The 57,026-nt window shown below is 72.0% G+C and carries 50 protein-coding genes, 5 tRNA genes and 1 pseudogene (2 of these 56 cut by a window edge); 41 read left to right on the top strand and 15 right to left on the bottom strand.

The genetic code is table 11. From position 1 onward, the window contains the following. From ACIPW5_RS20295 to ACIPW5_RS20280, 4 genes are all read right to left on the bottom strand, one after another. Positions 1-373 carry the 5' portion of a GTP-binding protein gene (locus tag ACIPW5_RS20295; protein ID WP_401246567.1) on the bottom strand. Its footprint begins 212 nt before the window's first position, so 373 of the gene's 585 nt are visible here — the first part of the coding sequence; it begins with the start codon at positions 371-373; the stop codon falls past the left edge of the window. Beyond that, complete coding sequence (locus ACIPW5_RS20290) at positions 354-746, bottom strand: DUF742 domain-containing protein (RefSeq protein WP_073911140.1); 393 nt, start codon at positions 744-746, stop codon at positions 354-356. Before ACIPW5_RS20290 ends, ACIPW5_RS20295 begins: the two co-directional genes overlap by 20 nt. Before the next feature lie 149 nt (positions 747-895). Further along, positions 896-1,309, bottom strand: a complete 414-nt coding sequence (locus ACIPW5_RS20285; protein WP_007266776.1) for a roadblock/LC7 domain-containing protein — start codon at positions 1,307-1,309, stop codon at positions 896-898. A gap of 9 nt (positions 1,310-1,318) precedes the next feature. Continuing rightward, positions 1,319-5,005, bottom strand: a complete 3,687-nt coding sequence (locus ACIPW5_RS20280) for a nitrate- and nitrite sensing domain-containing protein (RefSeq protein ID WP_401246564.1) — start codon at positions 5,003-5,005, stop codon at positions 1,319-1,321. Positions 5,006-5,584: 579 nt separating this feature from the next. Here ACIPW5_RS20280 and ACIPW5_RS20275 point away from each other — a divergent pair. The 9 genes from ACIPW5_RS20275 to ACIPW5_RS20235 all read left to right on the top strand — a co-directional run bounded on the left by ACIPW5_RS20275 (position 5,585) and on the right by ACIPW5_RS20235 (position 9,608). Continuing rightward, complete coding sequence (locus ACIPW5_RS20275) at positions 5,585-5,779, top strand: hypothetical protein (protein WP_401246561.1); 195 nt, start codon at positions 5,585-5,587, stop codon at positions 5,777-5,779. 111 nt (positions 5,780-5,890) lie between these two features. Then, positions 5,891-6,679: a fumarylacetoacetate hydrolase family protein gene (locus ACIPW5_RS20270; protein WP_385769168.1), complete on the top strand. Its 789-nt coding sequence runs from the start codon at positions 5,891-5,893 to the stop codon at positions 6,677-6,679. Continuing rightward, a complete protein-coding gene (gltX, locus tag ACIPW5_RS20265) occupies positions 6,672-8,147 on the top strand; it encodes a glutamate--tRNA ligase (protein ID WP_401246558.1) in 1,476 nt (491 codons plus the stop codon). The genes ACIPW5_RS20270 and gltX overlap by 8 nt, the downstream gene beginning before the upstream one ends. A 147-nt stretch (positions 8,148-8,294) precedes the next feature. Then, entirely contained in the window at positions 8,295-9,023 is a 729-nt protein-coding gene (locus ACIPW5_RS20260; protein WP_401246556.1) for an HAD family hydrolase, read from the top strand. A gap of 88 nt (positions 9,024-9,111) precedes the next feature. Next, positions 9,112-9,183: transfer RNA gene (locus ACIPW5_RS20255), tRNA-Gln, on the top strand. 27 nt (positions 9,184-9,210) lie between these two features. Then, positions 9,211-9,283 (top strand) — tRNA-Glu (locus ACIPW5_RS20250). A gap of 61 nt (positions 9,284-9,344) precedes the next feature. Next, positions 9,345-9,420: transfer RNA gene (locus tag ACIPW5_RS20245), tRNA-Glu, on the top strand. Positions 9,421-9,442: 22 nt separating this feature from the next. Further along, positions 9,443-9,514: transfer RNA gene (locus tag ACIPW5_RS20240), tRNA-Gln, on the top strand. A gap of 21 nt (positions 9,515-9,535) precedes the next feature. Beyond that, a tRNA-Glu gene (locus ACIPW5_RS20235) sits at positions 9,536-9,608 on the top strand. A gap of 180 nt (positions 9,609-9,788) precedes the next feature. Here ACIPW5_RS20235 and ndgR read toward each other — a convergent pair. Then, on the bottom strand, positions 9,789-10,505 hold the full coding sequence (gene ndgR / locus ACIPW5_RS20230; protein ID WP_007266782.1) for an IclR family transcriptional regulator NdgR: 717 nt from the start codon (positions 10,503-10,505) through the stop codon (positions 9,789-9,791). 186 nt (positions 10,506-10,691) lie between these two features. Between ndgR and leuC the strand changes: the two genes are divergently transcribed. The 4 genes from leuC to ACIPW5_RS20210 all read left to right on the top strand — a co-directional run bounded on the left by leuC (position 10,692) and on the right by ACIPW5_RS20210 (position 13,912). Beyond that, positions 10,692-12,116 (top strand): 3-isopropylmalate dehydratase large subunit, encoded by a 1,425-nt coding sequence (gene leuC / locus ACIPW5_RS20225; protein WP_401246553.1) that lies wholly within the window; start codon positions 10,692-10,694, stop codon positions 12,114-12,116. Between the two features lie 3 nt (positions 12,117-12,119). Beyond that, entirely contained in the window at positions 12,120-12,713 is a 594-nt protein-coding gene (gene leuD, locus ACIPW5_RS20220; RefSeq protein ID WP_362457534.1) for a 3-isopropylmalate dehydratase small subunit, read from the top strand. A gap of 137 nt (positions 12,714-12,850) precedes the next feature. After that, the gene (locus ACIPW5_RS20215; protein ID WP_007266785.1) at positions 12,851-13,078 is read left to right on the top strand and encodes a hypothetical protein; all 228 of its coding nucleotides are present in this window, start codon (positions 12,851-12,853) and stop codon (positions 13,076-13,078) included. A 144-nt stretch (positions 13,079-13,222) separates the two neighbouring features. Further along, positions 13,223-13,912, top strand: a complete 690-nt coding sequence (locus ACIPW5_RS20210; protein WP_401246549.1) for an HU family DNA-binding protein — start codon at positions 13,223-13,225, stop codon at positions 13,910-13,912. A gap of 309 nt (positions 13,913-14,221) precedes the next feature. Here the strand turns inward: ACIPW5_RS20210 and cofC are convergent. Then, positions 14,222-14,872, bottom strand: a pseudogene (gene cofC, locus ACIPW5_RS20205) (2-phospho-L-lactate guanylyltransferase); the annotation flags it as partial. Positions 14,873-15,061: 189 nt separating this feature from the next. Here cofC and ACIPW5_RS20200 point away from each other — a divergent pair. The 3 genes from ACIPW5_RS20200 to ACIPW5_RS20190 are packed head-to-tail and all read left to right on the top strand — an operon-like array spanning position 15,062 to position 18,018. Then, entirely contained in the window at positions 15,062-15,814 is a 753-nt protein-coding gene (locus ACIPW5_RS20200) for a lysophospholipid acyltransferase family protein (RefSeq protein WP_401246546.1), read from the top strand. Then, the gene (locus ACIPW5_RS20195) at positions 15,811-16,821 is read left to right on the top strand and encodes an NAD(P)H-dependent glycerol-3-phosphate dehydrogenase (RefSeq protein ID WP_401246543.1); all 1,011 of its coding nucleotides are present in this window, start codon (positions 15,811-15,813) and stop codon (positions 16,819-16,821) included. The genes ACIPW5_RS20200 and ACIPW5_RS20195 overlap by 4 nt, the downstream gene beginning before the upstream one ends. Before the next feature lie 39 nt (positions 16,822-16,860). Further along, the gene (locus ACIPW5_RS20190; protein ID WP_401246540.1) at positions 16,861-18,018 is read left to right on the top strand and encodes a D-alanine--D-alanine ligase family protein; all 1,158 of its coding nucleotides are present in this window, start codon (positions 16,861-16,863) and stop codon (positions 18,016-18,018) included. A 96-nt stretch (positions 18,019-18,114) separates the two neighbouring features. Here ACIPW5_RS20190 and ACIPW5_RS20185 read toward each other — a convergent pair whose 3' ends face one another. Both ACIPW5_RS20185 and ACIPW5_RS20180 read right to left on the bottom strand, forming a co-directional pair. After that, positions 18,115-18,606, bottom strand: coding sequence for a DUF3515 domain-containing protein (locus ACIPW5_RS20185; protein ID WP_401246537.1), 492 nt, complete (start codon positions 18,604-18,606; stop codon positions 18,115-18,117). Between the two features lie 23 nt (positions 18,607-18,629). Next, entirely contained in the window at positions 18,630-18,863 is a 234-nt protein-coding gene (locus ACIPW5_RS20180) for an Lrp/AsnC ligand binding domain-containing protein (protein ID WP_007266792.1), read from the bottom strand. Between the two features lie 245 nt (positions 18,864-19,108). Here ACIPW5_RS20180 and ACIPW5_RS20175 point away from each other — a divergent pair, with 245 nt between their 5' ends. Further along, entirely contained in the window at positions 19,109-20,089 is a 981-nt protein-coding gene (locus ACIPW5_RS20175) for a thiamine-phosphate kinase (RefSeq protein ID WP_401246534.1), read from the top strand. Next, positions 20,086-20,895, top strand: a complete 810-nt coding sequence (thiD, locus tag ACIPW5_RS20170; protein ID WP_401246532.1) for a bifunctional hydroxymethylpyrimidine kinase/phosphomethylpyrimidine kinase — start codon at positions 20,086-20,088, stop codon at positions 20,893-20,895. Before ACIPW5_RS20175 ends, thiD begins: the two co-directional genes overlap by 4 nt. A gap of 145 nt (positions 20,896-21,040) precedes the next feature. On the opposite strand, the gene rpmB is transcribed toward thiD, so the two are convergent. Beyond that, positions 21,041-21,226, bottom strand: coding sequence for a 50S ribosomal protein L28 (gene rpmB, locus ACIPW5_RS20165; protein ID WP_007266795.1), 186 nt, complete (start codon positions 21,224-21,226; stop codon positions 21,041-21,043). A gap of 241 nt (positions 21,227-21,467) precedes the next feature. Between rpmB and ACIPW5_RS20160 the strand changes: the two genes are divergently transcribed. The 9 genes from ACIPW5_RS20160 (at position 21,468) to mutM (ending at position 30,407) form a co-directional block, all read left to right on the top strand. Beyond that, positions 21,468-23,138 carry a DAK2 domain-containing protein gene (locus tag ACIPW5_RS20160; protein WP_401246529.1) on the top strand — a complete coding sequence of 557 codons (1,671 nt, stop codon included), beginning with the start codon at positions 21,468-21,470 and terminating at the stop codon, positions 23,136-23,138. A gap of 26 nt (positions 23,139-23,164) precedes the next feature. After that, positions 23,165-25,372 carry an ATP-dependent DNA helicase RecG gene (gene recG, locus ACIPW5_RS20155; RefSeq protein ID WP_401246526.1) on the top strand — a complete coding sequence of 736 codons (2,208 nt, stop codon included), beginning with the start codon at positions 23,165-23,167 and terminating at the stop codon, positions 25,370-25,372. A gap of 73 nt (positions 25,373-25,445) precedes the next feature. Continuing rightward, the gene (rsmD, locus tag ACIPW5_RS20150) at positions 25,446-26,024 is read left to right on the top strand and encodes a 16S rRNA (guanine(966)-N(2))-methyltransferase RsmD (RefSeq protein ID WP_401246523.1); all 579 of its coding nucleotides are present in this window, start codon (positions 25,446-25,448) and stop codon (positions 26,022-26,024) included. 14 nt (positions 26,025-26,038) lie between these two features. Continuing rightward, positions 26,039-26,518: a pantetheine-phosphate adenylyltransferase gene (gene coaD, locus ACIPW5_RS20145; protein ID WP_401246717.1), complete on the top strand. Its 480-nt coding sequence runs from the start codon at positions 26,039-26,041 to the stop codon at positions 26,516-26,518. 103 nt (positions 26,519-26,621) lie between these two features. Further along, positions 26,622-27,665, top strand: coding sequence for a DivIVA domain-containing protein (locus tag ACIPW5_RS20140; RefSeq protein WP_401246520.1), 1,044 nt, complete (start codon positions 26,622-26,624; stop codon positions 27,663-27,665). 69 nt (positions 27,666-27,734) lie between these two features. Further along, a complete protein-coding gene (locus ACIPW5_RS20135) occupies positions 27,735-28,442 on the top strand; it encodes a YceD family protein (RefSeq protein ID WP_401246518.1) in 708 nt (235 codons plus the stop codon). Positions 28,443-28,444: 2 nt separating this feature from the next. Next, positions 28,445-28,618, top strand: a complete 174-nt coding sequence (gene rpmF / locus ACIPW5_RS20130; protein WP_003965982.1) for a 50S ribosomal protein L32 — start codon at positions 28,445-28,447, stop codon at positions 28,616-28,618. Between the two features lie 19 nt (positions 28,619-28,637). Then, positions 28,638-29,456: a ribonuclease III gene (gene rnc / locus ACIPW5_RS20125; RefSeq protein ID WP_401246515.1), complete on the top strand. Its 819-nt coding sequence runs from the start codon at positions 28,638-28,640 to the stop codon at positions 29,454-29,456. An 81-nt stretch (positions 29,457-29,537) separates the two neighbouring features. Beyond that, positions 29,538-30,407 carry a bifunctional DNA-formamidopyrimidine glycosylase/DNA-(apurinic or apyrimidinic site) lyase gene (gene mutM, locus ACIPW5_RS20120; RefSeq protein ID WP_401246512.1) on the top strand — a complete coding sequence of 290 codons (870 nt, stop codon included), beginning with the start codon at positions 29,538-29,540 and terminating at the stop codon, positions 30,405-30,407. Here the strand turns inward: mutM and ACIPW5_RS20115 are convergent. Beyond that, positions 30,380-30,784: a winged helix-turn-helix transcriptional regulator gene (locus tag ACIPW5_RS20115; RefSeq protein WP_401246510.1), complete on the bottom strand. Its 405-nt coding sequence runs from the start codon at positions 30,782-30,784 to the stop codon at positions 30,380-30,382. The genes mutM and ACIPW5_RS20115 overlap by 28 nt on opposite strands. Positions 30,785-30,914: 130 nt before the next feature. On the opposite strand from ACIPW5_RS20115, the gene ACIPW5_RS20110 reads away from it, so the two are divergent. Next, positions 30,915-31,526, top strand: coding sequence for a flavodoxin family protein (locus ACIPW5_RS20110; RefSeq protein WP_401246507.1), 612 nt, complete (start codon positions 30,915-30,917; stop codon positions 31,524-31,526). Positions 31,527-31,599: 73 nt separating this feature from the next. Here the strand turns inward: ACIPW5_RS20110 and ACIPW5_RS20105 are convergent, their stop codons facing one another. Beyond that, positions 31,600-32,478, bottom strand: coding sequence for a CAP domain-containing protein (locus ACIPW5_RS20105; protein WP_401246504.1), 879 nt, complete (start codon positions 32,476-32,478; stop codon positions 31,600-31,602). 132 nt (positions 32,479-32,610) lie between these two features. Here ACIPW5_RS20105 and ACIPW5_RS20100 point away from each other — a divergent pair, with 132 nt between their 5' ends. From ACIPW5_RS20100 to ACIPW5_RS20085, 4 genes are all read left to right on the top strand, one after another. Beyond that, positions 32,611-32,892: an acylphosphatase gene (locus ACIPW5_RS20100; RefSeq protein WP_385771721.1), complete on the top strand. Its 282-nt coding sequence runs from the start codon at positions 32,611-32,613 to the stop codon at positions 32,890-32,892. Positions 32,893-33,241: 349 nt separating this feature from the next. Continuing rightward, on the top strand, positions 33,242-33,457 hold the full coding sequence (locus tag ACIPW5_RS20095; protein ID WP_362457577.1) for a hypothetical protein: 216 nt from the start codon (positions 33,242-33,244) through the stop codon (positions 33,455-33,457). Between the two features lie 193 nt (positions 33,458-33,650). Then, positions 33,651-37,460: an AAA family ATPase gene (locus ACIPW5_RS20090; RefSeq protein WP_401246500.1), complete on the top strand. Its 3,810-nt coding sequence runs from the start codon at positions 33,651-33,653 to the stop codon at positions 37,458-37,460. Positions 37,461-37,642: 182 nt separating this feature from the next. Continuing rightward, positions 37,643-39,076 (top strand): sugar porter family MFS transporter, encoded by a 1,434-nt coding sequence (locus ACIPW5_RS20085; RefSeq protein ID WP_401246497.1) that lies wholly within the window; start codon positions 37,643-37,645, stop codon positions 39,074-39,076. A gap of 49 nt (positions 39,077-39,125) precedes the next feature. On the opposite strand, the gene ACIPW5_RS20080 is transcribed toward ACIPW5_RS20085, so the two are convergent. Both ACIPW5_RS20080 and ACIPW5_RS20075 read right to left on the bottom strand, forming a co-directional pair. Beyond that, positions 39,126-40,112 carry an LLM class flavin-dependent oxidoreductase gene (locus ACIPW5_RS20080; RefSeq protein WP_401246494.1) on the bottom strand — a complete coding sequence of 329 codons (987 nt, stop codon included), beginning with the start codon at positions 40,110-40,112 and terminating at the stop codon, positions 39,126-39,128. A gap of 62 nt (positions 40,113-40,174) precedes the next feature. Next, entirely contained in the window at positions 40,175-41,677 is a 1,503-nt protein-coding gene (locus ACIPW5_RS20075) for a cytosine permease (RefSeq protein ID WP_401246491.1), read from the bottom strand. A gap of 143 nt (positions 41,678-41,820) precedes the next feature. Here ACIPW5_RS20075 and ftsY point away from each other — a divergent pair, with 143 nt between their 5' ends. After that, positions 41,821-43,041: a signal recognition particle-docking protein FtsY gene (gene ftsY / locus ACIPW5_RS20070; RefSeq protein WP_401246488.1), complete on the top strand. Its 1,221-nt coding sequence runs from the start codon at positions 41,821-41,823 to the stop codon at positions 43,039-43,041. 85 nt (positions 43,042-43,126) lie between these two features. Here ftsY and ACIPW5_RS20065 read toward each other — a convergent pair whose 3' ends face one another. Further along, on the bottom strand, positions 43,127-43,795 hold the full coding sequence (locus tag ACIPW5_RS20065) for a bifunctional DNA primase/polymerase (RefSeq protein ID WP_401246485.1): 669 nt from the start codon (positions 43,793-43,795) through the stop codon (positions 43,127-43,129). Positions 43,796-44,203: 408 nt separating this feature from the next. Here ACIPW5_RS20065 and ACIPW5_RS20060 point away from each other — a divergent pair, with 408 nt between their 5' ends. The 6 genes from ACIPW5_RS20060 (at position 44,204) to ftsH (ending at position 54,078) form a co-directional block, all read left to right on the top strand. Continuing rightward, positions 44,204-45,697: a hypothetical protein gene (locus ACIPW5_RS20060; RefSeq protein ID WP_401246482.1), complete on the top strand. Its 1,494-nt coding sequence runs from the start codon at positions 44,204-44,206 to the stop codon at positions 45,695-45,697. Between the two features lie 262 nt (positions 45,698-45,959). Continuing rightward, positions 45,960-47,300: an ammonium transporter gene (locus ACIPW5_RS20055; protein WP_401246479.1), complete on the top strand. Its 1,341-nt coding sequence runs from the start codon at positions 45,960-45,962 to the stop codon at positions 47,298-47,300. Then, complete coding sequence (locus ACIPW5_RS20050; RefSeq protein WP_361610247.1) at positions 47,297-47,635, top strand: P-II family nitrogen regulator; 339 nt, start codon at positions 47,297-47,299, stop codon at positions 47,633-47,635. The genes ACIPW5_RS20055 and ACIPW5_RS20050 overlap by 4 nt, the downstream gene beginning before the upstream one ends. 15 nt (positions 47,636-47,650) lie before the next feature. Then, entirely contained in the window at positions 47,651-50,083 is a 2,433-nt protein-coding gene (locus tag ACIPW5_RS20045; protein ID WP_401246475.1) for a [protein-PII] uridylyltransferase, read from the top strand. Positions 50,084-50,435: 352 nt separating this feature from the next. After that, a complete protein-coding gene (ffh, locus tag ACIPW5_RS20040; protein ID WP_401246472.1) occupies positions 50,436-52,010 on the top strand; it encodes a signal recognition particle protein in 1,575 nt (524 codons plus the stop codon). 145 nt (positions 52,011-52,155) lie between these two features. Beyond that, the gene (ftsH, locus tag ACIPW5_RS20035; protein WP_401246470.1) at positions 52,156-54,078 is read left to right on the top strand and encodes an ATP-dependent zinc metalloprotease FtsH; all 1,923 of its coding nucleotides are present in this window, start codon (positions 52,156-52,158) and stop codon (positions 54,076-54,078) included. Positions 54,079-54,092: 14 nt separating this feature from the next. Here ftsH and ACIPW5_RS20030 read toward each other — a convergent pair whose 3' ends face one another. After that, entirely contained in the window at positions 54,093-54,773 is a 681-nt protein-coding gene (locus ACIPW5_RS20030) for a methyltransferase type 11 (protein WP_401246467.1), read from the bottom strand. A 131-nt stretch (positions 54,774-54,904) separates the two neighbouring features. On the opposite strand from ACIPW5_RS20030, the gene proS reads away from it, so the two are divergent. Both proS and ACIPW5_RS20020 read left to right on the top strand, forming a co-directional pair. Continuing rightward, a complete protein-coding gene (gene proS / locus ACIPW5_RS20025) occupies positions 54,905-56,317 on the top strand; it encodes a proline--tRNA ligase (protein ID WP_401246464.1) in 1,413 nt (470 codons plus the stop codon). 202 nt (positions 56,318-56,519) lie between these two features. Then, on the top strand, positions 56,520-57,026 hold the 5' portion of the coding sequence (locus tag ACIPW5_RS20020) for a hypothetical protein (RefSeq protein ID WP_401246462.1). Its footprint extends 90 nt past the window's final position; the window shows 507 of its 597 coding nt (coding positions 1-507); it begins with the start codon at positions 56,520-56,522; its stop codon lies off the right edge, out of view.

Raw genomic sequence — 57,026 nt, 5'->3', positions numbered from 1 at the left:
CGGGGAAGCAGTCGGCGAGGCGGCGGGTGTCGACGAGGACGACGGCGCCGATGGCGCCGCGTACGAGGTCGTCCCACATGAACCAGAAGCGGTCCTGTCCGGGGGTACCGAAGAGGTACAGGATCAGGTCCTGGTCCAGGGTGATGCGGCCGAAGTCCATGGCGACCGTGGTGGTCGTCTTGTCACCGGTGTGCGTGAGGTCGTCGATGCCCGCGCTCGCGGACGTCATCACGGCCTCGGTTCTCAGCGGATTGATCTCGGAGACCGCGCCGACGAACGTGGTCTTGCCCACGCCGAAGCCGCCCGCCACCACGATCTTCGCGGAGGTGGTGGAGCGCGGAGCCGCCCCACCGTCAGAGCTTGCGAAGTCCACTGAGAACCCTCTCGAGCAGCGTTACATCCGGCGTTCCGCCGGCCTCTCCATTGCCCGGCTGGTGGATGGCCACCATGCCGGCTTCCGCCAGGTCGGCCACGAGGATGCGGGCGACGCCGAGCGGCATCGAAAGCAGCGCGGAGACCTCCGCGACCGACTTCACCTCGCGGCACAGGGTGCAGATGCGCTGGTGTTCCGGCAGCAGGCCGGACATGTGCATCGGGTCGGCCGTCGTGCTGACCAGGGCCTCGATGGCGAGCTGGTAGCGCGGACGGGTCCGGCCGCCGGTCATCGCGTACGGGCGGACGAGCGGCTGATCGCCTTCCGAGTACGAATCACCGTACGCGTCGGGGTAGGCGGGGGGCGGGGTCATTGATCCTCCGGGCTGGACAGCAGTGGTCAGCGTGCCGTCTGACAGGGCGGCCGGTGGGGGGACATGACGGCCTGTCGGGGGTACTGGATTCCGGGTGTGCGGACCCGGTCCCCCCGGCCGGAAGTACCGTCCGGCCGGGGAGGGGGGTGTCAGATGAGCAGGCTTCCCTGGAGCTCCGCGCGCAGGTCCGGGGTGAGGACGTTGCCCGCGCGGTCCACGAGGAGGGCCATTTCGTAGCCGACGAGGCCGATGTCGCATTCGGGGTGCGCGAGCACGGCCAGCGAGGATCCGTCGGAGACGGACATCAGGAAGAGGAACCCGCGGTCCATCTCCACGACGGTCTGGTTGACGGCGCCGCCCTCGAAGATCCGGGAGGCACCGGCGGTCAGCGAGGTCAGGCCGGAGGCCACGGCCGCCAGCTGATCGGCGCGGTCACGGGGGAATCCTTCGGACATCGCCAGAAGGAGTCCGTCGGCGGAGACCACCACGGTGTGGGACACCCCGGGGGTGTTGTCCACGAAGTTGGTGATCAACCAGTTCAGGTTCTGTGCCGCCTGGCTCATCGAACTCAACTATCGCTCCTGCTGGTAAGTGGGGTCGATGTGGTAACTGCCGGTCGCGGGGCCGGTGGTGCCGGCCTGGCGGCCCTGCTGGATACCGCGACGGAGGTTGGTGAGACGGCCGCGGACGTCGTCCGGAGCACGCGAGACCTGAGGACCGGCCTGTGTCTCCGACTGCTGCTGGGCGGTACCCGCCACGAGGTTCGCACGCGGCACCCGGCGGGGCAGACCCGAGGTGGTGATCCCGCCGGCCGCGGGCTGGCGCACGCGCTCGGCCTGCCGCATCAGCTCGTCGTTCGGGGACGCCTTCCAGCTGACCGTCGGCGTGCTGCCGGTGACCGCCGCGGCGGGCTCGGCCGGGAGCTCCTGGCCGCGCTGCGGCAGCGGCTGCTGCTGCGGGCGCTGGTGCGGAGCCGGAGCGGCCGGGGCCGCCTGCTGGGGCTGGTACGGCTGCTGGGGTACGCCCGGTCCCTGCCCGCCGGGCAGCTGCCCGCCCTGCTGGGACCAGTTCGAGTCCAGCGGCTGCGCCGGAGCCGGCGGCAGGGCCTCCGGCTGGTACGCCTGCGGGAGGCTCGGGGCCTCGGCCCGCGGGGCCGGAGCGTAGCCGCCGGGCTGCTGCGCCTGCGGCTGCTCGGCGTAGCCGCCGACGCCGGGGCCGCCCGGGCGGGCGAACTGGCCGGTGGAGCCGGCGTCCAGCGGGCCCGCGGGCTGCGGGCGCTCGAACTGGCCGGTGCTGCCGCCCTGCGGGTACGGGGCGTTGAAGTCGGGCCGGGCGAACTCGGCCGTGGAGCCGGGGCCGGACAGCTCGTCGTGGCCGCGCGGGACCTCGTGGCCGCCCTGGGAGGTGACGCCCCAGCTGGTGCTCTGCGGAGCCGGAGCCGGAGCCGGAGCCGGCGTCGGGACCGGAGCCGCCGGACCGCCCGCGCCCGGAAGCTCCGGACGGGGGGCGCCGCCGTCGCGCGACGGCAGCTGCGGCCGCCTGCGCTTGACGGGGGCACCGGGCTGCTGCTGGGGCCGGCCCTGCTGGGGCTGCTGGCCCTGGCCCTGGCCCTGCGGCGGCTGCGGCCGCTCGAAGCCGTTGCCCTGCTGGGCGAACCCGCCCTGGGCACCGCCCTGCTGCGGGAAGCCGCCGGGACCGCCGGCCGGCCGCGCCTGCGGGCCGCCGTTCTGGCCGCGGGACGGCAGCGGGGCACCGCCGCCGAAGGCACCCTGGCCCTGAGACTGGCCCGTCGGGGCGGAGGGACCGCCCTGCGGACGGGGGCCCTGGCCCTGCGGGCGCTGCTGCTGGCCGGGGCCGCCGTCGCGTCCCGGCAGGGCGGCGCGCTGGCCGCCGCCGGCGACCTGGCCGCGCTGCTGGCCGGCGCCCACGGGGGGACGCGCGCCCGCGCCGGGCACGGAAGCCTGCTGGCCGCCGGGGGCACCCGGGACACCGGGGGCGCCGGGAGCACCGCCGGGACCGCCCGGACCACCCTGGCCCGGCATCGGACCCGGCTTCTTGCCGCCCTGGGCGACGTCCACCGGAAGCATGACGAGGGCGGTCGTACCGCCCGAGTCGGACGGGCGCAGCTGGATGCGGATGCCGTGTCGCAGGGACAGGCGGCCGACCACGAACAGACCCATTCGACGGGACACCGAGACGTCCACGGTGGGCGGCGACGCGAGCCGCTCGTTGATCGCGGCGAGGTCCTCGGGGGAGAGGCCGATGCCGGTGTCGTGGATCTCGACGAGCACGCGGCCGTCGGGCAGCGCGTGACCGGTGACCTTGACCTTGGTCTGCGGGGAGGAGAACGAGGTGGCGTTCTCCAGCAGCTCGGCGAGGAGGTGCACGAGGTCGTTGACGACGCGGCCGGCGACATCGGTGCCGGGCACCGCCGCCAGTTCGATGCGCTCGTACTGCTCCACCTCGGACGCGGCGGCGCGGAGCACGTCGACGAGCGGGACGGGGCGGGTCCACCGGCGGCCCGGCTCCTCGCCCGCGAGGACGAGGAGGTTTTCGCCGTTACGGCGCATGCGGGTCGCGAGGTGGTCGAGCTTGAAGAGCGAGGAGAGCTGGTCCGGGTCGGCCTCGCGCGACTCCAGTTCGGAGATGAGCGACAGCTGGCGCTGGATGAGGCCCTGGGAGCGGCGCGAGAGGTTGGTGAACATCGCGTTGACGTTGCCCCGGAGGAGGGCCTGCTCGGCGGCGAGGCGGACGGCCTCGCGGTGCACGTCGTCGAAGGCCGCGGCCACCTGGCCGATCTCGTCGCGGGTGTGCAGGCCGACGGACTCCACGGAGGTGTCCACGTCCTGCGGGTCCGACTCGGAGAGCTGCTTGACGAGCTCGGGCAGACGGTCCTGGGCGACGCGCGTCGCGGTGTCCTGCAGGCGGCGCAGCGAGCGGATCATGGACCGGGCCATGACGAAGGCGCCGATGAGGGAGACGCCGAGGACGAGGAGGATCAGGGCACCGTTGATGATGGCGTCCTGCTGCGACTCGTTCTTGAGCTCGCGGGCCTTCTGCTCCATGTCCTCCAGGAGCGAGAGCTCGATCTGCTGCATCGCGCGGAGCTTGGTGTCGTCGGCGTCGTACCAGTCCATCCAGGACCGGTTCTTCTCCTTGACGAACTGTCCCTGGGTGCTGAGCACGCGGCGGGCGTAGTGGTCGGCGCTGCCGATCTCGGAGTTGCCGTCGCCGAGGGAGCTGAGGAGCTCCTCGGGCTTGCCCTGGTAGACGAGCTCGAAGGTCTTCTTCGCCTGGCTCTCACCGCGGAGGGCGGAGAGGGCGTAGAGACGGTCGTTCTCCTCCAGCTTGCCCTGCTTGTCGCCGCTCTCGGGGAGCGAGGCGGCGATGATCGCGCGCTGGATGGACGCGTACTCCTTGGCGGAGGAGAACGCGGCCAGGGCGCGGGTGCGCTTGATCATCTCGGGGTTCGAGGTGGCCTGCGCCATGTCCTGCGAGAGCGAGAGCAGCGAGACGATCAGCGCGTTGTACTCGGTGACGGTCTGCTGGGCGCCGTTCTGGTACGCCTTCTTGCGGATGTCCTCGATGCCGGTGAGCTGGCGGCCGATCTGCAGGATGTTGTTGCGGATCGACTTGAGGGTCTCGTCCTTGTCCTCCGCGTTGTCGACCTTGTCGGTCGCGGCGGCGAAGGCCTTGGCGGCGGCGTCGGTCTGGTCGCGCACACCCTCGACGAGGCTGTTGGCCTTGCCGTCCTTGGTGAGCGACATCGGACCGGCCGACTTGTCCCGCTCCTCCTGGAGCATGGCGGCGAGGCTGGTCGCCTGGCGGGTCATGACCGTCAGCAGCTGCATGTGCTCCAGCTGCTGGATGTCCTCGAGCGAGTCGTTGATGCGGAAGCCACCGAGCGAGGTGGCGGCGACGACGGGCAGGGTCAGCAGCGACACGAGTCGCGTGCTGATGCGCCAGTTCTGCATGGCGAGGCGGGAACCGGGCCCGGGCGGGGCCTTCGGTATCGCCTCGTCGGTCGCGGGTGACTCGGCCTTGCCCTTGGACCTGCCCGGCTTGACGGCCTTGCCGGGCTTCCCGGCCTTGCCTGACCTGCCGCGGCCCTTCGCCTTCACCGAGGAGGTGTCGGGGCCGGCTCCTTCGACAGCCGGCCCGCGGTTCTGGGCGTGCTGGGGTGAGGAGCCACGGTCGGTCCCGCCGCGCGGCTCCTGCTCCGCCGCAGCGCTGCCATCCCTCTTGAATCGTCCCTGCACTAGCGTCGCAACCTCTGGACCAGGCCCCGCCGGGTGAACGGCGGAACGGTGTCGAGTCGTGGGGCACTGACGGCCCGGTGGTGGTCGTCGGTGACCGGCGCGTCTCCCTCTCCATTGCCACCGCGCGCGGCGCTCTCTTGCGCCACCTGCGCGCCGGCTGGTACCCGCGGCGGTCCCGCGAATTCCAGCACAGTGGGGGATCTCCAACAAGGTGCGCGTGTTGCCCCGGCGAGCCCGTCACGGCTTGTGACAGGGGGGCTACGCGACGTGGAGGCACTATGGGGAGGAATCGGACTTACGTCAATCAAAGCTTCGGTCTGGCAAGGTGTCCCAGTCGAGATGATCAGGAGCGGAATGGCGCATTCAGTGGCGCAATGTCCGTTTCGGCAGGCGGAATTGACCGCCTGTTATGCCCGGATTGCCCGGTCGCTGGTGAGCAAACTCACACGAGTGTGGCCATTACTTACCGGTTCAGACGGGGATTCGGATGTTTAGCCTTGCCTGTTAAAGGGTTGGCGCCACATCCGGCGCATCCGACAACCCTCATCCCACGAAGCGACCCGAGGGCCCGAGACTCCGATGAAGACGACGATGCTGTTCCGCAACATAGCCAACCCCCGCCGCACCACCCTCGCGCACCTGAAGGACGCAGAGGACCTGCAGGCGGCCCCGGCCGTCCCGGAGCACTCCGTCGAGCTGCCGGGCCAGACCGCGAACCCCCGCCGCACCGTCCTCATGGACGCCCCGGTCGCCCCGGTCGCCGCGGCACAGTAGTCCCTCCGCAGTAGTGGCTCCGTAAAGGAGCGCGGAGCGTCGGCGCCCACCGCGTTAGCCTGGAGTCCGCAGACTCCAGCCAGCGGAAATACAGAGGGGCAGACGCAACACGTGCGCATCGCCAGGTTCTCGATCGACGGCAATGTCGCGTTCGGCGCGGTCGAGGGCAGCACTGCCCCCGGCGCCGAAGGTGAGCTCGTCCTCGACATCATCAAGGGCATCCCGTTCGCGGACTTCGAGCTCTCCGGCACGAAGGTCCCGCTGAGCAAGGTCCGGCTGCTGCCGCCCGTGCTCCCGAACAAGGTCGTGGCCATCGGCCGCAACTACGCGGAGCACGCGGCGGAGCTCGGGAACGAGGTCCCGGACGCCCCGATCACCTTCTTCAAGCCCTCCACCTCCGTGGTCGGCCCGGGCGACCCGATCGTCTACCCCTCCTTCTCCCAGGACGTGCACCACGAGGCGGAGCTCGCCGTGGTCATCGGTCGCATGTGCCGAGAGGTCCCGAAGGAGCGGGTGAAGGACGTGATCCTCGGCTACACCTGCGCCAACGACGTCACCGCCCGCGACGTCCAGCAGCGCGAGAAGCAGTGGGCCCGGGCCAAGGGCTTCGACAGCGCCTGCCCGCTCGGCCCCTGGATCGAGACCGACCTGGACCCGGGCGACCTGACCATCCAGTGCACCGTCAACGGCGAACAGCGCCAGCTCGGCCGCACCAGTGACATGGTCCGCTCCATCGAGGACCTGGTCGTGCACATCAGCGAGGCCATGACGCTGCTCCCGGGCGACGTCATCCTCACGGGGACCCCGGCCGGAGTCGGCCCCCTCAACGTCGGCGACGAGGTCGCCGTCACCATCGAAGGCATCGGCACTCTCACCAACAAGGTGATCAAGCGTGGCTAACGCGAACGTCCGCGTACGTTTCTGTCCCTCCCCGACCGGCAACCCCCACGTGGGCCTGGTCCGCACCGCCCTCTTCAACTGGGCGTTCGCCCGCCACCACGGCGGTACGTTCGTCTTCCGCATCGAGGACACCGACGCGGCCCGCGACTCCGAGGAGTCGTACGAGCAGCTCCTCGACTCGCTGAAGTGGCTCGGCTTCACCTGGGACGAGGGCCCCGAGGTCGGCGGCCCGCACGCCCCGTACCGCCAGTCCCAGCGCATGGACATCTACCAGGACGTCGCGCAGAAGCTCCAGGACGGCGGCTACGCCTACCACTGCTACTGCACCACCGAGGAGCTCGACGCGCGCCGCGACGCCGCCCGCGCGGCCGGCAAGCCCTCCGGCTACGACGGCCAGTGCCGCGACCTGACCGCCGAGCAGAAGAGCGCGTACGAGGCCGAGGGCCGCACCTCGATCGTCCGCTTCCGGATGCCCGACGAGACCATCACCTTCACGGACCTGGTCCGCGGCGAGCTCTCCTTCACCCCGGAGAACGTGCCCGACTTCGGCATCGTCCGCGCGAACGGCGCCCCGCTGTACACGCTCGTCAACCCGGTCGACGACGCGCTGATGGAGATCACGCACGTCCTGCGCGGCGAGGACCTGCTGTCCTCCACCCCCCGCCAGATCGCCCTCTACAAGGCGCTGACCGAGCTGGGCGTCGCCAAGGCGACCCCGCAGTTCGGCCACCTGCCGTACGTGATGGGCGAGGGCAACAAGAAGCTCTCCAAGCGCGACCCCGAGTCCTCGCTCAACCTCTACCGCCAGCGCGGCTTCCTCCCTGAGGGCCTGCTGAACTACCTCTCGCTCCTCGGCTGGTCCTTCTCCAAGGACCAGGACATCTTCTCGATCGAGGAGATGGTGGCGAAGTTCGACATCGACGGCGTCAACGCCAACCCGGCCCGCTTCGACCTGAAGAAGGCCGAGGCGATCAACGCCGACCACATCCGCCGTATGGACCCCAAGGCCTTCGCGGACGCCTGCGAGCCGTGGCTGCGCGCCCCGCACGCCAACTGGGCGCCCGAGGACTTCGACGCCGAGGCCTGGGCCCGGATCGCCCCGCACGCCCAGACCCGGGTGACCGTCCTCTCGGACATCACCGCGAACGTGGACTTCCTCTTCCTGAAGGAGCCCGTCGAGGACCAGGCGTCCTGGGACAAGGCGATGAAGGGCGAGCCCGCGGCCCTGCTCACCACGGCCCGCGAGAAGCTCGACGCCGCCGACTGGAACGACCCCGAGTCCCTGAAGAACGCGGTCCTGGCCGCCGGCGAGGCCCACGGCCTCAAGCTCGGCAAGGCCCAGGCCCCGGTGCGCGTGGCCGTCACCGGCCGCACCGTCGGCCTGCCGCTCTTCGAGTCCCTGGAGATCCTGGGCAAGGAGCGCTCGCTGGCGCGCATCGACGCGGCCCTGGCGAAGCTCTCCGCCTGACCCGCACCACCCCGTGGGGGCGGCAGCCGACCCGGCTGCCGCCCCCACGGCGTTCCCGCGGTCTTCCCGGCCCGCTCCGTGACGCGCCCCGCACGGACTTCGCCGACGGCCCCGCACGCGGCGCGCCGGCGGCGTAGGCTCGCCCGTATGCCGATCCGCGCAGTGCTGTGGGACATCGACGACACCCTGTTCGACTACACGGGGGCCGATGCGGCCGGCCTGGCCGCCCACCTGCGCGACGAGGGGCTCGGAGAGCGCTACGGGTCCCCGCACGAGGCCCTGGCCCTCTGGCGCAGGATCACCGAACTGAACTGGGCCCGCTTCTCCGCCGGTGAGGTCACCTTCCAGGGCCAGCGGCAGGACCGGGTGCGGGACTTCCTCGGCAGACCCGCCATGACGGCCCCGCAGGCCGACGCCTGGTTCGACCGCTACGTCGAGCACTACAAGGCCGCCTGGGCGCTCTTCCCCGACGTCCTGCCGGTCCTGGACGCCCTCGCCGACACCCACCGGCACGGGGTGCTCTCCAACTCCTCCGCCGCCAACCAGGACCCCAAGCTGCGCCACCTCGGACTGCGCGACCGCTTCGAGGTGCTGGTGTGCGCCGCGGAGCTGGGGGTGAGCAAGCCCGACGCCGCCGCCTTCCTGGCCGCCTGCGAGGCGCTGGCGCTGCCTCCGGCCCAGGTCGCGTACGTGGGGGACCAGCCGGAGATCGACGCGCGCGGCGCGCGGGACGCGGGGCTGACGGCCGTCTGGCTCGACCGGGAGGGCGGCAGGGGGCCGGGTCCCGCAGGCGTACACAGGATCGAGGGGCTCGACCGGCTGCCCGAGCTGCTGGCCGCGGATACCCGTTTTGGAGCACGGTCAGGCATCCGGTAATGTTCTTTCTGCGCCGGGGGAACGGGCCGAAAGGCCGGAAACCACAGGCGCTAACCAAACGAAAGGCCCTCAGGGTCTTGAAGTTCGGTGGGCTATAGTGTAATTGGCAACACGAGGGTTTCTGGTTCCCTTATTCTAGGTTCGAGTCCTGGTAGCCCAGCGCAGTGCAGCAGTAACGCAGTGCTTTGCCCCCGTTGTGTAGCGGCCTAGCACGCCGCCCTCTCAAGGCGGTAGCGCCGGTTCGAATCCGGTCGGGGGTACAGATCCTTCCCGCGGGATCTCCAGGGTCGCACCCGGAGATCTTGATGCAGGATCGCTAGGGCCCCCGTTGTGTAGCGGCCTAGCACGCCGCCCTCTCAAGGCGGTAGCGCCGGTTCGAATCCGGTCGGGGGTACCAAGGTCTGGCAGGTCTAGACCATTGGGCTATAGTGTAATTGGCAACACGAGGGTTTCTGGTTCCCTTATTCTAGGTTCGAGTCCTGGTAGCCCAGCGCAGTACCGCAGTAAAGCTAGCCCCCGTTGTGTAGCGGCCTAGCACGCCGCCCTCTCAAGGCGGTAGCGCCGGTTCGAATCCGGTCGGGGGTACAAGAGGAGAGGCCCTCCGCGATCATCGCGGAGGGCCTCTTTCGCGTGTCCGGGACCGTGCCGGCCGGACCGTGCCGGGATGCAAGTACGGGCCCGGAGGCGCGAGTTCGGACGTGTGCGGCGTCGTACGCGCCCCCGGGCCCGGGGGTGGATGGATGAGGTCCCCGACCGGGGAGGGGGTCAGCCGGAGCGGCGCAGGGCTTCCGTCAGGCGGGCGGCCGCGTCGATGACGGCCTGGGCGTGCATGCGCCCCGGGTGGCGGGTCAGGCGCTCGATCGGCCCGGAGACCGACACGGAGGCCACGACGCGGTTCGAGGGGCCCCGTACGGGCGCCGAGACGGACGCCACGCCGGGCTCCCGCTCGCCGATCGACTGGGCCCAGCCGCGGCGGCGCACGCCGGACAGGGCCGTGGCCGTGAAACGCGCGCCCTGCAGGCCGCGGTGGAGTCGCTCGGGCTCCTCCCAGGCCATCAGGATCTGCGCGGCCGACCCCGCCTTCATCGGGAGGGTGGAGCCCACGGGGACGGTGTCCCGCAGGCCCGACAGCCGCTCGGCGGCCGCCACGCAGATGCGCATGTCTCCCTGACGGCGGTAGAGCTGCGCGCTCTCGCCCGTCACGTCACGGAGGTGCGTGAGCACCGGTCCGGCCGTCGCCAGCAGGCGGTCCTCGCCGGCCGCGGCGGCAAGCTCTGCCAGCCGCGGGCCGAGGATGAACCGGCCCTGCATGTCCCTCGCCACCATCCGGTGGTGTTCCAGTGCCACGGCCAGCCGGTGTGCCGTGGGTCGTGCGAGCCCTGTCGCCGCGACCAGCCCGGCGAGGGTGGCCGGACCGGACTCCAGTGCGCTCAGTACCAGAGCTGCCTTGTCGAGAACGCCGACGCCGCTAGAGTTGTCCATGAAACGATATTCACGTCTCACACTGTGAAACGCAAGTTCAAATTTTCCAAGAACGAGCGAGTCTGTATGTGCGGGTCCACGAACCACTGGGTCCGAGCCGTCGTTCCGCGGGTGGGGTAGCGGGCGATCAGGCGCACCAGATCTCTACATAAGCGCCGGCACAACCGGCCGGCCGGAGGGAAAGCGATGGGTAGGACACTCGCGGAGAAGGTCTGGGACGACCACGTCGTCCGGCGCGCCGAGGGCGAGCCCGATCTCCTCTTCATTGATCTCCACCTGCTGCACGAGGTGACCAGCCCGCAGGCCTTCGACGGACTGCGTCAGGCCGGCCGCAAGGTCCGCCGCCTGGACCTCACCATCGCGACCGAGGACCACAACACCCCCACCCTCGACATCGACAAGCCGATCGCCGACCCGGTCTCCCGGGCCCAGCTGGAGACCCTGCGCAAGAACTGCGCCGAGTTCGGTGTCCGCCTGCACTCGCTGGGTGACGTCGAGCAGGGTGTCGTCCACGTCGTGGGACCCCAGCTGGGCCTGACCCAGCCGGGCACGACCGTGGTCTGCGGCGACTCGCACACGTCCACGCACGGCGCCTTCGGCGCGCTGGCCTTCGGCATCGGCACCAGCCAGGTCGAGCACGTGCTGGCCACCCAGACGCTGCCGCTGGCCCGCCCGAAGACGATGGCCATCACGGTCACCGGCGAGCTGGCCGAGGGCGTCACGGCCAAGGACCTGATCCTGGCGATCATCGCCAAGATCGGCACCGGCGGCGGCCAGGGCTACATCCTGGAATACCGCGGCGAGGCCGTCGAGAAGCTCTCGATGGAAGCCCGCATGACCATCTGCAACATGTCGATCGAGGCCGGCGCCCGCGCGGGCATGATCGCCCCCGACCAGACCACCTTCGACTACCTGGAGGGCCGCGACCACGCCCCCACGGGCGAGGACTGGGACGCGGCGGTCGCCTACTGGAAGACGCTGCGCACCGACGAGGACGCCGTCTTCGACGCCGAGGTCGTCATCGACGGCGCCTCCCTGTCCCCGTTCGTCACGTGGGGCACCAACCCGGGCCAGGGCGCGCCGCTGTCGGCCCACGTCCCCGACCCGGCTTCGTACGAGGACGCTTCGGAGCGCCTGGCCGCCGAAAAGGCCCTGGAGTACATGGGGTTGACGGCCGGACAGCCGCTGCGCGAGATCAAGGTCGACACCGTCTTCGTAGGTTCCTGCACCAACGGCCGCATCGAGGACCTGCGCGCCGTCGCCGGCATCATCGGGGGCCGCAAAGTCGCGGACGGCGTACGGATGCTGGTCGTCCCGGGCTCGGTCCGGGTCGCCCTGCAGGCCGTGGAGGAGGGCCTGGACAAGGTCTTCAAGGAGGCCGGCGCCGAATGGCGGCACGCGGGCTGCTCGATGTGCCTGGGCATGAACCCCGACCAACTGGCCCCCGGTGAGCGTTCCGCGTCCACCTCCAACCGCAACTTCGAGGGCCGGCAGGGCAAGGGCGGGCGCACCCACCTGGTCTCCCCGCAGGTGGCCGCCGCCACCGCGGTGCTGGGCCATCTGGCCTCGCCCGCCGACCTGTCCGCCGCCGACGCGACCGCCGGAGTCTGAACCATGGAAGCCTTCACCACCCACACCGGCCGGGCCGTTCCGCTGCGCCGCAGCAACGTCGACACCGACCAGATCATCCCGGCCCACTGGCTGAAGAAGATCACCCGCGACGGGTTCGAGGACGGGCTCTTCGAGGCCTGGCGCAAGGACCCGGAGTTCGTCACCAACCGCCCCGAGCGGGCCGGCGCGACCGTCCTGGTCGCCGGCCCCGACTTCGGCACCGGCTCCTCGCGCGAGCACGCCGTCTGGGCCCTGCAGAACTTCGGCTTCAAGACGGTCATCTCCTCCCGCTTCGCCGACATCTTCCGCGGCAACTCGCTGAAGAACGGTCTGCTGACCGTCGTCCTGCCGCAGGAGACCGTCGACCGGCTGTGGGAGCTGACCGAGGCGGACCCCACCGCCGAGGTCACCGTCGACCTGGTCGACCGCAAGGTCCGAGCCGAGGGGATCGAGGCGGAGTTCGAGCTCGACGACAACGCCCGCTGGCGTCTGCTGGAGGGCCTGGACGACATCTCGCTCACCCTTCAGAACGAAGCCGACATCGACGCGTACGAAAGCGCCCGCCCGGCCTTCAAGCCGCGCACCATTCAGCACTGATTCCTGCCTGATCAGCGCTTATTCACCCTCGGGTGATCACATCGACAACACTGTGCCCCCCGCCTTCCGGCGGGGGGCACAGCCGTATGTTGAGGCCCCGTGAGGCGACAACTCGCCCCAGATGGCACAATCTGTGCATGGAACGCGACAGTCAACTCGAGCTCTACGAGCTCGTCGCGGACCGGTTGAAAGAAGCACACGCAAGGGTGCGCGCACTGCAAGTCCCGGAGGGCGTAAGGATGACGCTGTCCCGGAAGCTGTTGGTCGTCACTGCCGCGGCGAAGCACGATCTCGCCGACGCGGCAAGGCGCCTGGACAGGTTGATGAAGGACCTCGACGAGGGTCGATTCCCTGAAGGCGACTGATGCGAAGGAACTCCGTAACGGCCTACATCGTTGCGGCACTAGGGTGATTAGCCCGTTTCGTGTTTGATTTGCGGTATATATCCGCCTAACGTGCGAAATAAGCTTGAACACATTCGTTCTGGCGATGTCTCCGAAGGGGAAGACGTGAACAAGGCGCAGCTCGTAGAAGCGATTGCCGACAAGCTGGGCGGCCGCCAGCAGGCCGCGGACGCCGTCGACGCGGTACTGGACGCCATGGTCCGCGCGGTCGTCGCGGGCGACCGGGTCTCGGTCACGGGCTTCGGCTCGTTCGAGAAGGTCGACCGCCCGGCCCGCTACGCCCGCAACCCGCAGACGGGTGAGCGCGTCCGGGTCAAGAAGACCTCCGTCCCCCGTTTCCGCGCGGGTCAGGGCTTCAAGGACCTGGTCAGCGGCACCAAGAAGCTCCCCAAGGGCGACGAGGTCGCCGTGAAGAAGGCCCCGAAGGGCAGCCTGACCGGCGGTGCGTCCGCCACGGTCAAGAAGGCCGCCGCGAAGAAGGCCACCACGGCGAAGAAGGCCGCCGCCGCGAAGACCACGGCCGCGAAGAAGACCGTGGCGAAGAAGGCCGTCGCCAAGAAGGCCGCGACGACCGTCAAGAAGACCGCGGCGAAGACCACGGTCGCCAAGAAGGCCGCGACCACCGCCAAGAAGGCGGCACCGGCCAAGAAGGCGGCAACGGCGGCCAAGAAGACCACCGCCACCGCGAAGAAGACCGCCCCGGCGGCCAAGAAGGCCACCGCGACGAAGGCGCCCGCCAAGAAGACGGCGACGCGCAAGGCCACCGCGAAGAAGACCACCGCCCGCAAGAAGTAAGGGCACGGGTTACACACGCCGGGCCGGCTTCCCCATCGGGGAGGCCGGCCCGCGGTGCGTTCTGCGCAGGTCAGGGGCCCTTCGGCGAGCCCGGACCAGGGGTCAGAAGGTCTGCAGGGTCACCAGGGTGATGCGCAGGGCCGGGCCCTCGCCGTCGGTCTCGATGCGGACCCGCTGCCCCGGCCGCAGCAGCCGCAGGCCCCCCGCGTCGAAGGCCGCGGTCTCGAAGGGCACCGGGGTGCCGTCGTCCAGCAGCACACTGCCGCTGCGGGTCTGGGAGTCGTACGTGTACGCGGTCGCCTGCATACGGGAACTGTATCGGGCCGTGTGCCGCCCCACCCCGAGGGCCAGTGCCGTGCGCAGGTCCGCCCCCGTGTCCACGTCCCTGCGTACGCTCTCCACGTCCGCGAGGGCTATTTCCACCGCGCCCGAGGCCGAATGCCGGGCCCGGGAGGGGCCGCCGAACGAAGGTGCCAATTCCACGTCGGGGCCCGCGGAAAGCAGGGTCGTACCGATTCCGGCCGCATCCGCCAGAAATGCCCGGGGGAAATGCCCCGCGATATCGAGCACACGTAGCAATTCCGGTGCCCGCAGGGCCGGCAGGTCGGCGTTCATCGCGGCCAGCGCGGCCCCGGGCCGCCCCGCCCGCACCGTCCGCGCCCCGTGGTCCAGGGCGGCGTTGAGCCCCGCGCCCGGCGCGTCCGGCACGATCCGGGCCCCCAGCCGCGCCAGCTCCGCACCCGCCACGGCGTCGTCCGTGACGACCACCACATCCGCGACGGAAGCGCAGGCCAGCGCCCCTGCCACGGTGTCCTGGGCGAAGGCCAGCGCCAGCCCCGGCCGGGACGCGCCCACGGCCGCCGCGAGACGGCTCTTGGCCAGGGCCAAGGGCTTCAGCGGGACCACCAGGCTCCATGCGGCGTTCGTGGCGTCCCCCCTCACTACGGTGCGCTGCGGCACCCGCCCGACCCATCGGCAGGTCACGGCCCGGTCATCACTCGGCCCATTGTCGCCCCCGATCGGCCGCAGGGGGGCCTCGTGGTGCGAGCGGGGCGTACGGTGTCCTCGACAGAGACCGGACCCGCAGCGACACTTGTCCGGCCCACAAGGTGCCCAAGCCACGCACCGGTCCTAGAGGAAGGTGTCCGAGTGTCCCGCCGCAGAATCGGCTTCTGGTACCGCCTGGCGGCGGTCATCGCAAAACCGCCGCTGGTAGTGCTCTTCAAGCGGGACTGGCGGGGAATGGATCACATTCCGGCTGACGGCGGTTTTATCACCGCCGTCAATCACAACTCGTATCTGGACCCGCTCTCCTACGCGCACTTCCAGTACAACACCGGCCGGGTGCCGCGTTTGCTCGCCAAGGCGGGCCTCTTCAAGGTGCCTTTTGTCGGCATGATCCTGCGCGGATCCGGACAGATCCCCGTCTACCGGGAGACCACCAACGCCCTGGACGCATTCCGGGCCGCCGTGGACGCGGTCGAGAGCGGCGAATGCGTGGCCTTTTACCCGGAGGGCACCCTCACCCGCGACCCCGAGATGTGGCCGATGGCCGGCAAGACCGGTGTCGCCCGCGTGGCGCTGATCACCAAGGCGCCCGTCATTCCCGTGGCCCAGTGGGGCGCGAACCTCGCGATGCCGCCGTACGCCAAGGAGAACAAGGTCCGGCTGTTCCCGCGCAAGACCCTCCAGGTGCTCGCCGGGCCGCCCGTGGACCTTTCGGCCTACTACGACCGCGAGCCCACTCCGGACGTCCTCAAGGGCGCCACCGAGGCCATCATGGCCGACATCACCAAGCTCCTGGAGGAGCTGCGGGGCCAGCAGGCGCCCGCAGAGCCGTACGACCACCGCAAGGCCAGGGCGGAACAGCGGCGCAAGGCCGCGGGGGAGGGCAACAAGTGACACGTCCCGTGAAGGCAGCCGTGTTCGGAACCGGTTCCTGGGGCACGGCCTTCGCCGTCGTCCTCGCCGACGCCGGCTGCGAGGTGACCCTGTGGGGCCGCCGCCAGGAGCTGGCCGACGCCGTCAACACCGGCCGGACCAACCCGGACTACTTCCCCGGCGTCGAACTGCCCGCGAACATCCGCGCCACCACCGACGCGGCCGAGGCCGCCCGGGGAGCCGACTTCGCGGTCCTGGCCATCCCCTCCCAGACCCTGCGCGCCAACCTCGCCGAATGGGCCCCGCTGCTGGCCCCGGACACCGTCCTCGTCTCCCTGATGAAGGGCATCGAACTCGGCACCGCCAAGCGGATGAGCGAGGTCATCGAAGAGGTGGCCAAGGTCCCCGCCGAGCGCGTCGCCGTCGTCACCGGCCCCAACCTGGCCCGCGAGATCGTCGCCCGGCAGCCCGCCGCCTCCGTCGTCGCCTGCGTGGACGAGGCCGTGGCCCAGCGCCTCCAGGCCGCCTGCCACACCCCGTACTTCCGCCCGTACACCAGCACCGACGTCATCGGCTGCGAGCTCGGCGGCGCCGTCAAGAACGTCATCGGCCTGGCCGTCGGCATCGCGGACGGCATGGGCCTCGGCGACAACACCAAGGGCTCGCTCATCACCCGCGGCCTCGCCGAAGCGACCCGCCTGGGCCTGGCGATGGGCGCCGACCCGCTCACCTTCTCCGGCCTCGCCGGCCTCGGCGACCTCGTCGCGACCTGCTCCTCGCCGCTCTCCCGCAACCACACCTTCGGCACCAACCTGGGCCGCGGGATGACCCTGGAGGAGACCATCGCGGTCACCAGCCAGACCGCGGAAGGGGTCAAGTCCTGCCAGTCCGTGGCGGATCTGGCACGCCGGTACGGAGTGGACATGCCGATCACCGACACGGTCGTCGAGATCGTGCACCACGGCAAGCCCCCGCTGGTCGCACTGAAGGAACTGATGGGCCGCAGTGCCAAACCGGAACGTCACTGACACCTTTCCGGACGCTTGAGCGGGTACCCTCGTGGCGATATGAGCAGCGAGAACCTCCCCCAGACCCCTGAGCAGCAGGGCCGCAAGCCCCGCGTGGCCGTCGTCTTCGGCGGCCGCAGCTCGGAGCACGCCATCTCGGTCGTCACCGCGGGCGCCGTGCTGCGCTCCATCGACCGTGCCAAGTACGAGGTGCTGCCCATCGGCATCACCACGGACGGCCGGTGGGCGCTGACCGCCGACGCCCCCGAGCGCATGGCCATCGCGGACCGTCAGCTCCCCAGCGTCGAGGCGCTGGCGGACTCCCCGGACGGCACCGTCGTGCTCCCCGTCGACCCCGCCAGCCGCGAGGTCGTCTACACCGAGCCGGGCGCGGTCCCCAAGGCACTGGGCGAGGTCGACGTCGTCTTCCCCGTGCTGCACGGCCCCTACGGCGAGGACGGCACCATCCAGGGCCTCCTGGAGCTCTCCGGGATCCCGTACGTCGGCTGCGGCGTCCTCTCCTCGGCCGTGGGCCAGGACAAGGACTACATGAAGCGGGTGTTCGCCTCCTACGGGCTGAACGTCGGCCCGTACCTGACCATCCGCCCCCGCGAGTGGGAAGCCGACCAGGCGGCCGCCACGGCCAAGGTCCTGGACTTCGCCGGCGAGCACGGCTGGCCGCTCTTCGTGAAGCCCGCCCGCGCCGGCTCCTCCATCGGCATCACCAAGGTCGACGACGCCTCCGGGCTCGACGCGGCCATCCGCGAGGCCCGCCGCCACGACCCGAAGGTCATCGTGGAGGCGCTGCTGCGCGGCCGCGAGATCGAGTGCGGCGTCCTGGAGTTCGAGGACGGGCCGCGCGCCAGCGCCCCCGCCGAGATCCCGCCGGTCTCCAGCCACGACTTCTACGACTTCGAGGCGAAGTACATCGACTCCGCCACCGGCCTCGTCCCCGCCCCGCTCACCCCGGAGCAGACCGCCGAGGTGCAGAAGCTCGCGATCGACGCCTTCGAGGCCGCCTCGTGCGAGGGTCTGGTGCGCGCCGACTTCTTCCTGACCGAAGACGGCACCTTCGTCATCAACGAGATCAACACCATGCCCGGTTTCACGCCGATCTCGATGTACCCGCGGATGTGGCAGGAGTCCGGCATCGAGTACCGGGAGCTGGTGGACCTCCTGATCCAGGCGGCCCTGCGCCGCTCCACCGGACTGCGCTAGCGGCACAGCCGGACCCGAACAGCCGACCGCCCGCTGGGAGCGATCCCAGCGGGCGGCGGTGTGCGCGGGGCGCACGGACCGGACGGACCGGACCGATCAGTACGAGGAGATCCCGGCCGGAACCGAAGCGGCCACGGCGGCGGACAGACCGACGAGCATGCTCGCGTCCGTGGCGTGCTCCTCGTCGATCCACACCTCCGTGTAGGCCAGCCGGCCCGTGGTGGTGAACCGCAGGCCGCCCTCGGAGGGCTTCTCCACCAGCCAGCCGACGCCGTTGACCTCGACGCCGTCCGCCTTGGGATCGGCCACCTTGGGGGGCCTGGGGATACCGCACCGCAGTACGATCGCCGAGCCGCCCCACGCGGCGGTCAGGTCCGTCTCCGGTTCGGTGACGGACCGGGTCAGCCCCGACACCGTCTCCGGGAGCTCCCTGTGCAGCGCCGCACAGAGCTGCGCGACACCGGCGGGCGGCGGTGGAGGCGGCGTCACCCGGGCTTCGGAGGCCCCGGGGGCGCAGCCCGCCAGGGCCACGACCGCCACCAGGGCGGGCGGGGCCAGTAGACGGAGGGGCCGGTGGTGCGAAGACATCACCGGCCAAGACTAGACGGGGGCTACAGATGGACCACCGGGCAGGTCAGGGTGCGGGTGATCCCCTCCACCTGCTGCACCTTGGCGACCACCATGCGGCCGAGATCGTCGACGGTGTCGGCCTGGGCGCGCACGATCACGTCGTACGGCCCCGTCACGTCCTCGGCCTGGATCACCCCCGCGATCTTGGAGATGGACTCGGCGACGACCGACGCCTTGCCCACCTCGGTCTGGATGAGGATGTACGCCTGTACCACGGAACCTCCAGGGCGGCCACGAGGATCATTTCCCCTAACCTTCGGATGGGCCCGGGGAGATCGGGCGGGCCCGGGGAAGAAGGGACGCCACGGTACCGCGTCGCCGCGTGCCACGGGGAGACCCGGGGGCCCGGCGCCACGCACAGCGGGGCGTACGCAGAGCAGAAGTTGACGTATCTGTTGACGGTACCCAGAGCTGTGACGGCTCGCGACCGCAAGCGGACTTGCCAAGAAGGGGCACAGCGATGAAGGGCACTGTGGGCGAGCTGGGGGAGTTCGGGCTCATTCGGGAGCTCACCTCACGGCTCACCACCACCCCGGCGGTCCGGCTCGGACCCGGGGACGACGCCGCGGTGGTGTCGGCCCCCGACCGGCGGGTCGTGGCGAGCACGGACATCCTGCTCGAAGGCAGGCACTTCCGCCGCGACTGGTCCACCGCCTACGACGTCGGCCGCAAGGCCGCCGCCCAGAACCTGGCCGACATCGCCGCCATGGGCGCCGTGCCCACCGCGCTGCTGCTCGGCCTCGTCGTCCCGGCCGAGCTGCCGGTCACCTGGCCCACCGAACTGATGGACGGCATCCGCGACGAATGCCAGGTCGCCGGCGCCGCCGTGGTCGGCGGGGACGTCGTGCGCGGCGACACCATCACCGTCTCCATCACCGCCCTCGGGGACCTGCGCAACCACGAGCCCGTGCTGCGCTCCGGCGCCCAGCCCGGGGACGTCGTCGCCGTCACCGGCTGGCTCGGCTGGTCCGCGGCCGGCTTCGCGGTGCTCTCGCGCGGCTTCCGCTCCCCGCGGGCGTTCGTCGAGGCCCACCGCCGCCCCGAGCCGCCCTACCACGCCGGCCCCGCGGCCGCCGGGCTCGGCGCCACCGCCATGACGGACGTCAGCGACGGCCTGATCGCCGACCTCGGGCACATCGCCGAGGCCAGCAAGGTCCGCATCGACCTCCGCTCGGGCGCCGTGGACATCCCGACCCAGATGCACGACATCGGCCAGGCCGTCGGCGTCGACCCGCTCCAGTGGGTGCTCACCGGGGGAGAGGACCACGCCATCGTGGCCACCTTCCCGCCCGACGTGAAGCTCCCGGCCCGCTGGAAGGTCATCGGGTCGGTGCAGCACCGCTCCGCCCTGCCCCAGGTGACCGTGGACGGCGCCCCGTGGACCAGCACCGGAGGCTGGGACCACTTCGGCGCCGACCCGGCCGAAGGGGAGACCGCGTGAGCGTCGCCGGGGCCGCCCCGCCGCTCTGCCTGACCGTCGCCGGATCCGACTCCGGCGGCGGTGCGGGCATCCAGGCCGACCTCAAGACCATGCTGGCCCTCGGGGTGCACGGCATGAGCGTGCTCACCGCCGTGACCGCCCAGAACTCGCTCGGCGTGAAGGGGGCCTGGGAGCTGCCCGCCGAGGCCGTCACGGCCCAGTACCGGGCCGTGGTGGACGACATCGGCGTGCACGCCGTCAAGACCGGGATGCTGTCCTCCGCCGTACTCGTCGAGACGGTGGCCGAGCTGCTGGCCGGCACCCCCGCCCCGGCCGTGGTGGACCCCGTCGGGGTCTCCAAGCACGGGGACGCGCTCCTCGCCGCCTCGGCACTGGACGCCGTACGGCAGGAACTGCTGCCCAGGGCCACGGTCGCCACCCCGAACCTCGACGAGGTGGCCCAGCTCACCGGGCTGGCCGTCGAGACCGAGGACGACATGCGGCGGGCCGCCGACGCGGTCCTCGGCTACGGGCCCCGCTGGGCGCTGATCAAGGGCGGCCACCTCGCGGCCCACCGCGAGCAGGCCGTGGACCTGCTGAGCGACGGCTCCCGGGAGCTGTGGCTGCGCGCGCCCCGGCACGACAACCGGCACACCCACGGCACCGGGTGCACGCTCGCCAGCGCGATCGCCGCGGGCCTGGCCAAGGGCCTGGACGTGCCGCAGGCCGTCACGGCCGCCAAGGAGTACGTCACCGGCGCCATCGCGGCCGGCTTCGCCCTCGGCGGCGGCATCGGCCCGGTGGACCACGCCTGGCAGTGGCGCTGACACGACTGAGGACCACCCCTCAACGGTCAAGGGGTGGTCCTCAGTCGTCCTCAATGGCCCCCGGACAAGGCAAAAGGCCGGTTCACCAGAGGTGAACCGGCCTTCTTGGCAACCGGAAAGGGCTGCGCTACGACGACGGGAGGCGTCAGCGCGAGACCTTGCCGGCCTTGATGCACGAGGTGCAGGCGTTGAGGCGCTTCGGCGTCCCATTGACCACGGCACGGACGCGCTGGATGTTCGGGTTCCAGCGACGCGAGGTGCGGCGGTGCGAGTGGGAGATGTTGTTGCCGAAGCTCGGCCCCTTGGCGCAAACGTCGCAGTTGGCAGCCACAGGTCACTCCAAGACTTCAGATGCAATTACGGTGGAGTCCGGCGCACCGGAATCAGAGATCTGAAGTGGCTTGCCGAACGAATGGCCCGACTCTCGACGGGCAACCTGAGCAGCATACAACGACTGCTTGGGTCCGAGAAAACTACCATGACGGGGCCCGGCTCCGCCCCGGGGCCCCCGACCGGAGGCCCCCCTTCGTTACCCTGCGGTGAACCCTGGCCCGCACAAGGAGGAACGCCCGGTGGCGCACGAGCCTGGCCCGCACACCCTCGACGCCGAAGCGGTGCGCACCTGGAGCTCGCTGGCCCTGGCCGCACTGGGCCGGGCCCGCGAGGACATCGACGCGATCAACGTCTACCCGGTCGCGGACGCCGACACCGGAACCAACCTCTACCTCACCGCCGAGGCCGCCGACCGCGCCCTCGACGAGTCCCTCGCGGGCGTGACGGACCCCACAGCCGGCCCCGCCTCCCTCGCCGAGGCCGTACGGGCCTACGCGCACGGCGCCCTCATAGGCGCCCGGGGCAACTCCGGGACCATCCTCGCCCAGCTGCTGCGCGGAGTCGCCGACGTCCTCGGAGCCGAGGACGCCGACCCCGCCGACCCCGCCGGCGGCGCCCCCGGACCACTGCTCGCGCGGGCCCTGACACGGGCCGCCGAGGAGGCCTACCGAGCCGTCGCCCACCCGGTCGAGGGCACCATGCTCACCGTCGCCGGAGCCGCCGCCCGGGCCGGTGCCGCCGCCGGGACCGCGGCCGCCACCGCCGCCGATGTCGCCCGCGCCGCCTACGACGGGGCCCGCGCCGCCCTCGCCGAGACCACCGGCCAGCTCCCCGCACTCGGGAAGGCCGGAGTGGTCGACGCCGGGGGCTGCGGACTGGTCGCCGTACTCGGAGCCCTGTGGCAGGCGCTGTCCGGCCAGGAACCCGCCGCCGAACCGGTGCGCGGCCCCGCCGTCCCGCTGCCCGTACCGCTGGACCCCGAGCCCTGCGGACAGGAGCAGGGCGGCCCCGCGTACGAGGTGGTCTACCTGCTGGAGGCCTCCGACGAGGCCGTCGCGGGCCTCCGCTGCGGCCTCGACCTGCTCGGCGACTCCCTGGTGGTGGTCGGCGGCGACGGCCTGTGGAACGTCCACGTGCACGTCGACGACCCCGGCGCCGCCGTCGAGGCCGGGGTCGAGGCCGGCCGGCCGCACCGGATCCGGATCACGCACTTCGGCGACCAGCGCCGCCGCGCGGCCGCCCCCCGGGCGCAGCGCGCCGTGGTGGCCGTCGTCCCGGGCGAGGGGCTGGCCGCCCTGTGCGGAGAGGCCGGCGCCACCACCGTCCTGGCCCGCCCCGGGGAGCAGCCCGCCGCCGCCGAACTCCTCGACGCCGTCCGCCGGGCCCACGCCCGCGAGGTGGTCCTGCTGCCCGGCGGGCCCGAGCTGCGCGCCGCCGCCGCGGCCGCCGCCGAACAGGCCCGTGCCGAGGGCGTACGGGTCGCCGTGATCCCCACCCGCTCCGCGGTCCAGGGCCTGGCCGCCCTCGCCGTGCACGATCCGGAGGGCAGCTTCGACGAGGACGTCGTCGCCATGACCGCGGCCGCCGGCGCCACCCGCTACGGGGAACTGGCCGTCGCCGAGAGCGAGTCCTTCACCTCCGCCGGCATCTGCCAGGCCGGGGACGTCCTCGGCCTCATCGACGGGGACGTCGCCGTCATCGGCGCGGGCCTGCCCGAGACCGCCGAGGCCGTCCTGGAGCGGATGCTCGGCTCCGGCGGCGAACTGGTCACCCTCGTGCTGGGACCCGAGGTCCCCGACACCCTGGCCGCGCGCCTGGAGGCGTACGTCCAGCACGGGCACCTCGCCGTCGACACCGTCACCTACCGCGGCGGACGCTGGTCGGCGCCCCTGCTCATCGGAGTCGAATAGCCGGCTTGTCAGCGCGATGGTGTGCAATGGAACACGTGCCCGCGCTCGACGAAGACCTCAAGAAGACCCTCGGCCCCGCCACCGCCAAGGTGCTGGCCGAGCAGCTCGGCCTGCACACGGCCCTGGACCTGCTCCACCACTACCCCCGGCGGTACGCCGAGCGCGGTGAGCTGACCTCGCTGGCCGACCTCGCCGACCAGCTCGACGAGCACGTCACCGTCGTCGCCCAGGTCGCCGACGCCCGCCTGCTGACGTACCAGGGCGGCCGCGGCGGCGGGAAGCGCCTCGAAGTCACCATCACCGACGGCAGCGGCCGCCTCCAGCTGGTCTTCTTCGGCGCGGGCGTCCACAAGCCGCACAAGGAGCTGCTGCCCGGCAGCCGTGCCATGTTCGCCGGCAAGGTCTCCCGCTTCAACCACAAGCTCCAGCTCGCGCACCCGGCGTACGAGCCCCTCGGCGGGGACGCCTCCGACCGGGACGCCGCCACCGCCTTCGCCAACCAGCTGATCCCGATCTACCCGGCCTGCGCCAAACTGGAGTCCTGGAAGATCGCCAAGTGCGTGGACGCGGTCCTGCCCCGCGCCCAGGACGCCGTGGACCCGCTCCCGCCCGCCCTGCGCGAGGGCCGCGGACTGGTCCCGCTCACCGAGGCCCTCCTCAAGATCCACCGGCCCGCGACCAAGGCCGACATCGAGGACGCCCGCCAGCGCCTGAAGTGGGATGAGGCCTTCGTCCTCCAGGTCGCCCTGGCCCGCCGCAGGCACGCCGACTCCCAGCTCCCGGCCGTCGCCCGCCGCGCCACCCCCGGAGGTCTGCTCGACTCCTTCGACGCCAAGCTGCCCTTCACCCTCACCGAAGGCCAGCAGACCGTCTCCAAGGAGATCTTCGACGACCTGGCCACCAGCCACCCCATGCACCGCCTGCTCCAGGGCGAAGTCGGTTCGGGAAAGACGATGGTGGCCCTGCGGGCCATGCTCGCCGTCGTCGACTCCGGCGGGCAGGCGGCCATGCTCGCGCCCACCGAGGTGCTCGCCCAGCAGCACCACCGGTCGATCACCGAGATGATGGGCGAGCTCGCCGAGGGAGGCATGCTCGGCGGTTCCGACCAGGGCACCAAGGTGGTCCTGCTCACCGGCTCCATGGGCACCGCCGCCCGCCGCCAGGCCCTGCTCGACCTGGTCACCGGCGAGGCCGGCGTCGTCATCGGCACCCACGCCCTGATCGAGGACAAGGTCCAGTTCCACGACCTCGGCCTGGTCGTCGTCGACGAACAGCACCGCTTCGGCGTGGAACAGCGCGACGCCCTGCGCTCCAAGGGGAAGCAGCCCCCGCACCTGCTCGTCATGACCGCCACCCCGATCCCGCGCACCGTCGCCATGACCGTCTTCGGCGACCTGGAGACCTCCGTCCTCGACCAGCTGCCCGCCGGCCGCTCGCCGATCGCCACCCACGTGGTGCCCGCCAAGGACAAGCCGCACTTCCTCACCCGCGCCTGGGAGCGGGTCCGCGAAGAGGTGGAGAACGGCCACCAGGCGTACGTGGTCTGTCCCCGGATCGGCGACGGCGAGGACGACCCGAAGAACAAGAAGAAGGCCTCCGCCGAGGACGAGGCCGAGAAGCGGCCGCCGCTCGCCGTGCTGGAGATCGCCGAACAGCTCACCCGGGGCCCCCTCGCCGGCCTGTCCGTCGAAGTCCTCCACGGCCGGATGGACCCCGCCGACAAGGACGACGTCATGCGCCGCTTCGCCGCCGGCGAGGTCAAGGTGCTGGTCGCCACCACCGTCATCGAGGTCGGCGTGAACGTCCCCAACTCCACCGTCATGGTGATCATGGACGCGGACCGCTTCGGCGTCTCCCAGCTCCACCAGCTGCGCGGCCGCGTCGGCCGCGGCTCCGCACCGGGCCTGTGCCTGCTGGTCAGCGAGATGCACGAGGCCAGCCCCGCCCGCGCCCGGCTCGCCGCCGTCGCCGCCACACTCGACGGCTTCGAACTGTCCCGGATCGACCTGGAACAGCGCCGCGAGGGCGACGTCCTCGGCCAGGCCCAGTCCGGCGTCCGCTCCTCGCTGCGCATGCTTGCCGTCATCGAGGACGAGGAGGTCATCGCCCAGGCCCGGGAGGAGGCCGCCCGCGTCGTCGCCGCGGACCCCGAGCTGGAGCACCTGCCGGGGCTGCGCACCGCGCTGGACGCCCTGCTGGACGCCGAGCGGGAGCAGTACCTGGAGAAGGGCTGAGGCGCACGACCTATCGTTGGAGGCCAGAACGGAGGCCAGGGCCTCCCCCCACCGCCCCAGAGAAGGACCCCAGATGACCCGCGTGATCGCCGGCACGGCCGGCGGGCGGCGGCTGGCCGTGCCGCCCGGCACCGGCACCCGCCCGACCTCCGACCGGATGCGCGAAGGGCTCTTCTCCACCTGGGAGTCCCTGCACGGCGTGGACGGCTCCCGCGTGCTCGACCTCTACGGAGGCTCCGGCGCCGTCGGGCTGGAGGCCCTCTCCCGGGGCGCCGCCCACACCCTGCTGGTCGAGGCCGACGCCAAGGCCGCCAAGGCCATCCGGGACAACATCAAGGCCCTGGGCCTGCCCGGCGCCGAGTTCCGGGCCGGGAAGGCCGAGCAGATCGTGGCCGGCGCCGCCTCCGGGGACCCGTACGACGTCGTCTTCCTGGACCCGCCGTACGCCGTGGAGCACGCCGATCTTGGCGAGATCCTCCTCACACTCCGCGCCAATGGCTGGCTCACCGACGATGCGCTCGTCACCGTGGAGCGCAGCACGAGGAGCGGTCCGTTCCCGTGGCCGGAGGGGTTCGAGCCGCTGCGTTCGCGCAAGTACGGCGAAGGCACCCTTTGGTACGGTCGCGCCGCCTCCACCAGCGAAGACTCATGAACGAGGGAGCTCAGTTGCGCCGCGCGGTCTGTCCGGGATCCTTCGACCCCATCCACAACGGGCACCTCGACATCATCGGACGTGCCTCCCGGCTGTACGACGTCGTGCACGTCGCCGTGATGATCAACCAGTCGAAGAAGGGCCTGTTCACCGTCGAGGAGCGGATCGAACTGATCCGCGAGGCGACGGCGGACTACGGCAATGTCCAGGTCGAGTCCTTCCACGGGCTCCTCGTCGACTACTGCAAGCAGCGCGACATCCCGGCCATCGTCAAGGGGCTGCGCGCCGTCAGCGACTTCGACTACGAGCTCCAGATGGCCCAGATGAACATGGGCCTGTCGGGCGTCGAGACCCTGTTCGTACCGACCATCCCCACCTACAGCTTCCTGTCGTCCTCCCTGGTCAAGGAGGTCGCCACCTGGGGCGGCGACGTCGCCCACCTGCTGCCCGCGCACGTCCACGCGGCACTGGTCGAACGGCTGCGCGCCAAGTGACCCGGCGCCGGACGGGCTGAGCTCCGCCGGTCCGTCCCGCGCGCCCGGCCGGGGGCCCTACAGTCGTCCCGTCAGTCCTAGGCCGAGAGAGCGCGAGCCCCCCATGGACGTACAGAAGAAGCTGGACGAGATCGTCGCGGCCGTGGGCGGCGCCCGCACCATGCCGATGTCGGCCTCCTGCGTGATCAACCGCGCGGAACTCCTCGCCCGGCTCGAAGACGTACGGGGGGCCCTGCCCGGCTCGCTCGCCCAGGCGCAGGAGCTCATCGGCGGGCGCGAGCAGATGGTCGAGGAGGCCCGCCGGGAGGCCGAGCGCATCATCGAGTCCGCCCACGCCCAGCGGGGCACCCTGATCTCCGACACCGAGATCGCCCGCCGCTCGCAGGACGAGGCGGACCGGATCCTGGCCGAGGCCCGCCGGGAGGCCGCCGAGATCCGGGCCGAGGCCGACGAGTACGTCGACAGCAAGCTCGCCAACTTCGAGGTCGTCCTCACCAAGACCATCGGCTCGGTGGACCGCGGCCGCGAGAAGCTGCTCGGCCTCGGACCCGGCACGGACGCACGGGGCCACGACGACAGCGGCGCCCCCGAGCCCAGCCCCGACCCGCACACCCGGCGCGAACAGGCCGACGCGTACGTCGACCAGAAGCTCGCCACCTTCGAGGCGGTGCTCTCCAAGACCCTGGAGGCCGTCGGGCGGGGCCGCCAGAAGCTCCTGGGCCGGGTGGCCGAGGACGGCCTCGGTGCGCACATGGCCGCCCAGGACGCCGCCGGGGCGCAGGGGGCCCGCCCGTCGAGCGACGCGGAGTTCCTGGCCGGCCTGGCGGACCCGGGGCCCGCACCGCTGCCGGTTCCCGCCCAGCCGGAGCCGGCGTACGACGCCTACGCCGCCGCGTACCCCGCGCAGCCGGCCCCGCACCCCCAGCAGGACGGCTACGCGTACCAGGCCGCCTACGCGGGCTACCCGCAGCAGCCGGACCCGTACGCCGGCTACCAGCAGCAGCCGGACCCGTACGCCTTCTACCAGCAGCCGCAGCAGCCGCAGCAGCCCCAGCACCGCCGGCAGCCGGCGCTCGACGAGACCAGCTTCTTCGACACGGGCATGATCGACCTGGACCGGCTGCGCCAGTACGGAGAGGGGCGCTGAGCCCGGATTGGGCTCAGAGCGAAGCGCCGGGTATCCTGGCTCTTCGGTCGCGCGTATGCGTCGCGATCCATGCTGCCCGTGAGCGGCGGATTTTTTGATCTTCAGCGATCTTCGAAAGCAGGAACGGCCCTGAACACCCGCCTCGACCACCGCAACCCCCTCGTGTTCGACACGCACGAGCTGGGCCGGCGTCCTGGTGCCATGTTGCGGCTGTCCCGCGAGATCCCGGCGCCGGCGGACTTCGGTCTCGTCGACGTCATCGGAGTGCCGGAAGGCGCCCCGCTGAAGCTCAACCTCCGCCTCGAGTCGGTCATGGAAGGGGTGCTTGTCACAGGCACCGTCCGTGCATCGGCGACGGGGGAGTGCGTAAGGTGTCTGGAGACCGTCGAGCGCGAGCTCAAGGCGGACTTCCAGGAGATGTTCTCGTACCCTGACGCCGACGACCGGGGCCGCCCCAAGGCGGAGCCGGCCGACGACGCCGAGGACGACGAGGACATGCTCTTCCTCGAGGACGGCTTGTTCGACCTCGAACCCGTGCTGCGCGATGTGGTGGTGCTCGCACTGCCCATGCAGCCGGTGTGCCGGGAGGACTGTCTCGGACTGTGCCCCGATTGCGGGCTCGGCCTGAACGACGACCCGGAGCACCACCACGACGCCGTCGACATCCGTTGGGCGGCTTTGCAGGGACTCGTCACCGATCAGGTCGATGAGAAGGACAACATGAGCGGCACTGCGTCTGACGGAGTTCAGAGCGCCGCCGAGAAGCAGGAGAAGTAGCCGTGGCTGTTCCGAAGCGGAAGATGTCGCGCAGCAACACGCGCCACCGCCGGTCGCAGTGGAAGGCTGCGGTCCCCACCCTGGTTTCGTGTGAGCGTTGCCAGGAGCCGAAGCTCCAGCACATTGCGTGCCCGAGCTGCGGCACCTACAACAAGCGCCAGGTCCTCGAGGTCTGAGCGGCTGGTGAGAGGCGCAATGTCTGAGCTGTCCAACGCTGAGAAGCAGGCAGACAGTAACAACGCGGCCTCGTCCCACACGCTTCTGGAAGGGCGGCTCGGGTATCAACTCGAGTCCGCCCTTCTGGTGCGTGCGCTGACCCACCGTTCGTACGCGTACGAGAACGGCGGTCTGCCCACCAACGAACGCCTGGAGTTCCTCGGGGACTCCGTGCTCGGCCTGGTGGTCACGGACACGCTGTACACGACCCACCCCGACCTGCCGGAAGGCCAGCTGGCCAAACTCCGGGCCGCGGTGGTCAACTCTCGTGCGCTGGCGGAGGTCGGGCGCGGCCTCGAACTCGGCTCCTTCATCCGGCTCGGCCGGGGCGAAGAGGGCACGGGCGGCCGGGACAAGGCCTCCATCCTTGCCGACACCCTTGAAGCGGTGATCGGCGCGGTCTATCTCGACAAGGGCCTCGACGCGGCCTCGGAGCTGGTCCACCGGCTCTTCGACCCGCTCATCGAGAAGTCCTCCAACCTCGGTGCCGGCCTGGACTGGAAGACCAGTCTCCAGGAGCTCACGGCGGCCGAGGGCCTCGGTGTACCGGAATACCTGGTCACCGAGACGGGACCGGACCACGAGAAGACCTTCACAGCTGCCGCCCGCGTCGGTGGTGTCTCGTACGGCACCGGTACCGGCCGCAGCAAGAAGGAAGCGGAGCAGCAGGCCGCCGAGTCCGCATGGCGCGGTATCCGCGCCGCCGCGGACGAGCGCAAGGCGGCGGAAGCCGCTGCGGCCGCGCCGGCACAGGGCGACGGGGCGCCGACGCCCGCCGACCCGGCGCCGGACGCCTGAGCGCTTCCTTCCACGGTTCCCCGTCGCACCCCGGTGCGGCGGGGTTTCCTGTTCGACGCCGCCCCCCTCCAGGAGGAACCCATGCCCGAGCTGCCCGAGGTGGAAGTCGTACGGCGCGGCCTGGAGCGCTGGGTGGCCGGGCGGACCGTCGAGACGGTGGAGGTGCTCCACCCCCGGGCCGTACGCAGGCACCCGGCGGGCGGTGCCGACTTCGCGGCGCGCCTGGCGGGCCGGACCATCGGTCTGCCCCGGCGGCGCGGGAAGTACCTGTGGCTCCCGCTGGAAGGGCACGACCTGTCCGTCCTCGGCCACCTCGGGATGAGCGGGCAGCTGCTGGTGCAGCCGGCCGACGCCCCCGACGAGAAGCACCTGCGGATCCGGCTGCGCTTCGCCGACGACACGGACACCGAACTGCGCTTCGTCGACCAGCGCACCTTCGGGGGGCTCTCGCTGCACGAGACCGTTCCCGGCAGCGACGAGGGGCTCCCGGACGTGATCGCGCACATCGCCCGCGACCCGCTGGACCCCCTCTTCGACGAAGGGGCCTACCACCTGGCGCTGCGCGCGAAGCGCACCACCGTCAAGCGGGCACTGCTGGACCAGTCCCTGATCAGCGGGGTCGGCAACATCTACGCCGACGAGGCCCTGTGGCGCGCGAAGCTGCACTACGAGCGCCCCACCGCCACCCTCACCCGCCCCCGGAGCGCGGAACTCCTCACCCACGTGCGCGAGGTCATGAACGCCGCGCTCGCCGTCGGCGGGACCAGCTTCGACAGCCTGTACGTCAACGTGAACGGCGAGTCCGGCTACTTCGACCGGTCGCTCGACGCCTACGGGCGCGAGGGCGAGCCCTGCCGCCGCTGCGGCACCCCGATGCGGCGGCGGGCGTGGATGAACCGGTCCAGCTACTTCTGCCCGCGCTGTCAGCGGCCGCCGCGCGCCGCGTCGTAGGCGTCCCGGGAGACGAGCACCTCGTCCATGCTCCCCTCCAGCAGGTGGATCAGGGCGAGCAGGCGCTCGGCGACCTCGCGCCCCAGGGGCGTCAGTTCGTAGTCCACGCGCGGCGGGTTGGTCGGCTGCGCCTCGCGCAGCACGATGCCGTCGCGCTCCAGGGCGTGCAGGGTCTGGGAGAGCATCTTCTCGCTCACGCCGTCGACACGGCGGCGCAGCTCGTTGAACCGGCACGGGCCCTCGCGCAGCGCGCCCACGGTGAGGCTGCCCCACCGGCCCGTGACGTGTTCCAGGGTTTCCCGCGAGGGGCAGGCGCGCGCGAAGACGTCGAACGGCAGGTCGGCCGGGATCGCTTCGGTACAGGCAGGGTTCTCCATGGAGCAAGCGTACTCCCGGGCAGCGCTATCCGTCTGCTTGCGCTTTCCAAAAGTTAGTGCTTACCTTTCCTCAGCGCAGCTTTGCGCCCCGGTCGCACTGCGGCGCCCCACGCTCTCGAGGAGAACAGCCATGTCCGCGAACACCCCCGCCCCCGTCGTCTCCATCGCCTACCACTCCGGCTACGGGCACACCGCCGTCGTCGCCGAGGCCGTCCGGGCCGGCGCCGCCGACACGGGCGCCACGGTCCACCTGATCAAGGTCGACGAGATCACCGACGCCGAGTGGGCGCTGCTCGACGGGTCGGACGCGATCGTCTTCGGCTCGCCGACCTACATGGGCACCGCCTCGGGCGCCTTCCACGTCTTCGCCGAGGCCACCTCGAAGCGCTGGTTCGGCGACGTCTGGCAGGACAAGGTCGCCGCGGGCTTCACCAACTCCGCCTCCAAGGCCGGGGACAAGCTGAACACCCTGCAGTACTTCCAGATGCTGGCCTCGCAGCACGGCATGAGCTGGGTCAACCTGGGTCTGAAGCCGGGCTGGAACTCCACCGCCGGCACCGAGTTCGACCTCAACCGCCTCGGCTTCTCCTCCGGCGCGGCGGCCCAGACCAACTCCGACGAGGGCCCGGAGGGCGTCCACAAGGCCGACATCGCCACCGCCGAGCACCTGGGCCGGCGCGTCGCCGAGCACACCCGCGTGCTCGTCGCGGGCCGCGCGGCCCTGGCCGCGGCCGCGGTCTGAGCCTCCGCCCCACGCGCGAACGGCGGACCACCCGAGGGTGGTCCGCCGTTCGCGCGTGTACGTGCCGGGTCCGTCAGAAGCCGAAGTCCTGGGTCCACCAGGGGCCGCCGGAGCCGAGGTAGACGCCGACGCCGAGGGTGCGGAATTCGCAGTTGAGGATGTTCGCCTTGTGGCCGGGGCTGTTCATCCAGGCCTGCATCACGGACTTCGCGTCACCCTGGCCGCGCGCGATGTTCTCGCCGCCCATGCCGGAGATCCCCGCGTTCTGGGCCCGCTGCCAGGGGGAGTTCCCGTCCGGGTCGGTGTGGTCGAAGAAGCCCCGGACGGCCATGTCCTTGCTGAACGCGGCGGCCAGCGCCGCGAGCGGGGGGTTGGCCCGGACCGGCACGCACCCGGCCTGGGCACGCTCCTGGTTCACGAGCGCGAGCACTTCGGCCTCCTCGGCGGACTGCCCGTCGGTGGCTGTCGGGGCGGCCGTCGGGGCGGCCGGCCGGGGGGCCGCGGGCGGCTTCGGAGCGGCCGGCTTCGGGGCGGCGCTCTGCTCCGGGGCCTTCGTCGGGGCCGCGGAGGACGGGGAGGCCGAGGGCGAGCCGGAGGGGGAGGGCGATCCGGAGGGGGAGGGGGACGCCGTCGGGGAGGGCGGGGCCGAGGGCGTGCCGGAGGAGGCGGTGGCCTGCGGGGCGGCGGCGGAAGCCCGGCCCGACAGGTTGGCCAGGCCGTTCGGCTGCTCCACCGGCTTGCGGGAGGCGGCGGCGGAGGGCTCGGCGCGGGCCTCGGTCTTCTCCCCGGCGCCCGTGCCGACGTACGGGAAGGAGCTGCCGACCGGGACGTACCCGGTCGTCACGGCCGCCGTACCGAGGGCCACGGCCACGGACGCGCCGAGCAGCCCGGTGCGCACGGCGGTGCGCTTGGCGCCGCGCCGAGGTGCGGCGTGGAGTCGGTGGCGTCCCATGGGTGCCGTGCCTTCCCTTTGCAAGATCAACGTTTGCTCACCCGAAAGGGTGAGTCATTGGTGGGGGACTGTAGTCCATGAGGCAAGGGGGGCGATGAGCTCCGGAACCGTTTGCCCGGTTAGCGTTCATGCATGGATGAAGACGTGCGCATGACCGCCTGGGTGCGCGGCCGTGTACAGGGAGTGGGCTTCCGCTGGTTCACCAGGGCCAATGCGCTGGAGATCGGAGGGATGGCCGGCTTCGCGCTCAACCTCGACGACGGCCGAGTGCAGGTGGTGGCGGAAGGTCAACGTGAGAATTGCCACCGGCTCCTGGAGTGGCTCCGCTCTGCCGACACGCCCGGACGGGTGGACGGGGTGACAGAGATCTGGGGCACACCGCGCGGTGGCTACGACGGCTTCGAGATCCGGTGACCGATCGACCGATCATGGACTGATCGGATCCACGGAACGCCCGCACCCGGTCGGATCTGCGCATTCACCGACGACACGTTGCCGGGGCGGCCGATCCGTGGAAGGCTCGGAGACGAGCTTGATCCCTCCGCCCGCTGCGCGGACCGGGCCGCCCGCCGATACGGGGCGTGATCGTGTTGACCGTCAAACTTTTTGGTGAGACGCTGGAAGCCCCGCGCACCTGAGCTGTTTGGCAGTGGAGGCACTAGTAAACGCAGTGACTGACTGTCGCTGCCGGACATCCGCGGGTGCGATTCCCTCACGACCCACACCGCTTCGGTCGGTCACTCAGTGTGGAGGACCATCCATCATGGCAAAGGCGCTTCTCGGTTACGTCGGCGGTTCCGACCCGCGACTCCTCGCCGAGATGCGACGGCTTCAGCAGCGCGTCCAGGACCTCGAGTCCGAGCTCGGACGGATCCAGTCCGAGAACGACGCCCTGACGGCGGCCGCCGCTCAGCACGGAGACTCGCTGCTCGACAGCATCGAGATCGACGTACCCCAGGCGGAGCCTGCGCTCACCTGATCAACGCTCACTCGTCGTTCGACTCCAGCCCCGAATGATATGCAAGGGACGCCTCGGCGTCCCTTCTTTCATTCCGTCCGCACGGCGCCCGCGGATCGCGCGTTGGGCCAGGTGGGGGGCTGATTCCTTTAACGTCTGAAGTGCCCTGCACCTTCATGGGTGAAACCGAACGTGAAAGGTAGAGTCCGGCGGCGTGCACCTCAAGTCCCTGACCCTGCGTGGCTTCAAGTCCTTCGCCTCCGCCACCACCCTGCGCTTCGAACCGGGGATCACCTGCGTCGTCGGACCCAACGGATCCGGCAAGTCCAACGTGGTGGACGCGCTGTCCTGGGTCATGGGGGAACAGGGAGCCAAATCCCTGCGCGGCGGGAAGATGGAGGACGTCATCTTCGCGGGCACCACGGGACGCCCGCCGCTGGGACGGGCCGAGGTCTCCCTCACCATCGACAACTCCGACGGCGCACTGCCCATCGACTACGCCGAGGTCACCATCACGCGGATCATGTTCCGCGGTGGCAGCAGCGAATACCAGATCAACGGTGACACCTGCCGGCTCCTCGACATCCAGGAGCTGCTCTCCGACTCCGGCATCGGCCGCGAGATGCACGTCATCGTCGGCCAGGGACAGCTCGACTCCGTCCTGCACGCCGACCCGACCGGCCGCCGCGCCTTCATCGAGGAGGCCGCGGGCGTACTGAAGCACCGCAAGCGCAAGGAGAAGGCGCTCCGCAAACTCGACGCGATGCAGGCCAACCTCGCGCGGGTGCAGGACCTGGCCGACGAACTGCGCCGCCAGCTCAAGCCCCTGGGCCGGCAGGCCGCGGTGGCCCGCCGGGCCGCCGTGATCCAGGCCGACCTGCGCGACGCGAAGCTGCGCCTGCTCGCCGACGACCTGGTGGAGCTGCGGAGCGCGCTCGACGCGGAGATCGCCGACGAGGCCGCCCTCAAGGAGCGCAAGGAGTCCGCGGAGCGGGACCTCGCGGACGCGCTGCGCCGCGAAGCGGACCTGGAGGAATCGGTACGCCGCCTCGCGCCGCGGCTCCGGCGGACCCAGCAGACCTGGTACGAGCTCTCGCAGCTCGCCGAGCGCGTGCGCGGGACCGCCTCGCTGGCCGAGGCCCGGGTCAAGAGCGCGTCCGCGCCGGTGGAGGAGGAGCGGCGCGGCCGCGATCCCGAGGAGATGGAGCGGGAGGCCGCGCGGATCCGGGAGCAGGAGGCGGAGCTGACCGCCGCGCTGGAGGCGGCCGAACGGGCCCTGGAGGACACCGCCGAGCACCGGGCCGGGCTGGAGCGGGCCCTGGCCGAGGAGGAGCGCCGGCTGCGGGACGCCGCGCGGGCCATCGCCGACCGGCGCGAGGAGCTGGCCCGGCTGACCGGGCGGCTGGGGGCGGCCCGGTCGCGGGCGGGCGCGGCGCAGGCGGAGATCGAGCGGCTGGTGGCGGCCCGGGACGAGGCAGAGGCCCGGGCGGTGGCGGCCCGGGAGGAGTACGAGGAACTGGCCGGGGAGGTCGGCGGGCTCGAGGACCCTTCGGTGGAGGGGGAGTACGAGGCGGCGAAGGCCGCGCTGACCGGGGCGGAGGCCGCGCTCGGCGCCGCCCGGGAGGCGCTCGGTGCGGCGGAACGGTCCCGCGCGGCGGTGTCGGCGCGGCGGGAGGCGCTCGCGCTGGGGCTGCGGCGCAAGGACGGGACCGGGGCGCTGCTCGCGGTGCGGGAGCGGCTGGCGGGGGTGCTGGGTCCTGCGGCGGAGCGGGTGTCGGTGGTCCCGGGGTACGAGGTCGCGGTGGCCGCCGCGCTGGGCTCCGCCGCGAACGCGGTGGCCGTCGCCTCGGCGGGGGCCGCGGCCGGGGCCATCCGGCACCTGCGGGATGCCGATGCGGGGCGGGCCGCGTTCCTGGTCGTGCCGCCGGCTGCCGCCGTGATCCCGGGGCAGGGTCCCGTGGCCCCGGGCGGGGCCGGCCTGCCCGGGCAGGACCGGGGCCCGGAAGCCTCCCCCCACCCCGCCCCTTCCCGTAACCGGGGCTCCGCCCCGGACCCCGCGCCTCAATCGCCGGCGGGGCTGGATAGGCGGGGCTCCGTCCCGGACCCCGCGCCTCAATCGCCGGCGGGGCTGGAGGTGCGGGGCTCCGTCCCGGACCCCGGGCCTCGAACGTCGGCGGGGTTGGAGGGTGTGTCGGGTGGGGCGGGAGTGGCCGTCGAGGTGCCGTACCCGGCGGCGGCTTCGCTCGTCCGCGGGGACGAGGAGGTGCGGCGGGCCGTCGCGTGGGTGCTGCGGGAGCACGTCGTGGTCGGGACCCTGGAGGAGGCCGAGGCGGTCGTCGCCGCGCGGCCGGACCTGGTCGCGGTGACGGCCGACGGGGACGTGCTCGGCGCCCATCTGGCGTACGGGGGCTCCGCCGGAGCCCCCAGCCTGATCGAGGTCCAGGCCGCCGTCGACGAGGCGGCGGCGGAACTGGAGCGGCTGGATGGCGAGTGCGGGGAGCTGGCCGGGGCGAAGGAGGAGGCCCAGCGCCGCCGCACCGAGGCGGCGGCCCGCACCGAGGAGCTGGCGGAGCGTCGGCGGGCCGGGGAGCGGGCCCGGGCCGGTGCCGCCCAGCAGCTCGGCCGGCTCGCCGGGCAGGCGAAGGGCGCCCAGGGCGAGGCCGAGCGCAGCGCCCGGGCGGCGGAGACCGCCCAGGAGGCGCTGGAGCGCGCGCGGGTCGAGGTGGAGGAGTGCGCGGAGCGGCTCGCGGTCGCGGAGGAGATGCCGCTGGCGGAGGAGCCCGACACCTCGGCCCGGGACCGGCTCTCCGCCGACGGGGCGAACGCGCGGCAGACCGAGATGGAGGCCCGCCTCCAGCTGCGTACGCACGAGGAGCGGGTGAAGGGCCTGGCCGGGCGGGCGGACGCGCTCGACCGGGGCGCCCGGGCCGAGCGCGAGGCCCGGACCCGGGCGGAGCGGCGCCGGCAGCGCCGGCGGTACGAGGCCGAGGTGGGCCGGGCCGTCGCCGACGGGGCCCGGCAGCTGCTGGCGCACCTGGAGGTGTCGATCGGCCGGGCGGAGCTGGAGCGTTCGGCCGCCGAGCACGCCAAGGGGCTGCGCGAGCAGGAACTCGGCGAGGCCCGCGGCCGGGGCCGCGACCTCAAGGGCGAACTCGACAAGCTGACCGACTCGGTGCACCGGGGCGAGGTGCTCGGCGCCGAGAAGCGGCTGCGGATCGAGCAGCTGGAGGAGCGGGCGCTGGAGGAGCTGGGCGTGGAGCCCGCCGCCCTGGTGGCGGAGTACGGACCCGACCAGCCGGTCCCGCCGTCCCCGCCGGCCGAGGGCGAGGTCCTCCCGGAGGACCCGGACCACCCGCGCAACCGGCCCGGTCCCTTCGACCGGGCCCGGCAGGAGAAGCGGCTCAGGGCGGCCGAACGGGCGTACCAGCAGCTGGGCAAGGTCAACCCGCTGGCGCTGGAGGAGTTCGCGGCGCTGGAGGAGCGCCACCGGTTCCTGAGCGAGCAGCTGGGGGACCTGCGGAAGACCCGTGCAGACCTCCTTCAAGTGGTGAAGGAGGTGGACCAGCGGGTCGAACAGGTCTTCACCGAGGCCTACCGGGACACGGCCCGGGAGTTCGAGGGGGTGTTCTCGCGGCTGTTCCCCGGCGGCGAGGGCCGTCTCGTCCTCACCGACCCGGAGGACATGCTGACCACGGGCGTGGACGTCGAGGCCCGTCCGCCGGGCAAGAAGGTCAAGCGGCTGTCGCTGCTGTCCGGCGGCGAGCGGTCGCTGACGGCCGTGGCGCTGCTGGTCTCCATCTTCAAGGCGAGGCCCAGCCCGTTCTACGTGATGGACGAGGTGGAGGCGGCGCTCGACGACACCAACCTCCAGCGGCTGATCCGCATCATGGAGGAGCTCCAGGAGAGCTCGCAGCTGATCGTCATCACGCACCAGAAGCGGACGATGGAGGTCGCGGACGCCCTGTACGGGGTCTCGATGCAGGGCGACGGGGTCTCGAAGGTCATCAGCCAGCGGCTCCGCTGAACCGTACTCATTCAAGAAGTGAAATCAAGGCCTGGGGTCTGAACTTAATCCGACCTTCACATCGCCTATTGACTTCAGGAAATGAACACATAGGCTCTGTGCTGCCTCCCGCCTTCCGGTGGTGCCCGATCTTGACCTGTGCGCCACTAGGAGAACGGACAGAACCCCCCACGGAGCACACCTTGACCAGCAGCACTGCGCAGGCACCGGTACCCGGCGGCGGACGCGCGTCCCAGCCCGACCACCTCGGGCACGTCATCTTCATCACCGCGGCCGCCGCCATGGGCGGATTCCTCTTCGGCTACGACAGCTCCGTCATCAACGGCGCCGTCGTCGCCATCCGCGAACGCTTCGACATCGGCTCGGCCGCGCTCGCCCAGGTGATCGCCGCCGCCCTGATCGGCTGCGCGCTCGGCGCCGCCACCGCGGGCCGCCTCGCCGACCGGATCGGCCGCATCCGCTGCATGCAGATCGCCGCCGTCCTCTTCACTGCGAGCGCCATCGGCTCGGCCCTCCCGTTCGCGCTCTGGGACCTCGCGATGTGGCGCGTCATCGGCGGCTTCGGCATCGGCATGGCGTCCGTCATCGGCCCCGCCTACATCGCCGAGGTCTCCCCGCCCGCCTACCGCGGCCGGCTGGCCTCCTTCCAGCAGGCCGCGATCGTCATCGGCATCGCCGTCTCGCAGCTGGTCAACTGGGGCATCCTGAACCTGGCCGACGGCGACCAGCGCGGGACGATCGGCGGACTCGAAGCCTGGCAGTGGATGCTCGGCGTGATGGTGGTCCCGGCCGTGCTCTACGGGCTGATGTCCTTCGTCATCCCGGAGTCGCCCCGCTTCCTGATCTCCGCCGGCCGCACCGCGGAGGCCCGCAAGGTGCTGGCCGAGGTCGAGGGGACCAAGGTCGACCTGGACGCACGCGTCGCCGAGATCGAGACGGCCATGCGCTCCGAGCACAAGTCCACCTTCAAGGACCTGCTCGGCGGCCGCTTCGGCCTGCTGCCCATCGTCTGGATCGGCATCGGCCTCTCGGTCTTCCAGCAGCTCGTCGGCATCAACGTGATCTTCTACTACAGCTCCTCGCTGTGGCAGTCCGTCGGCATCGACCCGACCAGCTCGTTCCTGTACTCCTTCACCACGTCGATCATCAACATCATCGGCACGGTGATCGCGATGATCTTCGTCGACCGGATCGGCCGCAAGCCGCTCGCACTGATCGGCTCGGCGGGCATGGCCGTCTCCCTCGGCCTCTGCGCGTGGGCGTTCTCGTACAAGACCGGCACCGGCGACGACATCTCCATGCCCGACACCCAGGGCACCGTCGCCCTGATCGCCGCACACGCCTTCGTCCTCTTCTTCGCCCTCTCCTGGGGCGTGGTGGTCTGGGTGCTGCTCGGCGAGATGTTCCCCAACCGGATCCGTGCCGCCGCCCTCGGCGTCGCCGCCGCGGCCCAGTGGATCGCCAACTGGGTCGTCACCGTCACCTTCCCGACCCTGTCGGACTGGAACCTGTCCGGCGCCTACGTGATCTACACGGTCTTCGCCCTGCTCTCGATCCCGTTCATCCTCAAGTGGGTGCCGGAGACCAAGGGCAAGGCGTTGGAGGAGATGGGGTAACAACTCCCCGCCACCACCCCCCTCCTCCACGTGCCGCCCCGGCCCGGGCTCAGTCCCGGAGCCGGGGCAGCACCTTTTCGCACAGCAGCCGCAGGCTGCGCCATCCCTCGTCCAGCGGCATCCCGCCGCACAGCGGGTGCAGCACGAGGTTCCCCGCCTCGCCGGCCCCGCGCGCGTACGCCACCGCCTCCTCCGGGGCGAGGATCCGGTAGACCCCCTCGGCCCGCAGCTCCCCGACCGTGCGGGCGCCGGAGCGCACCGCCGAACGGATGTCCTTGGACTGCCAGGAGGCGTACATGCCCGCCTCGTGCAGGAAGTGCTTCCCGTAGAGCGCCCACGCCCGGTCCGGGTCCTCCGAGACGTGCAGGAGCGGGGTCTCCGGTGCGGGCATCATGCAGAAGCCCTCGGTGCCGTACTCCGCGAGCCGCTCGGCGTAGTACGCCTCCAGCTCCGGCAGGTGCGCGCTCGGGAAGAACGGCAGCCCCAGCCGGGCCGCCCGCCGCGCCGCCGCCTTCGAACTCCCGCCCACCAGCAGCATCGGGTGCGGCTGGGTGAAGGGCACCGGCGTCACCTTCACGGTGCGGCCGCGGAACTCGAACGGCTCGCCGGTCCAGGCCTTCAGCAGGGTCTCCAGCAGCTCGTCCTGGAGCCTGCCGCGCCGCCCCCACTCCACCCCGTGCTGCTCGTACTCCTCGGGCCGGTAGCCGATGCCCGCCACGGTCACCAGCCGCCCGCCCCCGATGAGGTCCAGCACGGCGATGTCCTCGGCCACCTTCAGCGGGTCGTGCAGCGGGCCGATGATCGCCGAGACGGTGACCGCGATCCGCCGGGTGGCGCCGAGGACGGCGCCCGCGAACGCGAAGGGGGAGGGCAGCCAGTTGTTGTCGGTGCCGTGGTGCTCCTCCGTCTGGACCGTGTCGATCCCGTGCTCGTCGGCGTACCGGGCCATCTCCACCGCCGCCTGGTAGCGGGCGGCCAGCGTCGCGGGGGTGCCGTCGGGGTCGATCAGGTTGAACCGGGCCACGGTGATGGGCATGGGAAGTCCCCCTTCGCCGGATGCGGACGGTCGGGCGAGGGGGGACGTTAGCTGACGCAGCGTCAGTTGGACAGGGCTCCGGCCCGCTCGGGCTCCGCGGCCCGCTCCGGAGCCGCCGGGGCGGGGGTGCGCGGCAGTACGGCGTACAGCGCGGCGGACACCAGGATGCCGGTCACCCAGCCGAGGCCGTTCTCGCCGATCCAGGTGGCGGCGAACGGCCCGCTGAACCAGTCCACCTTGGTGAACAGCAGCCCGGCCGCCAGGGCGACGCCCCAGGCCGTCATCGCCTGCCAGGCGAAACCGCCCCGGTACCAGTAGGCGCTGGTCGGCGTGGTGTCCAGCAGCGCGGCACCGTCGTAGGACGGGCGGCGCAGCATGTCCACGCCGAAGACGCCGATCCACGCGGAGAACGCCACGGCCAGCAGGGTCAGGAAGGAGATGAACGAGCCGAAGAAGCTGGTCGCGACCACCATCAGCAGGAAGCCGAACACCAGGCTGATGAGGGCGTTCACGCTGACCGCCCAGGCGCGCGGCACCTTGATGCCCAGGGTCTGCGCGGTGAACCCGGCCGAGTACATCGACATCGAGTTGATCAGCAGCATCCCGATCAGGGCGATCAGCAGGTACGGGACCGCGATCCAGGTCGGCAGCAGCTCGCCGATGAAGGACACCGGGTCCTGCGCGCTCGCCAGGTCCGGCGTGCCGACGGCCATCACCGCACCCATCAGCACCATCGGCAGGACCACCACGCCCGCGCCGCCGATCGTCGCGCCGACCACCCCCCTGGAGGAGGCGGTGCGCGGCAGGTACCGCGTGAAGTCCGGGCCGGAGGGCACCCAGCTGATGCCGCCCGCCGCGATGGTGCCGATACCGGCGACCATCATCGCCGTGGACCCGGCGGGCTTGCCGAACACGGCGGACCAGTCGGTGGTGACGAGCAGGTAGCCGAGGACGAGCACGCTGAAGCCGCCGAAGAGGTACGTCGACCACTTCGAGCAGACCCGCAGCGCGTTGATGCCCAGCCCCGAGACCACGAAGGTGCAGCCCACGAAGAAGAGCAGGGTGACGACGATGAGCACGGTGTTGCTCTTCACCCCGAAGAGCAGGTCCAGGACGGTCAGCACGGCGTAGGCGCCGCTGACCGCGTTGATGGTCTCCCAGCCCCAGCGCGCCACCCAGATCAGGGCGCCGGGGAAGAGGTTGCCGCGCTGGCCGAAGACGGCCCGCGACAGCGCCATGCCCGGCGCGCCGCCGCGCTGGCCGGCGAGGGAGATCAGGCCGACCATCCCGTACGACACGACCGGCGCGGCCAGCGCGACGACCAGCACCTGCCAGATGTTGAGCTTGTTGAAGATCACCAGGCCGGCGCCCATGGTGAGCAGCAGCACGCTGATGTTCGCGGCGACCCAGGTGGGGACCAGCTCGCGCACCCGGCCGGTGCGCTCGGAATCCGGGACGGGCTCCAGCCCGCGGGTCTCGGCGGCGTTCTTGCCGGTGGCCTGGGCTGCTGCGGTTCCGGCTGCGGTCTCGGCCGGTATGGCGCCGGTGGCGGGCTCGGCGGGCATGCGGTTGCTCCGTGGGGCGTGCGAGGACGGGAAGTCGTCCATCATCGTAGATTTGCGCGGAATTGCATAAATAGGGGCTTAGGGCCCGGTACGGGCGTCGAGGTCCGGGCTCCGGGGCCGCCGTGGCCGATACTGGGACGGTTATGGAAATCCTCATCCTTGCTGTAGTCATCGCCCTGGTCGCGGTCGGCGCGATCAGCGGGCTCGTGGTCAGCAGCCGCAAGAAGAAGCAGCTGCCCCCCACGGCGCCGCCGAGCACGCCGACCATCACTGCCCCGCCCGCCGAACCGCAGGTGGGGGAGGACTCCGCACCGACGGCCGAAGAGCCGCGCCGGACCATCGAGGAGGTCGTGCTCCCCGAGGCGGAGGCGGCGGCCCCCGAGGCCGAGGCGCCCGTCGCCGAGCCGGAGGCCCCGGCCGCGCCCGAGATCGAGGTGCCCGAGCCCACCGCCGGCCGCCTGGTCCGGCTGCGCGCGCGGCTCGCCCGTTCGCAGAACTCGCTCGGCAAGGGGCTGCTCACGCTCCTCTCGCGCGAGCACCTCGACGAGGACACCTGGGAGGAGATCGAGGAGACCCTCCTCATCGCCGACGTCGGTGTCGCGCCGACGCAGGAGCTGGTCGAGCGCCTCCGCGAGCGGGTCAAGGTGCTCGGCACCCGCACCCCCGCAGAGCTGCGCGCCCTGCTGAAGGAGGAGCTGCTGACCCTGGTCGGCACCGACTTCGACCGCGCCGTGAAGACCGAGAGCGGCACGGACACCCCGGGCGTCGTGATGGTCGTCGGCGTCAACGGCACCGGCAAGACCACCACCACCGGCAAGCTCGCCCGGGTCCTCGTCGCCGACGGCCGCAGCGTGGTCCTCGGCGCCGCCGACACCTTCCGCGCCGCCGCCGCCGACCAGCTCCAGACCTGGGGCGAGCGCGTGGGCGCCCGTACCGTCCGCGGCCCCGAGGGCGGCGACCCGGCCTCCATCGCCTACGACGCGGTCAAGGAGGGCATCGCCGAGGGCGCCGACGTGGTGCTCATCGACACCGCCGGCCGGCTGCACACCAAGACCGGCCTCATGGACGAGCTCGGCAAGGTCAAGCGCGTCGTGGAGAAGCACGGCCCGCTGGACGAGGTCCTGCTGGTCCTGGACGCCACCACCGGCCAGAACGGCCTGACCCAGGCGCGCGTCTTCGCCGAGGTCGTGGACATCACCGGCATCGTGCTCACCAAGCTCGACGGCACCGCCAAGGGCGGCATCGTCGTCGCCGTCCAGCGCGAGCTGGGCGTCCCGGTCAAGCTCGTCGGCCTCGGCGAGGGCCCGGACGACCTGGCCCCCTTCGAGCCGGAGGCGTTCGTGGACGCCCTCATCGGCGACTGAGCCGGCAGCACCCCGGCGAAGGCCGTACGCAGACCAGTGCCCCGGGTCCGTCCAGGACCCGGGGCACTGCCGTGGGCGGGGGCCGTCAGCGGCGGAAGCGGTGACAGGTGTAGGCCAGGGTGCCGAGCAGCAGCCGGGCCTGCGGGGGGCCGCCCGCACTGTCCAGCGCGGGCCCGCGCAGCCAGGTGGCCGGGCCCAGGCCCGCGTGGTCGCAGGGCGGGGCGGTCAGGAAGGCGCCGCGGCCCAGGGCGCGCAGGTCCAGATCGGCGTCGTCCCAGCCCATCCGGTACAGCAGCTCGGGCAGCTCGGCGGCGGCGCCCGGGGCGACGAAGAACTGCGCCCGGCCGTCCGGGGTGGCCGTCACGGGCCCCAGCGGCAGGCCCATCCGCTCCAGCCGGACCAGGGCGCGCCGGCCGGCCTCGGCGGAGACCTCGATGACGTCGAAGGAGCGGCCGACCGGGAGCAGGACCGCCGCGCCCGGGTACTCGCCCCAGATCGCGGCGACCTCGTCCAGGGTGGCGCCCCCCGGGACGGTCGGAGCGAAGTCCAGCGGGTGCGCCCCCGGCGCACCGCAGTTCGTATGACCGCAGGAGCAGTCGCGGCCCGGAGCGGCGGCGCGGGCGCCGGGGACCGCGTCCCAGCCCCAGAGCCCGGTGTACTCCGCCACCGTCGTGCACTCCGAGGTGCGTCCGCGGCGCCGGACGCCGGAACGGAACTCCTTGGTGCTGCGGCTGCCGCCGATCGTGAAGCCCATGCCCATGCCCCCTCCAACGGGTCGGACGCGCCGGTGGTTACGACGTCGGCGAGACCTGTCGGAGGCCGGGTGGTGCGCGCCGTCCACCGGAGCCGCCCGGCGCACTCCTCGCCGCGCGCGCCCCGAGCGCACTCCCGTCCAACCACTGTCGTTTCGCCTTGGTGTCAAGTGAATCGCGCCTGGCCGGTGGCGAGTTCATTCGAAGGGGTGGCGAATGGTGGCGTTTCTGGAATCGACCTCGCCGACGGGGTGATCGTAGGATTACTTTCGGTGCACGAACCTGGACGGCGGACCCCAACCGTGGGTATGCCGGAGGCAATCGGTGGAGGACCTGTGAAGGTCCATGGCGGAGTGGGCCGCCCCGGCCAGGGTTCCGTGTGAAGAGGCGATGCGGATGGGGGCGTTCCAGTGAGCGGCAACGGCGCAAGCGGAACGAGCGGCGAATCCGCTGTCCGGAACGAACAGCTGACCTCGTGGTTCGTCCGCAGCGGCTGGTCCAAGGGCGAACTCGCCCGCCAGGTCAACCGCCGCGCGCGCCAGATGGGCGCCCACCACATCAGCACCGACACCTCCCGCGTGCGCCGCTGGCTCGACGGCGAACAGCCCCGCGAACCCGTCCCGCGCATCCTCTCGGAGCTCTTCTCCGAACGCTTCGGCTCCGTCGTCGCCATCGAACAGCTCGGCCTGCGCACCGCCCACCAGACCCCCTCCGTCTCCGGCGTCGACCTGCCCTGGGCGGGTCCGCAGACCGTGGAGCTGCTCAGCGAGTTCTCCCGCAGTGACCTGATGCTCGCCCGCCGGGGCTTCCTCGGGACCTCGCTCGCCCTCTCCGCCGGCCCCGCCCTCATCGAGCCCATGCAGCGCTGGCTCGTCCCGTCCCCGGCCGCCGACCTCGGACCGCGCCCCGAGACCGGGCCGTCGGGCGCGCTCGGCGGACACCGGCCGCCCCGGCTGTCCGAGCCCGAGCTCGACCTCCTCGAAGCCACCACCGTGATGTTCCGCCAGTGGGACGCCCAGTGCGGCGGCGGCCTGCGCCGCAAGGCCGTCGTCGGCCAGCTCCACGAGGTCACCGACCTGCTCCAGGAGAGCCACCCGGCCCCGGTCATGAAGCGGCTGTTCAAGGTCGCCGCCGAACTCGCCGAACTGGCCGGCTGGATGAGCTACGACATCGGCCTGCACCCCACCGCGCAGAAGTACTTCGTCCTCGCGCTGCACGCCGCGAAGGAAGCCGGCGACAAGCCGCTCGGCTCCTACATCCTGTCCGGCATGAGCCGCCAGATGATCCACCTGGGCCGCCCCGAGGACGCCCTGGAGCTCATCCACCTCGCCCAGTACGGCAGCCGCGACTGCGCCGGACCGCGCACCCAGGCCATGCTGTACGCGATGGAGGCCCGCGCCTACGCCAACATGGGCCAGCCCAGCCGCTGCAAGCGGGCCGTGCGGATGGCCGAGGACACCTTCTCCGACGTCGGCTTCGACTCCGAGCCCGAACCCGACTGGATCCGCTTCTTCTCCGAGGCCGAACTCAACGGCGAGAACTCGCACTCCTACCGCGACCTGGCCTACGTGGCCGGGCGCAGCCCCACCTACGCCTCCCTCGCAGAACCGGTGATGGAACGGGCCGTGGAACTCTTCGCCAAGGACGGGGAGCACCAGCGCTCGTACGCCCTGAACCTCATCGGCATGGCCACCGTCCACCTGCTCCAGCGCGAGCCGGAACAGGCCACCGTCCTCGTGGACCAGGCCCTTGACGTGGCGAGAAAGGTGCGGTCCGAACGGGTGAACACCCGGCTCCGCAAGACCGTCGACACCGCCGCCCGTGAATACGGGGACGTGGCCGAGGTGGTCCGGCTGACCGACCTCCTCGCCTCCCGGCTGCCGGAGGCCGCGGAGGCCGTCTGAGCCGCCCCGCGGCCCGGGCCCGCGCCTGACGTGGGCCCGACCCCGGCCTGACCCCCGCCTGACCCGGTCCCGACGCGTTCCTCACCGGTTCATGGAGGCGTAACACGCCCGACCTCTTCGTCATCGGCGCGAAACACCCAGCGGCGCCGCCGGAAACCGTCCTGCGCGAATCTCAGGGCCAATAACCGGCCAGACCTTACGCCGCCGCTCAGGTTTCCCACGATCGCCCGCACGCGAACGTACCGACGACGAGGAGACGCCGATGGCATCAGCCATCACGACCCTCGCAGCAGACGCCCCGACCCTGTCTGCCGCGAACACCGGGTTCATGCTCATCTGCTCCGCCCTGGTCATGCTGATGACCCCGGGACTCGCCTTCTTCTACGGAGGCATGGTCCGCGTCAAGAGCAGCCTCAACATGCTGATGATGAGCTTCATCAGCCTCGGGATCGTCACGATCCTCTGGGTCCTCTACGGCTTCAGCCTCGCCTTCGGCACCGACTCGGGCTCCGTGATCGGCTGGAACTCCGACTACGTCGGCCTCAGCGGCATCGGCCTCACCGAGCTGTGGGACGGCTACACCATCCCCGTCTACGTCTTCGCCGTCTTCCAGCTGATGTTCGCGGTCATCACCCCCGCCCTGATCAGCGGCGCCCTCGCGGACCGCGTCAAGTTCAGCGCCTGGGTGCTCTTCACCGCCCTGTGGGTCACCGTCGTCTACTTCCCCGTCGCCCACTGGGTGTGGGGCGCCGGCGGCTGGCTCTTCGAACTCGGCGTCATCGACTTCGCCGGCGGCACCGCCGTCCACATCAACGCGGGCGCCGCCGCCCTCGGCGTCATCCTGGTCATCGGCAAGCGCGTCGGCTTCAAGAAGGACCCGATGCGCCCGCACAGCCTCCCCCTGGTCATGCTCGGCGCGGGCCTGCTGTGGTTCGGCTGGTTCGGCTTCAACGCCGGCTCCTGGCTCGGCAACGACGACGGCGTCGGCGCCGTCATGTTCGTCAACACCCAGGTCGCCACCGCCGCCGCCATGCTCGCCTGGCTCGGCTACGAGAAGCTGCGCCACGGCTCCTTCACCACCCTGGGAGCCGCCTCCGGCGCCGTCGCCGGCCTCGTCGCCATCACCCCCGCGGGCGGCTCCGTCAGCCCGCTCGGCGCGATCGCCGTCGGCGCCATCGCCGGTGTGCTGTGCGCCATGGCCGTCGGCCTGAAGTACAAGTTCGGCTACGACGACTCCCTCGACGTGGTCGGCGTCCACCTCGTCGGCGGCATCGCCGGCTCCCTGCTCGTCGGCTTCTTCGCCACCGGCGGCGTCCAGTCCGAGGCCAAGGGCCTCTTCTACGGCGGCGGCCTGGAACAGCTCGGCAAGCAGGCCATCGGGGTCTTCTCCGTCCTCGCCTACTCCCTCGTCGTATCGGCGATCATGGCCTTCCTCCTCGACAAGACCATCGGGATGCGGGTCGCGGAGGACGTCGAGGTCTCCGGCATCGACCAGGTCGAGCACGCCGAGACCGCATACGACTTCAGCGGCGCCGGCGGCGGGATCTCCGCACGGACCACCACCGCCCCCGCCCCCGCCGCGAGCAAGAAGGTCGACGCATGAAGCTGATCACCGCCATCGTCAAGCCCTACAAGCTGGACGAGATCAAGGAAGCCCTCCACGCCTTCGGGGTCCAGGGCCTCACCGTCTCCGAGGCCAGCGGATACGGACGCCAGCGCGGCCACACCGAGGTCTACCGCGGCGCCGAGTACACCGTGGACCTCGTACCCAAGATCCGCATCGAGGTGCTGGTCGAGGACGAGGAGGCCGAAGAGCTCATCTCCGTCATCGTCAGCGCCGCCCGGACCGAGAAGATCGGCGACGGCAAGGTGTGGAGCGTCCCCGTGGACTCGGTCGTCCGGGTCCGCACCGGCGAGCGCGGCGCCGACGCGCTCTAGACAGGGGAGCCCCGGGTGACGAGCGTCGAAGAGACCACGCAGGACGACCCGGCCGGCTCCGGACCCGGCGGCTACGCCGAGGCCCGGCTGCGACTCCTCCAGGAGGAGTCGCGGTCCGGGCCTTCCCGGCGTTCCGCCCTGTCCGGGCTGACCGACCAATGGCTGAACGCACAGTTCGCGCGGGCCGCGCGGGAGACCGGCGTGCGCGGCGCCGCCCTCGTCGCCGTCGGCGGCTACGGCCGCGCCGACCTCTCCCCGCGCAGCGACCTCGACCTGCTGCTGCTCCACGACGGCAAGGCGCGGCCCGCCGAACTGAGCGCGCTCGCCGACCGCCTCTGGTACCCCGTGTGGGACCTCGGCCTGGCCCTGGACCACTCCGTGCGCACCCCCGGCGAGGCCCGCAAGACCGCCGCCGAGGACCTCAAGGCCCACCTCGGACTGCTCGACGCACGGCTCGTCTCCGGCGACGCCGGGCTGCTCGCCGGGCTGCGCACCGCGGTGCTCGCCGACTGGCGCAACCAGGCCGCCCGACGGCTCCCGCAGCTGCACGCCCTGTGCCGGGAACGGGCCGAGCGCGCCGGCGAGCTGCGCTTCCTGCTGGAACCCGACCTCAAGGAGGCGCGCGGCGGCCTGCGCGACGTCACCGTCCTGCGGGCCGTCGCCGCCTCCTGGCTCGCCGACGCCCCGCGCGAGGGGCTCGCCGAGGCCCGGCGGCGGCTGCTCGACGCGCGCGACGCGCTGCACCTGGTCACCGGCCGGGCCACCGACCGGCTGGCGCTCCAGGAGCAGCCCCAGGTCGCCGCCCGGCTGGGGCTGCTCGACGCCGACGCGCTGCTGCGCGAGGTGTACGAGGCCGCGCGGGTCGTCGCGTACGCGGGCGACGTCACCTGGCGGGAGGTCGGGCGGGTGCTGCGCGCCCGGGCCGCCCGGCCGAGGCTGCGCGGACTCCTCGGCACCCGGGGTACGACGGCCCCCGAGCGGGCGCCGCTGGCCGAGGGGGTGGTGGAGTCCGACGGGGAGGCGGTGCTCGCGCTGGCCGCCCGGCCCGAACGGGACCCCGTGCTGCCCCTGCGCTTCGGCGCCGCCGCCGCACAGGCGGGCCTGCCCGTCTCGCTGCACGCCGTACGCCGCCTCGCCGCGCAGGCCCGGCCGCTGCCCGTGCCGTGGCCGGCGGAGGCCCGGGAGCAGCTGCTGACCCTGCTGGGCGCGGGGGAGCCGATGGTCGGGGTGTGGGAGGCCCTGGAGGCCGAGGGCCTGATCAGCAGGCTGCTGCCCGACTGGGAGCGGGTGCGCTGCCGCCCCCAGCACAACCCCGTGCACACCTGGACGGTGGACCGGCACCTGATCGAGACGGCCGTCCGGGCCTCGGCGCTGACCCGCCGGGTGGGCCGGCCCGACCTGCTGCTGATGGCCGCCCTGCTGCACGACATCGGCAAGGGCTGGCCGGGCGACCACTCCCTCGTCGGCGAGACCATCGCCCGGGACATGGCCGTGCGGGTCGGCTTCGACGCCGAGGACACCGCCGTGCTGGGCACCCTCGTACGCCACCACCTGCTCCTCGTGGACACCGCGACCCGGCGGGACCTCGACGACCCGGCGACCGTCACCGCGGTGGCCCGGGCCGTCGGGTCGACCGGCACCCTGGAGGTCCTGCACGCCCTCACCGAGGCCGACGCCCTCGCGACCGGGCCCGCCGCCTGGAGCACCTGGCGGGGCTCCCTGGTGGCCGACCTGGTGCGGCGGGTCGCCGCCGTGCTCAGCGGGGCCCCGCCCGCCGGCCCCGAGCCGGACCTGCCCACCGCGGAGCAGGAGCGGCTGGCGCTGGAGGCGCTGCGCACCGGGGAGCCGGTGCTCACCCTGCACGCCCGGCAGGAGGAGGACGAGGCCGTCGGCGTCGAGCTGGCCGTGGCCGTCCCCGACCAGCCCGGGGTGCTCCCGGCGGTCTCCGGGGTGCTGGCCCTGCACCGGCTGACGGTGCGGGCGGCCGACCTGCGGTTCCTGGAGCTGCCGGACCACCTGGGCGAGGTGCTGGTGCTGCGCTGGCGGGTGGCCGCGGAGTACGGCGCCCTCCCGCAGGCCGCCCGGCTGCGCACCGACCTGGTGCGGGCCCTGGACGGCAGCCTGGACGTCCCGGCGAAGCTGGCCGGCCGGGAGGCGGCGTACCCGCGCCGGCGCGGGGTCGTTCCCCCGCCGCCGCGCGTCACGGTGGTCCCGGACGTCTCGCCGCTGGCCACGGTCCTGGAGGTCCGCGCCCCGGACGCGGTGGGGCTGCTGCACCGGATCGGGCGCGCCCTGGAGGCGGCGGGGGTCCGGGTGCGGAGCGCGCACGTCTCCACGCTGGGGGCGAACGCGGTGGACACGGTCTACGTCGTCGACCCCGACGGCAAACCCCTCCCGCCGACAGCGGCCGCCGCCGTGGCCGCCCAGGTCCAGACCGCCCTGACCTAGCCCCCGCTGCGCGGGGCCGAGCTCCCCGCCCCGCCCTTCGCCCGTTCCCCGGGCTGCGCCCGGACCCCTTGCGGGGGCTCTGCCCCCGCGCGCCCGTCGCCTCAAACGCCGGCGAGGCTGAAATCAGCCTCGCCGGCGTTTGAGGCGACGGGCGCGCAGCGTCCGTACGGGGTCAGGGGCGGAGCCCCTGGGAACGGTGGAAGGGCGGGTAGGGGACCCCAGCCCCGCGCAGCGGCACCGGCGCAGCCCCCGGTGGGGAGGCGGGCCCGGTGACCCCGCCCCCGGGAGGGGGAACGGGCGGATACCCTGGGGGGCGACCATCACGCCCCCGACCCGAGGAATCGCGACCACCGTGTTCGATACGCTTTCCGACCGCCTCAGCGCGACCTTCAAGTCCCTCCGGGGCAAAGGCCGCCTCTCCGAGCAGGACATCGACGCTGCGGCGCGGGAAATCCGTATCGCCCTCCTCGAGGCCGACGTCGCCCTCCCCGTCGTCCGCTCCTTCATCGCGAACGTCAAGGAGAGGGCCCGCGGTGCCGAGGTCAGCAAGGCGCTGAACCCCGGCCAGCAGGTCCTGAAGATCGTCAACGACGAGCTCGTCGCCATCCTCGGCGGCGAGACCCGCCGGCTGCGCTTCGCCAAGACCGCGCCCACCGTGATCATGCTGGCCGGTCTCCAGGGTGCCGGTAAGACCACCCTCGCCGGAAAGCTCGGCTTCTGGCTGAAGGGGCAGGGCCACACCCCGCTCCTGGTCGCCTGCGACCTCCAGCGCCCCAACGCCGTCAACCAGCTCAGCGTCGTCGCCGACCGCGCCGGCGTCGCGATCTACGCGCCCCAGCCCGGCAACGGCGTCGGCGACCCGGTCCAGGTGGCCAAGGACTCCGTCGAGTACGCCCGTGCCAAGCAGCACGACATCGTCATCGTCGACACCGCCGGCCGCCTCGGCATCGACCAGGAGCTGATGCAGCAGGCCGCGGACATCCGCGACGCCGTCAGCCCGGACGAGATCCTCTTCGTCGTCGACGCGATGATCGGCCAGGACGCGGTCAACACCGCCGAGGCCTTCCGCGACGGCGTCGGCTTCGACGGCGTGGTGCTGTCCAAGCTCGACGGCGACGCCCGCGGTGGTGCCGCGCTCTCCATCGCGCACGTCACCGGCAAGCAGATCATGTTCGCCTCGAACGGCGAGAAGCTCGACGAGTTCGACGCCTTCCACCCCGACCGCATGGCGGGCCGGATCCTCGACATGGGTGACATGCTCACCCTCATCGAGCAGGCCGAGAAGACCTTCTCGCAGGCCGAGGCCGAGAAGATGGCGGCCAAGCTCGCCAAGGGCCCCAAGGAGTTCACGCTCGACGACTTCCTGGCCCAGATGGAGCAGGTCCGCAAGATGGGCTCCATCTCCAAGCTCCTCGGCATGCTGCCGGGCATGGGCCAGATCAAGGACCAGATCAACAACATCGACGAGCGCGACGTGGACCGCACCGCCGCGATCATCAAGTCGATGACCCCGGCCGAGCGCCAGGACCCGCACATCATCAACGGCTCGCGCCGCGCCCGCATCGCCAAGGGCTCCGGTGTCGAGGTCAGCGCCGTGAAGTCGCTCGTGGAGCGGTTCTTCGACGCCCGCAAGATGATGTCCCGCATGGCCCAGGGCGGCGGGATGCCCGGCATGCCCGGCATCCCGGGCATGGGCGGAGGCCCCGGCCGGCAGAAGAAGCAGGTCAAGCAGGCCAAGGGCAAGCGCAAGAGCGGCAACCCGATGAAGCGCAAGGAAGAGGAGGCCGCGGCCGCGGCCCGCCGCGAGCAGGGCGCCCAGGCCGTCGAGCCCGCCGCGGGCGGCAACCCGTTCGGGCTCCCCGCCGGCGGCGGCCAGCCCGGTCAGGACTTCGACCTTCCGGACGAGTTCAAGAAGTTCATGAAGTAGCAGGTCGAGAAGCACCTGCCGAAGGGCCCCGGGCACGTCGTGCGCCCGGGGCCCTTCCGCATCTGCGGGAGCATCGGGTCGATTTGTCGCTTATGGTCGGCCGGGAGGACGGCATGACGGCATGACGGCATAAGGAGGCACCCACGTGCCCAGCCCCACCCCCGTACCGCCGCGCGACCGGGCCGACACCCCCTGGCGCTCCGAGGGCGCCCCGCCCGACCCGCCCGCCAAGCGGAAGCTGCCCGGCGGGGGATGGCGCGGACTGGTCCTCGCCGCCCTGATCGTCTTCCTGCTGACCAACCTCGTGCTGTCCTTCTTCAACGAGGGCGACGAGCCGACGATCTCGTACACGGAGTTCAGCAAGCAGGTCGCCGACGGCAACGTCTCCAAGATCTACTCCAAGGGCGACGCCATCCAGGGCGAGCTCAAGAACAAGCAGCCGCTCCCCGGCGACAAGGGCGACTACACCAAGTTCGTCACCCAGCGCCCCGCCTTCGCCGACGACCAGCTGTGGTCCAGCCTCACGAGCAAGGGCGTCACCGTCACCGCCTCCCCGGTGGTCGTGCAGCGCAGCTTCCTGGCCAACCTGCTGATCTCCCTCGCCCCGATGCTGCTCCTCGTCGGCCTGTGGCTGCTCATCGCCCGCCGGATGGGCTCGGCCATGGGCGGGATGGGTGCGCTGGGCCGCAAGGGCCCGCCCAAGCCGGTGGAACTGGAAGCGGGCGCCCCGCGCACCACCTTCGACGACGTCGCCGGCATCGACGAGGTCGAGGGCGAGCTGAACGACGTCGTCGACTTCCTCAAGAACCCCCAGCAGTACCGCGACATGGGCGCCCGGATGCCCGGCGGCGTCCTGCTCGCCGGTCCTCCCGGCACCGGCAAGACCCTGCTCGCGCGGGCCGTCGCCGGAGAGGCCGGGGTGCCCTTCTTCTCCGCGTCCGCCTCCGAGTTCATCGAGATGATCGTCGGGGTCGGCGCCTCCCGGGTCAGGGAGCTCTTCACCGAGGCCCGCAAGGTGGCCCCCGCGATCGTGTTCATCGACGAGATCGACACCATCGGCAGGGTCCGCGGCGGCGGCGCGGCCATGGGCGGGCACGACGAGCGCGAACAGACCCTCAACCAGATCCTCACCGAGATGGACGGGTTCTCCGGCTCCGAGGGCGTCGTCGTCCTCGCCGCCACCAACCGGGCGGACGTCCTCGACCCCGCCCTGACCCGGCCCGGCCGCTTCGACCGCACGGTCGTGGTCTCCCCGCCCGACCGGGACGGCCGCGAGGCCATCCTGCGCATCCACACCCGCGACATCCCGCTCGCCCCCGGCGTCGACCTCGCCCAGGTGGCCCGCACCACCCCCGGCATGACCGGGGCCGAACTCGCCAACCTGGCCAACGAGGCCGCGCTGCTCGCCGTCAAGCGCAAGCAGCGCCAGGTCACCCAGGCGGACCTCTCCGACGCCCTGGAGAAGGTCCAGCTCGGCGCGGAACGCCCCCTGGTGATGCCGCTGGAGGAACGCCGCCGCACCGCCTACCACGAGAGCGGCCACGCCCTGCTGGGCATGCTCCAGCCCGGCGCCGACCCCGTACGCAAGATCACCATCGTGCCCCGGGGCAGGGCGCTCGGCGTCACCCTCTCCACCCCCGACGCGGACCGGTACGCGTACACGGAGGAGTACCTCCGGGGCCGCATCATCGGCGCGCTCGGCGGCATGGCGGCCGAGCAGACCGTCTACGACGTGATCACCACCGGCGCCGAGAACGACCTCGAACAGGTCACCAACATCGTCCGCGGCATGGTCGCCCGCTGGGGCATGAGCGAGCGCGTCGGCAAGCTCACCGCGATCCCCTCCGACGGGCAGGGCCCCTACGGCCTGGCCGCCGCCCCCACCACGCTCGACACCGTGGACCACGAGATGCGGCGGATCGTCGACGAGTGCTACGAGGAGGCCTGCCGCCTGCTGCGCGAGCACCGGCCGAAGCTCGACGCCCTCGCCGGGGCCCTGCTGGAGGCCGAGACCCTGGACGAGCAGGCGGCGTACGCGGCGGCCGGCATCCCCCGCCTCGCCAAGTGACCCGCACCGCCCCGTTACGCCACCCGGGCGACGACGTACCGGAAGATGTTCGGCAGCCAGACGGCTCCGTCGGCCCGCTCGTACGGGTGAAGGGCCTCCGCGAGCTCCTTCTCCGCCAGGGCGGGATCCGCGGCGCCCCCGTACAGCCCGGTCGACAGCAGACCCCGTACCGCGCTGTCCACGTCCGCGTACCCGAAGGGGCAGAACACCCGCCCCGACCCGTCGGGCACCAGCCCCGCCCGCGCCGCCAGCGCGTCCAGGTCCAGGGCCGCCGGGCCGCCGCCGGGCACCGCCGGCACCGTGCAGCGCTCCAGGGGGCCCCAGCCGGCCAGCACCACCGCGCCGCCCCGCCGGACCGCGGGCAGGGCCGCGGCCAGGGCGCCCGGGGAGGGCGCGAAGGCGAGCAGCACGTCGTAGGGGCGCGCCGCGGGCACCGGGGGAGCCGCCACCACCTCCAGCAGCCGTTCGCGGGCCAGGGCCCGGCGGGCCGGATCCGCCTCCACGCCGGTGGCGGAGGCACCCCGCCCGCCGGCCAGCAGCAGGGCCAGCCCGGCCCCGCAGTCGAGGCCCAGCAGCCGGTCGCCCGGCCCCAGCTCCAGCCGGTCGTAGACCGCTTCGTACAGCGGGACCAGCATCCGTTCCTGGATCTCCGCCCAGTCCCGGGCGACGAGCGTCGCCGTCGGCGTCGGTGTCATCGAAAGAGCGCTCCTGATTCCGTCTCGCCCCCTTGCCCCCGTTGCCAGGGAACTCCCCATTCGCCCCCGCGTCCAGAGGAGCGCGCCACCCGATTCACGCTCGGCCCGCCCGGCGCCGTACCATTCGCGCCATGGCAAAGGCACCCGTTCTCACCCCGCAGGCGGAGGATTTCCCCCGCTGGTACCAGGATCTGATCAACAAGGCCGAGCTGGCCGACAACGGTCCGGTCCGCGGCACCATGGTCATCCGCCCGTACGGCTACGGCCTGTGGGAGCGGATGCAGCAGGAGATGGACGCCCGGATCAAGGACGCCGGTGCCCAGAACGCCTACTTCCCGCTGTTCATCCCGCAGTCGTACCTGACGAAGGAAGCCGAGCACGTCGAGGGCTTCGCCCCCGAGCTCGCGGTCGTCACCCACGGCGGCGGCAAGGAGCTGGAAGAGCCGGTCGTCGTCCGGCCCACCTCCGAGACGATCATCAACGACTACTTCTCCAAGTGGGTCCAGAGCTACCGGGACCTGCCGCTGCTGATCAACCAGTGGGCCAACGTGGTCCGCTGGGAGATGCGCCCCCGCGTGTTCCTCCGTACGAGCGAGTTCCTCTGGCAGGAGGGCCACACCGCCCACGCCACGTACGAGGACGCCCGCGACTACGCGGCCCGCATCCACCGCGACGTCTACGGCGACTTCATGACGAACGTGCTCGGCATCGACGTCGTGCTCGGCCGCAAGACCGCCAAGGAGCGCTTCGCCGGCGCCATCAACACCCTCACCCTCGAGGGCATGATGGGCGACGGCAAGGCCCTGCAGATGGGCACGAGCCACGAGCTCGGCACCAATTTCGCCAAGGCCTTCAACACCCAGTACCTGTCGAAGGAGGGCCAGCAGGAGCTGGTCTGGCAGACCTCGTGGGGCGTCTCGACCCGCATGGTCGGCGGTCTGATCATGTCCCACGGCGACGACAACGGCCTGCGGGTGCCGCCGCGCCTGGCGCACGTCCAGGTCGTCGTCATGGCGATCAAGGGCGACGAGGCCGTGGCGAAGGTCCGCGAGCTGGGTGCGCAGCTGAAGGCCGCCGGCATCCGCGTCCACGTGGACGACCGCGTCGACACCCCCTTCGGCCGCCGCGCCGTCGACTGGGAGCTCAAGGGCGTACCGGTCCGCATCGAGATCGGCCCCCGCGACCTGGAGGCCGGCACCGCGATGCTGGCCCGCCGGATCCCGGGCGGGAAGACCCCGGTGCAGATCGACGCCCTCGTCGACCTGCTGCCCAAGGTCCTCGACGAGGACCAGGCGCAGCTGCTGCGCGAGTCCCGCGAGCGCCGCGAGGCCCGTACGACCGACGTCGCCACCATCGAGGAGGCCGCCGAGGCCGCCATCGCGGGCAACTGGGCGCGCATCCCGTGGGCCGACCTCGGCCCCGAGGGCGAGGCCAAGCTGGGCGAGCAGGCCGTCTCGGTGCGCTGCCTGGTGGCCGAGGACGGGTCGGTCCCGGTGGCCGACGACGCCCCCGGTACGCTCGCGATCGTCGCGCGCTCCTACTGAGTTCCCCCGGCGCCCCCGGCGTGCGGCTCCGGCCGCGCACCGGGGGCATCGGTGTCGATAGCCCTCGTTACGTACCGACTCCTCCTGGGATATGCGCACCCGTCCTCGTCGGGACGCATCAGTGTGAACTGACTGGTACGTGCAAAAAATTTGGAATGGCCCGGAATCGGAACACCGGGGCACCCCGGCTCGTTGTCACGACGTGAGCACGACACCACCTGTTCTCGCCGCAGAGCTGGCGCAGGCGTGGGCCGACATTCAGCGGTACCACCCCGAGCTGCCTGACCTTGCCGCGCCCGAGTCCCTGATCGGAGAGTCCTCGTCCGCCTGCGGCGCCGAGCTCTCCTTCGAGCGACTGCTGCACGAGGCAGTCCACGGCATCGCGGCCGCCCGCGGAGTGCGTGACACCTCGCGCGCCGGCCGCTACCACAACCGCAGATTCCTCGCGATCGCCGAGGAGCTGGGGCTGGATCACTCCGAGGAACCGCACGCCAGCAGCGGGTTCTCCCTGGTCACCCTGAATCCCGAGGCCAAGAAGCGCTACCGGCCGACCATCGAGCGGCTCCAGCGCGCCCTGAAGGCGCATACGGCGGCCACCGCGGCCGACACCAAGCGCAGCTTCCGCGGCCCGGCCGCCCGGCACGGCTCCTCGGGCGGCGGTGTACGGGTCAAGGCGGTCTGCGACTGCGGGCGCAACGTCCGGGTGGTC

The sequence above is a fragment of the Streptomyces sp. NPDC090077 genome, from assembly GCF_044747545.1.
In the GTDB taxonomy this organism is placed as follows: Bacteria; Actinomycetota; Actinomycetes; order Streptomycetales; family Streptomycetaceae; genus Streptomyces.
This window is presented reverse-complemented; position numbering and strand designations above follow the sequence as displayed.

Bases quoted from the DNA above. Each gene is read 5' to 3' on its own strand.
- ACIPW5_RS20095 (WP_362457577.1), top strand. From the start codon at position 33,242: ATGGCAAAGGCGCTTCTCGGTTACGTCGGCGGTTCCGACCCGCGACTC.
- ACIPW5_RS20030 (WP_401246467.1), bottom strand. From the start codon at position 54,773: ATGACACCGACGCCGACGGCGACGCTCGTCGCCCGGGACTGGGCGGAG.
- leuC (WP_401246553.1), top strand. From the start codon at position 10,692: ATGGGTAGGACACTCGCGGAGAAGGTCTGGGACGACCACGTCGTCCGG.
- ACIPW5_RS20175 (WP_401246534.1), top strand. From the start codon at position 19,109: ATGAAGGGCACTGTGGGCGAGCTGGGGGAGTTCGGGCTCATTCGGGAG.
- ACIPW5_RS20080 (WP_401246494.1), bottom strand. From the start codon at position 40,112: ATGCCCATCACCGTGGCCCGGTTCAACCTGATCGACCCCGACGGCACC.
- ACIPW5_RS20190 (WP_401246540.1), top strand. From the start codon at position 16,861: ATGAGCAGCGAGAACCTCCCCCAGACCCCTGAGCAGCAGGGCCGCAAG.
- recG (WP_401246526.1), top strand. From the start codon at position 23,165: ATGGAACACGTGCCCGCGCTCGACGAAGACCTCAAGAAGACCCTCGGC.
- ACIPW5_RS20185 (WP_401246537.1), bottom strand. From the start codon at position 18,606: ATGTCTTCGCACCACCGGCCCCTCCGTCTACTGGCCCCGCCCGCCCTG.
- ACIPW5_RS20140 (WP_401246520.1), top strand. From the start codon at position 26,622: ATGGACGTACAGAAGAAGCTGGACGAGATCGTCGCGGCCGTGGGCGGC.
- ACIPW5_RS20055 (WP_401246479.1), top strand. From the start codon at position 45,960: ATGGCATCAGCCATCACGACCCTCGCAGCAGACGCCCCGACCCTGTCT.
- mutM (WP_401246512.1), top strand. From the start codon at position 29,538: ATGCCCGAGCTGCCCGAGGTGGAAGTCGTACGGCGCGGCCTGGAGCGC.
- ACIPW5_RS20215 (WP_007266785.1), top strand. From the start codon at position 12,851: ATGGAACGCGACAGTCAACTCGAGCTCTACGAGCTCGTCGCGGACCGG.
- ACIPW5_RS20275 (WP_401246561.1), top strand. From the start codon at position 5,585: ATGAAGACGACGATGCTGTTCCGCAACATAGCCAACCCCCGCCGCACC.
- ACIPW5_RS20260 (WP_401246556.1), top strand. From the start codon at position 8,295: ATGCCGATCCGCGCAGTGCTGTGGGACATCGACGACACCCTGTTCGAC.
- rnc (WP_401246515.1), top strand. From the start codon at position 28,638: ATGTCTGAGCTGTCCAACGCTGAGAAGCAGGCAGACAGTAACAACGCG.
- ACIPW5_RS20285 (WP_007266776.1), bottom strand. From the start codon at position 1,309: ATGAGCCAGGCGGCACAGAACCTGAACTGGTTGATCACCAACTTCGTG.
- ACIPW5_RS20135 (WP_401246518.1), top strand. From the start codon at position 27,735: ATGCTGCCCGTGAGCGGCGGATTTTTTGATCTTCAGCGATCTTCGAAA.
- ACIPW5_RS20065 (WP_401246485.1), bottom strand. From the start codon at position 43,795: ATGGGCTTCACGATCGGCGGCAGCCGCAGCACCAAGGAGTTCCGTTCC.
- ACIPW5_RS20110 (WP_401246507.1), top strand. From the start codon at position 30,915: ATGTCCGCGAACACCCCCGCCCCCGTCGTCTCCATCGCCTACCACTCC.
- ndgR (WP_007266782.1), bottom strand. From the start codon at position 10,505: ATGGACAACTCTAGCGGCGTCGGCGTTCTCGACAAGGCAGCTCTGGTA.
- leuD (WP_362457534.1), top strand. From the start codon at position 12,120: ATGGAAGCCTTCACCACCCACACCGGCCGGGCCGTTCCGCTGCGCCGC.
- ftsY (WP_401246488.1), top strand. From the start codon at position 41,821: ATGGAAATCCTCATCCTTGCTGTAGTCATCGCCCTGGTCGCGGTCGGC.
- ACIPW5_RS20050 (WP_361610247.1), top strand. From the start codon at position 47,297: ATGAAGCTGATCACCGCCATCGTCAAGCCCTACAAGCTGGACGAGATC.
- ACIPW5_RS20100 (WP_385771721.1), top strand. From the start codon at position 32,611: ATGGATGAAGACGTGCGCATGACCGCCTGGGTGCGCGGCCGTGTACAG.
- proS (WP_401246464.1), top strand. From the start codon at position 54,905: ATGGCAAAGGCACCCGTTCTCACCCCGCAGGCGGAGGATTTCCCCCGC.
- rsmD (WP_401246523.1), top strand. From the start codon at position 25,446: ATGACCCGCGTGATCGCCGGCACGGCCGGCGGGCGGCGGCTGGCCGTG.
- ACIPW5_RS20075 (WP_401246491.1), bottom strand. From the start codon at position 41,677: ATGCCCGCCGAGCCCGCCACCGGCGCCATACCGGCCGAGACCGCAGCC.
- ACIPW5_RS20290 (WP_073911140.1), bottom strand. From the start codon at position 746: ATGACCCCGCCCCCCGCCTACCCCGACGCGTACGGTGATTCGTACTCG.
- ACIPW5_RS20105 (WP_401246504.1), bottom strand. From the start codon at position 32,478: ATGGGACGCCACCGACTCCACGCCGCACCTCGGCGCGGCGCCAAGCGC.
- ACIPW5_RS20115 (WP_401246510.1), bottom strand. From the start codon at position 30,784: ATGGAGAACCCTGCCTGTACCGAAGCGATCCCGGCCGACCTGCCGTTC.